At 73.8% G+C, this 57,671-nt stretch carries 32 protein-coding genes and 1 pseudogene (1 of these 33 running past the window's edge); 21 read left to right on the forward strand and 12 right to left on the reverse strand.

The genetic code is table 11. The annotated features are described in order from the left end of the window. Window positions 1-116 precede the first annotated feature (116 nt). From ACZ4WH_RS20590 to ACZ4WH_RS20605, 4 genes are all read left to right on the forward strand, one after another. The gene (locus ACZ4WH_RS20590) at window positions 117-1,349 is read left to right on the forward strand and encodes a sensor histidine kinase (protein ID WP_468182378.1); all 1,233 of its coding nucleotides are present in this window, start codon (window positions 117-119) and stop codon (window positions 1,347-1,349) included. Then, window positions 1,313-1,957, forward strand: coding sequence for a response regulator (locus ACZ4WH_RS20595; protein WP_468182380.1), 645 nt, complete (start codon window positions 1,313-1,315; stop codon window positions 1,955-1,957). The genes ACZ4WH_RS20590 and ACZ4WH_RS20595 overlap by 37 nt, the downstream gene beginning before the upstream one ends. Window positions 1,958-2,068: 111 nt before the next feature. Then, entirely contained in the window at window positions 2,069-2,824 is a 756-nt protein-coding gene (locus tag ACZ4WH_RS20600; RefSeq protein ID WP_468182382.1) for a thioesterase II family protein, read from the forward strand. Next, complete coding sequence (locus ACZ4WH_RS20605; RefSeq protein ID WP_468182384.1) at window positions 2,821-3,687, forward strand: SDR family oxidoreductase; 867 nt, start codon at window positions 2,821-2,823, stop codon at window positions 3,685-3,687. Before ACZ4WH_RS20600 ends, ACZ4WH_RS20605 begins: the two co-directional genes overlap by 4 nt. Window positions 3,688-3,769: 82 nt before the next feature. On the opposite strand, the gene ACZ4WH_RS20610 is transcribed toward ACZ4WH_RS20605, so the two are convergent. The 3 genes from ACZ4WH_RS20610 to ACZ4WH_RS20620 are packed head-to-tail and all read right to left on the reverse strand — an operon-like array spanning window position 3,770 to window position 6,514. Then, complete coding sequence (locus ACZ4WH_RS20610) at window positions 3,770-3,961, reverse strand: ferredoxin (RefSeq protein ID WP_468182386.1); 192 nt, start codon at window positions 3,959-3,961, stop codon at window positions 3,770-3,772. 26 nt (window positions 3,962-3,987) lie between these two features. After that, entirely contained in the window at window positions 3,988-5,223 is a 1,236-nt protein-coding gene (locus tag ACZ4WH_RS20615; RefSeq protein ID WP_468182388.1) for a cytochrome P450, read from the reverse strand. A 58-nt stretch (window positions 5,224-5,281) separates the two neighbouring features. Then, on the reverse strand, window positions 5,282-6,514 hold the full coding sequence (locus tag ACZ4WH_RS20620) for a cytochrome P450 (RefSeq protein ID WP_468182507.1): 1,233 nt from the start codon (window positions 6,512-6,514) through the stop codon (window positions 5,282-5,284). 638 nt (window positions 6,515-7,152) lie between these two features. Here ACZ4WH_RS20620 and ACZ4WH_RS20625 point away from each other — a divergent pair. From ACZ4WH_RS20625 to ACZ4WH_RS20675, 11 genes are all read left to right on the forward strand, one after another. Further along, window positions 7,153-8,508, forward strand: a complete 1,356-nt coding sequence (locus ACZ4WH_RS20625) for an MFS transporter (protein ID WP_468182390.1) — start codon at window positions 7,153-7,155, stop codon at window positions 8,506-8,508. Between the two features lie 363 nt (window positions 8,509-8,871). Continuing rightward, window positions 8,872-9,768: a proline iminopeptidase-family hydrolase gene (locus ACZ4WH_RS20630; RefSeq protein ID WP_468182392.1), complete on the forward strand. Its 897-nt coding sequence runs from the start codon at window positions 8,872-8,874 to the stop codon at window positions 9,766-9,768. Window positions 9,769-9,843: 75 nt separating this feature from the next. After that, the gene (locus ACZ4WH_RS20635; RefSeq protein ID WP_468182394.1) at window positions 9,844-10,779 is read left to right on the forward strand and encodes an ACP S-malonyltransferase; all 936 of its coding nucleotides are present in this window, start codon (window positions 9,844-9,846) and stop codon (window positions 10,777-10,779) included. 26 nt (window positions 10,780-10,805) lie between these two features. Continuing rightward, window positions 10,806-11,057: a phosphopantetheine-binding protein gene (locus tag ACZ4WH_RS20640; RefSeq protein ID WP_030656347.1), complete on the forward strand. Its 252-nt coding sequence runs from the start codon at window positions 10,806-10,808 to the stop codon at window positions 11,055-11,057. Between the two features lie 25 nt (window positions 11,058-11,082). Then, window positions 11,083-12,645: an amino acid adenylation domain-containing protein gene (locus tag ACZ4WH_RS20645; RefSeq protein WP_468182509.1), complete on the forward strand. Its 1,563-nt coding sequence runs from the start codon at window positions 11,083-11,085 to the stop codon at window positions 12,643-12,645. Further along, window positions 12,642-14,168, forward strand: coding sequence for an AMP-binding protein (locus ACZ4WH_RS20650; RefSeq protein WP_468182396.1), 1,527 nt, complete (start codon window positions 12,642-12,644; stop codon window positions 14,166-14,168). Before ACZ4WH_RS20645 ends, ACZ4WH_RS20650 begins: the two co-directional genes overlap by 4 nt. After that, window positions 14,165-15,403 (forward strand): type III PLP-dependent enzyme domain-containing protein, encoded by a 1,239-nt coding sequence (locus ACZ4WH_RS20655; RefSeq protein ID WP_468182398.1) that lies wholly within the window; start codon window positions 14,165-14,167, stop codon window positions 15,401-15,403. Before ACZ4WH_RS20650 ends, ACZ4WH_RS20655 begins: the two co-directional genes overlap by 4 nt. Next, a complete protein-coding gene (locus ACZ4WH_RS20660) occupies window positions 15,403-15,855 on the forward strand; it encodes a cobalamin B12-binding domain-containing protein (RefSeq protein ID WP_468182400.1) in 453 nt (150 codons plus the stop codon). The genes ACZ4WH_RS20655 and ACZ4WH_RS20660 overlap by 1 nt, the downstream gene beginning before the upstream one ends. Further along, the gene (locus ACZ4WH_RS20665) at window positions 15,852-17,141 is read left to right on the forward strand and encodes a methylaspartate mutase (protein ID WP_468182402.1); all 1,290 of its coding nucleotides are present in this window, start codon (window positions 15,852-15,854) and stop codon (window positions 17,139-17,141) included. The genes ACZ4WH_RS20660 and ACZ4WH_RS20665 overlap by 4 nt, the downstream gene beginning before the upstream one ends. 82 nt (window positions 17,142-17,223) lie before the next feature. Then, on the forward strand, window positions 17,224-28,302 hold the full coding sequence (locus tag ACZ4WH_RS20670) for an SDR family NAD(P)-dependent oxidoreductase (protein ID WP_468182404.1): 11,079 nt from the start codon (window positions 17,224-17,226) through the stop codon (window positions 28,300-28,302). Between the two features lie 158 nt (window positions 28,303-28,460). Next, window positions 28,461-39,353, forward strand: coding sequence for a type I polyketide synthase (locus tag ACZ4WH_RS20675; RefSeq protein WP_468182406.1), 10,893 nt, complete (start codon window positions 28,461-28,463; stop codon window positions 39,351-39,353). 96 nt (window positions 39,354-39,449) lie between these two features. On the opposite strand, the gene ACZ4WH_RS20680 is transcribed toward ACZ4WH_RS20675, so the two are convergent. Then, on the reverse strand, window positions 39,450-42,239 hold the full coding sequence (locus tag ACZ4WH_RS20680) for an AAA family ATPase (protein WP_468182408.1): 2,790 nt from the start codon (window positions 42,237-42,239) through the stop codon (window positions 39,450-39,452). Between the two features lie 749 nt (window positions 42,240-42,988). On the opposite strand from ACZ4WH_RS20680, the gene ACZ4WH_RS20685 reads away from it, so the two are divergent. The 3 genes and pseudogenes from ACZ4WH_RS20685 to ACZ4WH_RS20695 form a co-directional block, all read left to right on the forward strand. Continuing rightward, window positions 42,989-43,357 (forward strand): hypothetical protein, encoded by a 369-nt coding sequence (locus ACZ4WH_RS20685; RefSeq protein WP_468182410.1) that lies wholly within the window; start codon window positions 42,989-42,991, stop codon window positions 43,355-43,357. 298 nt (window positions 43,358-43,655) lie between these two features. Next, window positions 43,656-44,111: a helix-turn-helix domain-containing protein gene (locus ACZ4WH_RS20690; RefSeq protein ID WP_468182511.1), complete on the forward strand. Its 456-nt coding sequence runs from the start codon at window positions 43,656-43,658 to the stop codon at window positions 44,109-44,111. Next, window positions 44,045-44,433, forward strand: a pseudogene (locus ACZ4WH_RS20695) (hypothetical protein); the annotation flags it as partial. The gene ACZ4WH_RS20690 and the pseudogene ACZ4WH_RS20695, both read left to right, overlap by 67 nt. A 22-nt stretch (window positions 44,434-44,455) precedes the next feature. Here the strand turns inward: ACZ4WH_RS20695 and helR are convergent. After that, window positions 44,456-46,612: an RNA polymerase recycling motor ATPase HelR gene (helR, locus tag ACZ4WH_RS20700; RefSeq protein WP_468182412.1), complete on the reverse strand. Its 2,157-nt coding sequence runs from the start codon at window positions 46,610-46,612 to the stop codon at window positions 44,456-44,458. 325 nt (window positions 46,613-46,937) lie between these two features. Here helR and ACZ4WH_RS20705 point away from each other — a divergent pair, with 325 nt between their 5' ends. Then, complete coding sequence (locus ACZ4WH_RS20705; protein WP_468182414.1) at window positions 46,938-49,142, forward strand: FUSC family protein; 2,205 nt, start codon at window positions 46,938-46,940, stop codon at window positions 49,140-49,142. Between the two features lie 27 nt (window positions 49,143-49,169). Here ACZ4WH_RS20705 and ACZ4WH_RS20710 read toward each other — a convergent pair whose 3' ends face one another. After that, window positions 49,170-49,739, reverse strand: a complete 570-nt coding sequence (locus ACZ4WH_RS20710; protein ID WP_468182416.1) for a DinB family protein — start codon at window positions 49,737-49,739, stop codon at window positions 49,170-49,172. A gap of 156 nt (window positions 49,740-49,895) precedes the next feature. Between ACZ4WH_RS20710 and ACZ4WH_RS20715 the strand changes: the two genes are divergently transcribed. Further along, complete coding sequence (locus tag ACZ4WH_RS20715) at window positions 49,896-50,333, forward strand: TIGR03618 family F420-dependent PPOX class oxidoreductase (RefSeq protein WP_468182418.1); 438 nt, start codon at window positions 49,896-49,898, stop codon at window positions 50,331-50,333. Between the two features lie 51 nt (window positions 50,334-50,384). Here ACZ4WH_RS20715 and ACZ4WH_RS20720 read toward each other — a convergent pair whose 3' ends face one another. The 5 genes from ACZ4WH_RS20720 to ACZ4WH_RS20740 form a co-directional block, all read right to left on the reverse strand. After that, complete coding sequence (locus ACZ4WH_RS20720) at window positions 50,385-51,473, reverse strand: lytic polysaccharide monooxygenase auxiliary activity family 9 protein (protein ID WP_468182420.1); 1,089 nt, start codon at window positions 51,471-51,473, stop codon at window positions 50,385-50,387. Between the two features lie 22 nt (window positions 51,474-51,495). Further along, complete coding sequence (locus ACZ4WH_RS20725; protein ID WP_468182422.1) at window positions 51,496-51,807, reverse strand: hypothetical protein; 312 nt, start codon at window positions 51,805-51,807, stop codon at window positions 51,496-51,498. A 46-nt stretch (window positions 51,808-51,853) separates the two neighbouring features. Then, entirely contained in the window at window positions 51,854-54,046 is a 2,193-nt protein-coding gene (locus ACZ4WH_RS20730) for a glycoside hydrolase family 3 N-terminal domain-containing protein (RefSeq protein ID WP_468182424.1), read from the reverse strand. Between the two features lie 195 nt (window positions 54,047-54,241). Continuing rightward, entirely contained in the window at window positions 54,242-55,369 is a 1,128-nt protein-coding gene (locus tag ACZ4WH_RS20735) for a glycoside hydrolase family 12 protein (RefSeq protein WP_468182426.1), read from the reverse strand. A 252-nt stretch (window positions 55,370-55,621) separates the two neighbouring features. Continuing rightward, window positions 55,622-56,644, reverse strand: coding sequence for a LacI family DNA-binding transcriptional regulator (locus ACZ4WH_RS20740; RefSeq protein WP_468182428.1), 1,023 nt, complete (start codon window positions 56,642-56,644; stop codon window positions 55,622-55,624). Between the two features lie 236 nt (window positions 56,645-56,880). Between ACZ4WH_RS20740 and ACZ4WH_RS20745 the strand changes: the two genes are divergently transcribed. Beyond that, complete coding sequence (locus ACZ4WH_RS20745; RefSeq protein ID WP_468182430.1) at window positions 56,881-57,609, forward strand: SDR family oxidoreductase; 729 nt, start codon at window positions 56,881-56,883, stop codon at window positions 57,607-57,609. A gap of 60 nt (window positions 57,610-57,669) precedes the next feature. On the opposite strand, the gene ACZ4WH_RS20750 is transcribed toward ACZ4WH_RS20745, so the two are convergent. Continuing rightward, window positions 57,670-57,671: a 2-nt sliver of a SpoIIE family protein phosphatase gene (locus tag ACZ4WH_RS20750; protein WP_468182433.1), read on the reverse strand. Its footprint extends 2,788 nt past the window's final position; just 2 of its 2,790 coding nucleotides fall inside the window; its start codon lies off the right edge, out of view — the gene reads right to left on this strand; the stop codon is cut by the window's right edge — 2 of its three bases fall inside, at window positions 57,670-57,671.

Raw genomic sequence — 57,671 nt, forward strand, 5'->3', positions numbered from 1 at the left:
CCCCCCCCCCCCCCCCCCCCCCCCCCCCCCCCCCCCCCCCCCCCCACCCCCCCCCTCCCCCCCCCCCCCCCCCCCCCCCCCCCCCCCCCCCCGCCACCCTGGACACCCTGGTCGGCGTGGCCGTCGCCACCGGAGCGCTGCTGTCGGTCGTCCTCTTCGTCACCACCACCTACTTCATCATCCTGTGCCTCATCGGGATCGGCTTCCTCGCGCTGCCCTATCTGACCCGGGCCGTGCGCTGGCTGTGCGACCTCAACCGCCGCGCCGCCGCGCGCTCCGGCGTCCCGGTGGAGCGGCCCTACCGGCCCGAACCGGAGGAGATCGAGAAGGACATCGTCGGCTGGACACGGCGCTGCAAGTGGATCCTCGCCGACCCCGCGACCTGGCGGGACCTGCTGTGGCTGCTCCTCAACTGCGTCGTCGGCCTCGCCGGCTTCGTCCCGGCCGCGCTGCTCTACTACGCGGGGGAGGGGCTGTTCCTCGCCTGCGGCCTGTGGCAGCCCCTCGCGGACGACGGACACGGCCGCTGGTACTCCTTCGTCACCGTCGACAGCTGGCCGGCCGCGCTCGCCGCGGCCCTGCTCGCGCTCGTCGTGCTCACCGGCTGGCTGTTCCTCGGCCCGCTGGTGCTCAAGGGCTACGCCTACTTCGTCCGCTTCCTGCTCGGCCCCACCCGCCAGTCCCAACTGGCCTCCCGCGTCCAGCACCTGTCCGAGACCCGCTCCGGAGCCCTCGACATCCAGGCCGCCGAACTGCGCCGCATCGAACGCGACCTGCACGACGGCGCCCAAGCCCGCCTCGTCAGCCTCGGCCTCCAACTCGGCGCCGTGGACCGGAAGATGAGCCAGGACCCGGAGGAGGCCCGGCGGCTGCTGCGGCAGGCCCGCACCTCGTCGGTGCAGGCGCTGCGCGAACTGCGCGACCTGGTCCACGGCATCCACCCGCCGGTCCTCGCCGAACGGGGCCTGCCCGACGCCCTGCGCGCCCTGGGCCTGGCCAGCCCGCTCCATGTCACCGTGGTGGTGGACCTGCCCGGCCGACTGCCCGACCCGGTCGAGTCCGCCGTCTACTTCGCGGTGTCCGAGCTGCTCACCAACGCCCTCAAGCACGCCGACGCGCAGCGCGTGGAGGTCGTCGCCTGGTGCGAGGAGGGCATGCTGCACGCCCGGGTCACCGACGACGGCCGCGGCGGCGCCGACGTGTCGGCCGGGAGCGGCCTCGCGGGCATCCGACGGCGGCTGGCATCCTTTGACGGGGTCCTGGAGATCGACAGTCCACCGGGCGGTCCGACCGTGATGAAGATGGAGTTGCCGTGCGCGTTGTCCTCGCCGAAGACCTCTTCCTCCTGAGGCAGGGGATCATCCAACTGCTGGAGGCGTACGACTTCGAGGTGGCCGCCGCCGTCGACAACGGCACGGACCTCGCCGCCGCGATCACCGAGCACCGGCCCGACATCGCCATCGTCGACGTACGGCTGCCGCCCACCTTCACCACCGAGGGGCTCCAGGCCGCCCTGCGCGCCCGTCGCGAACAGCCCGGCCTGCCGATCCTCGTCCTCTCCCAGCACGTCGAGCAGATGTACGCCCGCGAGCTGCTGGCCGACGGCACCGGCGGCATCGGCTATCTGCTGAAGGACAGCGTGCTGGACGACGAGCAGTTCATCGACGCCGTGCGCCGGGTCGCGGCCGGCGGTACCGCCATGGACACCGCCGTGGTCGCCCAGCTGATGACCAGTCACTCCCGGGACGAGCCGTTGGCCGCGCTCACCGCCCGCGAGCGGGAGGTGCTGGAGCTGATGGCGGAGGGGTGCTCGAACACGGCCATCGCCCAGCGGCTCACCATCACCGAGGGGGCGGCGGCGAAGCACATCTCCAACATCTTCACCAAGCTGATGCTGCCTCCGTCGAGCGACAGCAACCGCCGGGTGCTCGCCGTACTGGCCTATCTCAACGCCTGAGCACGCCGGTTGGGGCGGGTAGGGGTGGTCCGCCCCCGTCGTGGGCGTGAGACTGCTGGGGCACCGCCCCCGCGCCCTGCGCCGCAGCCCAGGAAGGGAACGCCCGCCCCCATGACCACGCTCACCGAGCAGGACAGTCTCTGGATCCGCCGCTACCATCCCCGCCCGGACGCGGCGGCCAGGCTGGTGTGCCTGCCCCACGCGGGCGGCTCGGCGACCTTCTACCACCCGGTGTCGGCGAAGATGCCGGCCTCCGTGGAGGTGCTCGCCGTGCAGTACCCGGGGCGCCAGGACCGTCGCAACGAGTCGTGCGCCACGAGCATCAGCGAACTCGCCGACCAGGTCACCGCCGTCCTGCTGCCCTGGGCGGACCGCCCCCTGGTTCTCTTCGGCCACAGCATGGGCGCGACCCTCGGCTTCGAGGTCGCCCGCCGGCTGGAACGCGACCACGGCGTCGTGCCGCGCGCCCTGTTCGCCTCCGCCCGCCGCGCCCCTTCCTGCCCGCGCCACGAGACGGTCCACCTGCGCGACGACGACGGACTCATCGAGGAGATGCGGCAGTTGAGCGGCACGGACGCGACGATCCTCGACGACGAGGAACTGATCCGCATGGCCCTGCCCGCGATCCGCGCGGACTACCGCGCGGCCGAGACCTACACCTACGAGCCGGGCCCCAACCTGACCTGCCCCATCGTCAGCCTGGTCGGCGACGACGACCCCAAGGTCACCGTGGACGAGGCACGCGCCTGGTCGCGCCACACGGACACGGCATCCGAGTTCCACGTGTTCCCCGGCGGCCATTTCTACCTGACGGCACATGCCGGGGACATCCTGGGGCTGCTGGCGAAGTGGGCGGCGCGGTCATGACGTCGGTCCTCATCACCGGGTGCAGCAGCGGCATCGGCCTGGAGACGGCGCTGGCGTTCGCACGGCGCGGGGACCGCGTCCACGCCTGCGTCCGCGACCCCGCCGGCGCGGAGGAACTGCTCCGGCGCGCCCGCGCCGAGCACCTCACCCTCGACGTCCCCCGGCTGGACGTCACCGACGACGCGTCCGTCACCGCCGCCGTCACCGCGGTGCAGGAGAGGCACGGACCCATCGACGTGCTGGTCAACAACGCGGGCATCGACCGCACCGGACCCGTCGAGACCATGCCGCTCGACCAGGCGCGCACACTGATGGAGACCAACGTCTGGGGCCCGCTGCGCGTCTCGCGCGCCGTGCTGCCCGGGATGCGGGCCCGTGGCGGCGGCGTCATCGTCAACGTCTCGTCCCTCGCGGGGCGGACGTTCGCCGTGCCGCACGGCGGGTTCTACGCGGCGAGCAAGGCCGCCCTGGGCGCGCTCAGCGAGGCCCTGTACGCGGAGGTCCAGCCCTTCGGCATCCGGGTGGTCTGCCTGGAACCGGGCAGCTTCGCCTCCCGCATCCAGGGCAGGTCCGTCGCCGGCGCCGACGGGCAGCCGTCCGAGGACGACCCCTACCACGCCGACCACGCATGGCTGGCCCGGTTCCTCGCCCGCGTCGCGGAAGGCGCCGCCGACTGCGCGGAGGCGGCCGAGGCCGTCGTCGCCGCAGCCGACGACCCCGGCACACCGCTGCACACGGTGGTCGGCAAGGACGCGGAAGCGGCACTGGGGTTCCTGACGGGCGTCTCCTACGAGGAGTGGCTGCCCCGCTTCCTCCACCAGGCCGAGTCCCTGGCAGGGCCCCGGCCCGCCAACGCGCCTTGAAAGAACGTCCGTTGACGCAGTGCGTGCGCCTCGGCGGTGGCCTGCCCACCGCCGAGGCGCACGCCTGTGACGAGACGGAGACTCAGCCGTGCACCTGGATCGAGCGCGCCGGGCACAGGTCGGCGGCCCGGTGGACCTCCTCGTGGAGATCCACGGCCGGCTCCTCCCGCAGGACGACGACGAGACCCTCGTCGTCCTGGTCGAACACCTCGGGGCTGAGCATCGCGCACTGGCCGGAGCCCACGCACCGGTCGCGTTCCGCGGTGACACGCATGAGGGGGACTCCGTTCGGGTCGGCCGTCACCAGGTGACGGGGAGTTCGTAGACGCCGTAGACCATGGCGTCGTCCTTGAAGCGCAGCTCGTCCGGCTCGGCCGCCAGCCGGAGGCCGGGGATGCGGCGCAGCAGCGTGCCGTAGACGGTCTCCAGCTCCACCCGGGCCAGATTGGCGCCGATGCACTGGTGGATGCCGTAACCGAAGGCGAGGTGGCTGCGGGCCTCCTTGCGGCGGATGTCGAGGGTGCCCGGGTCCGGGAAGACCGACTCGTCGTGGTTGGCGGCGTTGTTCAGGGCGAGGATGCCCTCGCCGGCGCGGATGGTGACGTCGCCGACCTCGATGTCCGCCGCCGCGACCCGCGCCGTGCCGGAGTCGGAGATGGAGAAGACGCGCAGCAACTCCTCGATGGCGTTCGGAAGGAGAGCGGGATCGTCCCGCAGCGCCGCCAGCTGCTCGGGGTGCCGGAGCAGGGCCAGCACACCGAGGGCGATCATGTTCGCCGTCGTCTCGTGGCCACCGACCAGCATCAGCCGGGCCATCGTCACCACGTCGACGTGGTCGGCGACCCGCTCGGTGCGGTTCTTCTCCAGGAACCGGCTGATGAGGTCGTCGCCCGGCTCGTTCTCCTTGAGGGTGACGAGCTTGTCGAGGTACATGTCCAGGGCCTGCACCGCGGCCCCGTACTCCGCCGGGCTCAGGTCGTGGTTCATCATCGCGGCCGACCACTCCTCGAACTGGGCGTGGTCCTCGTAGGGCACGCCGAGCAGTTCGCAGATCACCAGCGACGGCACCGGCAGCGCGAGCGCGGTGACCAGGTCCACCGGGCCGCCCGTTGCCAGCATCGCGTCGACGTGCTCGTCCACGATCTGCTGGATGCGCGGGCGCATCTCCTTCACCCGCCGCGCCGTGAACTCCGGGATGAGCATCCGGCGTTGGGCGCTGTGCTCCGGCGGGTCCATGTTGAGCATCATCAGCCGGACCTGCGCCAGCATCTCCTCGGGGATGTGGAACTGGTGCGGGTAGCCCGGCAGTTTGAGGTTGGAGCTGACCCGGCTGTCGCCCAGCACCTGCCGGACGTCCTCGTGCCGGGTGACCAGCCAGGTCGGCTTGCCGTTCACCTTCAACGCGGCACGCGAGACAGGGGCGTTCGCGCGCATCTCGGCGTACTCGCGCGGCTCGCTGAACGGACAGGTGCGCCGCATCGGGAACTGCGGGAGCGGCGACCCCGTCTCGGGTACGGCGTCGGCGGACTGGGTCATGGCTGCCTTTCGGAACGTGTCGGTGACGGAAGCGGGGTACGGGGGCGGGGTTGCGGTGTCACCAGGTGACGGGCAGCTCGTACAGGCCGTAGACGATCGCGTCGTCCTTGAACCGCAGCTCCTCGACCGGGGCGGCCAGGCGCAGCGTCGGCACGCGCCGGAACAGCGTCGAGTAGACGACGTCCAGCTCCATGCGTGCCAGGTTCTGGCCGATGCACTGGTGGACGCCGTAGCCGAACGCCAGGTGGCTGCGGGCCTCGCGCCGCACGTCGAGGCGGTCCGGGTCGGGGAACACACGCTCGTCGTGGTTGGCCGCGTTGTTCAGCGGCAGGATGCCCTCGCCGGCCCGGATGGTCACCCCGCCCAGCTCGATGTCCTCCAGGGCGACCCGGGCGGTGCCCGCGTCGGAGATGGAGAAGAAGCGCAGCAGCTCCTCCACCGCCTTCGGCATCAGCTCCGGCTCCTCGCGGACGGCGGCGAACTGGTCCGGGTGCTCCAGCAGGGCCAGCACGCCCAGGGCGATCATGTTGGCGGTGGTCTCGTGCCCGGTGACCAGCATCAGCTTGGACATGCTGACGATGTCGGAGTGCTCCACCGCCGGCGTCTGCCGGTTGAACTCGATCAGCCGGCTGATCATGTCGTCGCCGGGCTCGCTCTCCTTGGCGGTGACCAGCCCGTCGACGTACCGGTCCAGCTCGTAGTGCGCGATGCCCCGGTCCTCGTCGCTGATGTCGTGGTTCATGATGGCCCACGCCCACTCCTCGAACCGGCCGTGGTCCTCGTAGGGGACGCCGAGCAGTTCGCAGATGACGAGGGACGGCACCGGCAGCGCGAGCGCGGTGACCAGGTCGACCGGACCGTCCGCGCCCTTGGCGAGCATCTGGTCGATCTGCTGGTCCACGATCTGCTGCACCCGGCCGCGCAGCTCGCGCATCCGCCGGACGCTGAACTCCGGGGCCAGCATGCGGCGTTGGACGGTGTGGTCCGGCGGGTCCATGGAGAGGAAGGTCAGCGGCACCGACTGGAGCGTCTCCTCCGGGACCGGCACCTGGAGGGGATATCCGGGCAGCTTCAGGTTGGCGCTGACCCGGGAGTCACCCAGGAGCTTCTTGTACAGGTCGTGGCGGGTGATCAGCCAGGTGGGCTTGCCGTTGACCTTCAGCTGTGCCCGGGAGACCGGCTCGGTCTCGCGCAGCTCGGCGTAGGCGGCCGGCGGGCTGAAGGGACAGGCCCGCCGCATCGGGAACTCCGGCAGCGCGGCCTCGTCGGCCGGTTCGGCAGGTGCAGTCATCATGTCCTCTTCGCACGGAGGGAGCGGGACGCGCCGGTATCGGAGCGGGTCCGGGCCCGGCGCCGGTACGGCGCTGTCGGCCGTCCCTCGCACGCTAAGCAGCCACGGCGGGGGCCCCAACCCCTACGCGCCCCTAGGGACCGCACCCCCACGCGCCACCGGCCCCCGGCCGACCGACCGGCAAGCACGCACCACCCCCGGCCAGACCCGCACACGCCCCCGACCGTTCGCCACAGTTCCGGTGCGGTGTCGCGCATCGGCTGTACGGCGTCGCGGGCGGTCGCGGTCTCCTCGGGGCCCAGGGGTGCGAGATGGTCCGCGCCCTGGCCGGCGCTCAGATGCCGGCGGAAGAGCGCGGCCAGGTCCTGCTGGGTCCGCTCGGGCAGGGCCGGGTCCGTGAGGAGTCCCACGCGTGCGCCGGGCGCCTCGATCAGGTGCCGGACCCCGGCTCGCTCCGCCTTCGCGGCGAGCGTCGCCTCGGCTGCGTCCCACGGCCTGGTCCAGGCTGTGGCTGACGGCAATTGGGTGTCAACCGTCGTTCGCGACTGCGGCTTCTCTTTATCGGTGGCCGGGGAAAGAACGCACAAAGCCGGTTCGGCGCACGTGGATTCAGCGGTGGACCCGGGTACCGGGGCACGGTGCGCTCTGCCTTCCTCCTCGTTCGCCTTCGCACAGCGCCGCTCAGCCGGCTGGTCGCCGCCAACGCGATCAGCTCCGTGGGCGACGGCGTGCGGTTCGCGGCGCTGCCCCTGCTGGCGGCGGCTGTCACACGTGACGTGTTCTGGGTCTCCGTGGTCGCGGCGGCCGGCCGGGCGGCCTGGCTCCTCGCGCCCGTCATCGGCACCCTCGTCGACCGCATGCCCGCCCGCCGTTCCCTGGTCGCCGCGGACCTGGTGCGCTGCGCGGTGCCGGCGCTGCTGTGCGCGTACACGGTGACCGGGCGGGTGCCGCTTCCCCTGCTCGTGCTGATCACCTTCCTCACCGGCGTCGCCGAGGTCTTCTTCGACAGCGCGGCCCAGGCGATCGTGCCGTCTCTGGCCGCGGACCGGGAGCTGGAACGGGCCAACGCGCGGATCATCGCCGCGCAGATCACCGGCACCGGCTTCCTCGGCCCGCCGGCGGGCGCGGCGCTCTGGGCGGTGTGGCGGCCCCTTCCGTTCGCGGTGGACGCCGTGTCGTTCCTCGGCTCGGCACTCCTGCTCACCGGGCTTCCCGCGCGGTGGCCGGACGGACGGCGGACCGGGGACGGGCCGGTGGAACGCGGTGTCGGTGGCCTGCTGCGCGACACGTGGGCCGGCCTGCGGTGGCTCGGCGGCCATCGGATCCTGCGCCGCCTCATGCTGGTGGTGGCGGTGCTGGGCGTGGGTCAGCAGGCGGTCTACGCGGTGCTCGTGGTGTACGTGGAGCGACGTCTCGGCCTGCCCGCCCACGGCTACGGCCTGATGCTCGTGGCGGCGGCCGTCGGCAGTCTGGCGGGCGCCAGGGCGGCGCCCTGGACAGCGGCACGACTGGGCTCCGGACGCAGCCTGCTGGTGTCGGTGACCGTCTCGGCGCTCGGCTACCTGGTCGTCGCGGCGGTGCCCTGGTGGCCGCTGGTGGCCCTGATGCTGGCCGTCAACAGCGCCGGTGTGGTGCTGTGGAACGTGTGCACCGTCTCTCTCCGGCAACGGCTGGCACCGGCGGGCATGCTGGGCCGGATCACCAGCGGCTACCGCCTCGCCGCGTGGGGGACCATGCCGCTGGGCGCCGCGCTGGGCGGCGTAGTGGCCGAGGACGCCGGTCTCGACGCCCCCTGGGCCGTGGCCGGTCTCCTTCTCCTGGGCTGCCTTCCCCTCCTGCGGCGCATGCCGTCCACCTCACCGGGAGCGCCGGTCGAGCGCGCGGCGGACGCGACCGAGGACGCGAAGAAGGGCGCAAAGGAAGACGTAAAGGAGAACGCAAGGGAGGACGACCGCATGGAGGACGACCGCATGGACGGGCAGTCCTTCACTTGACTTCCTGAGCCCTCGAAATTCCCTCACGTGTGCCGGAATTCCCGCACGCACGGACTCGGAGCTTTCCGGCTTCCGCATTTCCCCTCCGTGAGTTCATGCTTGGCCCCGCATTCCGGCTCTTCGGCGCCCACCGCCCCCCGCCCGCCGACCCCTAGGCGCTGCCCGGCCGGCCGGACCTCGCCTAGGGGCGGTTAGGGGTCTGGCGGTGGCGCGGCGGCGGTTAGCGTCGGCTGCGGAACACGGGCAGAGGCACGGCGGACCACGACAGGGGCACGGAACCCCACCGCCCCGGCTCTCCCGGTCCCGGCCGGCGTCCCGTCCCCGGCCGCCGCCGCGTCCCGCAGCCGAGCAGAGGTGATCAGCGTGTCCCCGGATCCCAGCGCGAAGGGCACCGTCCCCTTCGGGGAGTACCGGACCTGGTACCGGGTGACCGGTGAACTCGGCGCGGGACGGCCGGCGGTCGTCGCCGTGCACGGCGGCCCCGGCAGCACCCATGACTATCTGCTGCCGCTGGCCCGGCTCGCCGAGGACGGCTGGCCCGTCGTCCACTACGACCAGCTCGGCAACGGCGGCTCCACCCATCTGCCCGACAAGGGCGCCGAGTTCTGGACCGTCGAGCTGTTCGAGAGGGAACTCGCCAATCTGGTCGAGCAGTTGAGGATCGCCGACGACTACGTGCTGTTCGGGCAGTCCTGGGGCGGCCCCCTGTGCGCCCGGCACGCCATGAGCGCCCCGGCCGGTCTGCGCGGACTGGTGATCGCCAACGCGCCCGCGTCGTACCCGATATGGCTTCAGGAGATGGCCCGGCTGCGCGGCGAGCTGCCGCCGGGCGTGCAGGAGACCCTGCTGCGGCACGAGGCGGCCGGCACGTACGACAGCGAGGAGTACCTGGCCGCGATGCGGGTCTTCTACGACCGCCATGTGTGCCGGGTGAGCCCCTGGCCCCGGGACTTCCTGTCCTCCTTCATGGAGATCTACAACGACCCGACCGTCTACTACGCGATGAACGGGCCCAACGAGTTCCATGTCATCGGCTCGCTCAAGGACTGGTCGATCGTCGGCGACCTGCACCGCATCCGCACGCCGACCCTGCTGATCAGCGGTCGCCACGACGAGGCCACGCCGGCCGTCGTCCAGCCGTACCAGGACGAGATCCCCGGAGCGCGCTGGGAGATCTTCGAGGAGTCCAGCCATCTTCCGCACCTGGAGGAACCGGAACGGTTCTTCGCGGTGATGACCGACTTCCTCAAGAGCCTCTGACGCCCTCGAGAGCCTCAGATGTCCACAAGAGCCTCTGACATCCGCGAGTCCGTGAAAGGGGGCGGGGATCCCGCCATGACGCATGACACCGCGCTCGTCTTCCCCGGCATGGGCCCCGTCCCGTTCGCCGAGGTCGGCAGGTTCATGGTGGCCAACCCCTTCGCCCGGGACCTGGTCGCCGTCGCCGACGAGGCGCTCGGCTACTCGCTCGTGGACGCCTTCCGGACCTCCGCGGGCGACTACTCCGAGGCCGCCCAGGTCGCCTTCTTCGTCAACTGCCTGGCCTGCGCCCACTGGGCCCGGGACCACCTCGGCGTGGAACCCGACATCGTGGCCGGGCCCAGCTTCGGCGAGAAGGCCGCCCTCGCCTACACCGGCGCCCTGGAGCTGCCCGACGCGGTCCGTCTGACCGCCGAGATCGCCCGCTGCCTGGAGGAGTACTTCGCCGAGGAGCACCGGGACAAGGTCACCCTGTCCTTCGTCCGCGCCCCGCGCGACGGACTCGACGCGATCCTCGCCGACCTCGACGCGGCGGGGGAGTGGCACGAGATCTCCTGCCACGTCGACGACGGCTTCTACATGGTCTCCCTGTCCGAGCGCCGCGTGGAGTGGATGCAGGAGCGGCTGCGCGCCATCGGCAGCCTCCCGCTGTACACCATGCGGCCTCCCATGCACGCCTCGGCGTTCCGGTCGCTGCGCGACAAGGCCGCGCGCGAGGTGGTGTCCCGGTACACCTTCGCCGACCCGAAGCTGCCCGTCGTCGCCGACCAGGACGGCAGGCTGCTGCACACGGGCGAGGAACTGCGCACCATGCTGCTCGACGGCTTCGACCACCCGATGAACTGGCCGAGCGTCACCGCGGCCCTGAAGGACGCCGGCGCCCGCCGCCTGTGCGTCGCCGGGCCCGACAGCCTCTTCGGCCGGGTTCCCTGCACGACCCGACAGTTCGACGTCGTCGCCGCGCAGCCGCGGCTGGCGATGACCCCCCGGCGCCGCTCGCGCGCCGCCTGACCCCGCCCGACACGTTGGAGGCCCCCATGTGGGACGACCGGTTCGAACAGATACTCCGCCCCTTCCTGCCGTTCCTTCCGCCGCAGGAGGAGCTGACGCCGGAGTCCGACCTGAAGGACCTCGGCCTGGACTCGCTCGGCACCGTCCAGCTCCTCGGCACGCTGGAGGAGGACTACCAGGTCCGCTTCCGCGACAGCGCGCTGACCATGGACACGTTCCGCACCGCCGGCGTGCTGTGGGACACCGTGCGGAGCATGTTGCAGAGCACCGCGAGCTGACGGGACGGCCACCGTGGACCCCACCATGGACGGCACGCTGTCAGGCCGGTTCGCGCGCGGTCTGGCCCTCGCCCCGGACCGGCCCGCGCTGCGCGCCGACGGCGTCGACCTCACCTACCGCGAACTGCACGAACGCGCCCTGCTCCTGGCCGGCTCGCTGCTGGCCGGGCTCCCCGAGCGGCGGCCCGCCGTGGGCGTGCTGGCCGGCAAGGGACCCACGGCGTACGCGGCCCTGCTGGCCGGTCTGTACAGCGGTGTCACCGTCGTGCCCCTCCAGCCGGCCTTCCCCGCCGCCCGCACCCGGCAGATGATCGAGGCCGCCGGGGTCGGCGCGCTGCTCGCCGACGACGACGCCCTGCCCGCCCTGACCGCTCTGCACGACGCCGGTGTCTCGCTGCCGACCCTGTTCGCGCCCGGCGGGCAGCCCGCGCCGGCGCTCGCCGTCGACCCGGACAGCGCCCTCAAGGCGCCCATGCCGGCCCGGCCCTCCGACATCGCCTATGTGCTGTTCACCTCCGGCTCCACCGGCCGGCCCAAGGGCGTACCGGTCACCCACGCCAACACCGCGCACTACTTCCGGCTGCTCGACGAGCGCTACGACTTCGGACCGCACGACGTCTTCTCGCAGACCTTCGACCTCAACTTCGACTGCGCGATGTTCGACCTGTTCTGCGCCTGGGGCGCCGGCGCCGCCGTCGTACCGGTCCCGGCGCGGGCGTACGCGCACCTGCCGGAGTTCGTGGCCGAGCAGCGGATGACCGTGTGGTTCTCCACACCCAGCGCGATCACCCTGGTGCGCCGCACCGGCGGGCTCGGGCCGGGCGCGCTGCCGTCGCTGCGGTGGAGCTTCTTCGCGGGGGAGGCGCTCAGCTGCAAGGACGCCGAGGACTGGGCCGCCGCCGCGCCGGGCGCGACCCTGGAGAACCTGTACGGCCCGACCGAACTCACCGTCACCGTCACCGCGCACCGCTGGACGCCGGGCCGGTACCTGAACGACATGGTGCCCATCGGCGCCGTCCACCCCGGCCACGAGACGCTCCTGCTGAACCCCTCCGGCGTCCCCACCTCCGGTGACGAGGGCGAACTGTGCGTCGCCGGACCGCAGTTGACCCCCGGCTACCTCGACCCGGCCGACGACACCGGACGGTTCCTGGAGCACGACGGCCGGCGCTTCTACCGCACCGGCGACCGCGTCCGGCGCGCCGCCGACGGCGGCTGGCTCTACCTGGGCCGCCAGGACGCCCAGGTCCAGGTGCACGGGGTGCGGGTGGAACTCGCCGAGGTGGACGCCGCCGCCCGCACCTGCCCGGGCGTCGAGGACGCCGTGACCGTGGCGGTGCCCGTGGACGGCACGGTGGAACTGGCCGTCTTCCACACCGGCGAGCCCGTGCCACCCGCCCGGCTCGCCCGGCACCTGAGGGAGCTGCTGCCGGCCGCGGTCGTCCCGCGCGCCTACCACCACCTGGACGCGCTCCCGCTCAACTCCAACCGCAAGACCGACCGCAGGAAGCTCGCCTCCCAGGCCACGGCCATGCGGCAGGCCACCGGGGCGGGACGCACACACGAAAGGCGGCAGGAGTCGCAGTGAACGGTCAACCGACAGCGCAGGCCCGCACCGACGCCCGGGTGCACGACCTGCTCGACGAGGCCACCGCCGAGCGCCCCGACGCCCCGGCGGTCACCGACGGCGCGGGCCGCTGGACCTACCGGGAACTCGCCGCCCACAGCCACGCCGTCGACGCCTGGCTGGAAGAACGCGGCATCGGCCACGGCGACCGGGTCCTCGTCCAGCTGCCCAGCACCCGCGAACTGGTCGCGCTGCTGTACGGCACCGCGCGCCGGGGCGCCGTCCTGGTCCCCGTCAACACCGGAATGAAGGACTACCACCTGCGGTCGGTCGCCGAGAACGCCGACCCCGCGCTGGTCATCGTCACCGACCCCGCCGTCGACCGGATCACCGCCCTCGCCGGCGGCGTTCCGGTCCTCGGCCTCGGCGAGGCCTGGCGGGAGATCACCGCGCTGCGGGTGCGGGGGGCCCGCTCCGGCGGAGCGGACGTCGACCCCGAGGACACCGCCGTCCTCGTCTACACCTCCGGCTCCACCGCCGCCCCCAAGGCGGTCATCTGCCCGCACGGCCGGATGGTCTTCGCCACCGAGGCCATCAACCTCGAACTCGGCTACCGCCCCGACGACGTGGTGTTCTGCCGCTTCCCCATCTCCTGGGACTACGGCCTCTACAAGGTGCTGCTCACCGCGGCCGGCCGGTGCGAGATCGTGCTCGCCGACGGCGAGTCCGACCTGGTGCTGCTGCGCCGCATCCGGGAGACCGGCGCCACCATCGTCCCCATCGTGCCGTCCCTGGCCACCATGATCTGCGCCCTCGCCGAACGCGAACCCGGCCGGGAGTCCCGGGTGCGCATGTTCACCAACACCGGTGCCGCGCTGCCGAAGTCCACCGCCGACGGGCTGCGCACCGCGTTCCCCGGCGCGGAGGTGATCATCCAGTTCGGGCAGACCGAGTGCAAGCGGGTCTCCGTGCTGCCGCCCGCCCACCAGGACGCCAAACCGGACTCGGTCGGCCGCCCGCTGCCCGGCACCCGCGCCTTCGTCGTGGACGACGACGGCAACGCGCTGCCGCCCTGGCAGACCGGCGAGATCGTGGTCGAGGGCCCGCACGTCATGCCCGGCTACTGGCGCGCGCCGGAACAGACCGCACGCGCCTTCCGGCCCGCCCCCGGCGGCGGACTGCGGCTGCACACCGGCGACTTCGGCCATGTGGACGAGGACGGCTTCCTGTACTACGAGGGCCGCCGCGACGACATGTTCAAGCACAAGGGCGTGCGCATGAGCACCACCGAGATCGAGAGCGCCGCCACCGACATCCCCGGCGTCCGCGCCGCCGCCGTCCTGCCGCCCGCCCCCGGCCGCGACCTCGCCGTGTTCGCCGAGGGCGACATCGACCCGCACGCCCTGCTGAAGGAGCTGTCCCTGCGGCTGGAGCCCGCCAAGGTGCCCGGCGTGAGCCGCGTCGTGGCCGAGCTGCCGCTGACCCCGCACGGAAAGCACGACCGCAAGCAGCTCGCCCGCCTCCTGGAAGGAACCACCCCGTGACCGGCCCCACCGAGCTGGCCGAGCGCTTCGGCACCCCCTCCTACGTCTACGACCTGGACCGGGTGGCGGCCGCCCGCGACGACCTGTTCGCCGCGCTGCCCGACGAGGTCGAGGTGTTCTACGCCGCCAAGGCCAACCCGCACCCCGAGCTGCTGCGCGAGCTGCGCACCGGCGGCACCCGAGGCTGCCGCGTCGAGATCAGCTCCGTCGGCGAACTCGACGCCGCCCTGCGGGCCGGCTTCCCCGGCGACCGGATTCTCTACACCGGGCCAGGCAAGACCACCGAGGAACTGACCGAGGCGCTGACGCGTGGTGTCCGCCTGTTCTCCACCGAGTCCTACGGCGACCTCCGCCGCGTCGGTGAGACCGCGCTGAAGCTCGGCCTCACCGCCGACTGCCTGATCCGGGTGAACAACGCCACCGGTGCCGCCGCCACCAGCATCCGCATGACCGGCGTGCCCTCGCAGTTCGGCTTCGACAGCGAGACCCTGCCCGGCCTCGCCGCCGCACTGCGCGAGGTGCCCGGCACCAGCATCGCCGGACTGCACTTCTTCCCGCTGAGCAACGCCAAGGACGAGGCCAGCCTCGTCGCCGAGTTCCGCCACACCGTCGCCACCGCCGCCGCCCTCCAGGACGCCCTCGGCGTCACGTTCCGCTTCCTCGACATCGGCGGCGGGTTCTCCGCGCCGTACGCCGTGCAGGGCGAGCGGCCGGTCTACGACGGACTGCGCGACGCCCTGACCGAGGCCCTGGACGAGCACTTCCCCGGCTGGCGGGACGGCGCCCCCCGGATCGCCTGCGAGTCGGGCCGCTACCTGGTCGCCGACAGCGGCACCCTGCTCACCTCCGTCGTCAACGTCAAGGACAGCCGCGACACCCGCTACCTCGTCCTCGACGCCGGCATCAACACCTTCGGCGGCATGTCCGGACTCGGCCGCATCCTGCCGGTGTCCGTCGAGCCGCACGAGTCCGTCGGCGCGGACGGCACCCCCGCGAGCCTCGCCGGCCCGCTGTGCACCCCGGGCGACCTGCTCGGCCGGAACGTCCCGCTGCCCGAACTGGCACCGGGCGACCTGCTCACCGTGCCCAACGCGGGCGCCTACGGCCCGACGGCCAGCCTGCTGATGTTCCTCGGCCGTCCCGCCCCCGCCGAGATCGTCGTCCGCGGCGACGCCCTCGTCTCCGTCTCCCGCATCCGGCACACCCGCACCTACGACCACGGACAGGCCCTGTGATGAGCCCCTTCCCGACCGCCCCCGCCCCCGGCGACCAGCCCGTGCTCGTGGCCGGCGGCATCTCCGACTCCCACACCTGGAACCTCGTCTACCTCCAGCTCCTCCTGGAGGAGCACGGGCACCGCGTGGTCAACCTCGGCCCCTGCGTCCCCGAGGACCTGCTCATCGCCGAGGCCCTCGCGCAGCGCCCGGCCCTCATCGTGATCAGCAGCGTCAACGGCCACGGCTACCACGACGGCATGCGGACCGTCACCCGGCTGCGCGAACACCCGGGACTCGCCGGTGTCCCCGCCGTCATCGGCGGCAAGCTCGGCATCGCCGGCCCCTGCGGCGGCGACGAGGTGGCCGCGCTGCGCGCCGCCGGCTACGACGCGGTGTTCGACGACAGCGCCGAGGGCGTCGCCGCCTTCCGGCGGATGCTCGACACGCTGCCGCAGCGGGCCCTGGTGTGACCGGCGTCGGGTTCGGCGCGTTCGTGCGCCGGGCTCACGACGCCGGCCACCTGGTGGTCCAGCCCCGGATGGGAATGAGCAGCCCGGAACGGATGCGGGCCGGGCTGCTCGCCACCCGGCGCGCCGCGGCGACCACCGTCGGCACGATCACCCTGGACAGCTACACCCGGGTCGGCGACCTGGAGTCGGCCGAACTGGCCGTCCTGGAGGGCGTCGCCCTCAACGGCTACCCGATCGTGAGCCACGAGACGACCACCACCCTGAACGTCCTCGACGGGGTCCACGGACCCGACTTCCCGGTCCAGGTCCGGCACGGCTCGGCCGCGCCGGAGGACATCTTCCGGGCGCTGACGGCCGTCGGGCTCGACGCCTCCGAGGGCGGACCGGTCTCCTACTGCCTGCCCTACGGCCGGGTCCCGCTGCGCGAGTCCGTCGCCCACTGGGCCGTCTCCTGCGAACTGCTCGCCGCGCTGCGCGAGTCGGGCGCCGAACCGCACCTGGAGACCTTCGGCGGCTGCGTCCTCGGCCAGCTCTGCCCGCCCGGACTGCTCGTCGCGGTCAGCGTGCTGGAGGCGCTGTTCTTCCGCCGGCACGGCATCCGGAGCATTTCGGTGAGTTACGCCCAGCAGACCGACCCGCGCCAGGACGCCGAAGCGGTGGCCGCGTTGCGCAGCCTGTGCGCGCGACTGCTTCCGGACACCGAATGGCATGTCGTCGTCTACGCCTACATGGGGCTGTTCCCGGAAACCGAGGAAGGCGCCTACCGACTGCTCGGGAAAGCGGCCGAACTCGCCGTCGCCAGCGGCTCCGAACGGCTCATCGTGAAAACCGTCGCGGAATCCCGCCGCATTCCGTCGGTCGCCGAGAACGTCGCCGCCCTCGAATACGCGGCGGCGGTCGCCGCGCGGACGCCGCGCGCCCCGCTCGACGGCACCGGAACCCAGACCTACGCCGAGGCGTCGGCGCTGGTGAGCGCCGTGCTGGAACTGGACGACGACCTCGGTGCCGCGCTGCTCGCGGCATTCGCCAAGGGATATCTCGACGTTCCGTACTGTCTGCATCCGGACAATGCCGGATTCAGCCGGAGTTACATCGCCGCGGACGGCCGGCTGTGCTGGGCCGACATCGGAAAGATGCCGCTGCACGGCGTCGCCGACGTACGCCCGGCCCGGGCCATCACCTCCGCGGATCTGCTCGACTCGCTGTCCTATGTACGCCGTTCGTTCGACCGGCGCGACCCCGGGGGCACAGGGCGGGTCGACCTGCCGGCCCCTAGGGGTGCTTAAGGGTGTGGCCTTTCCGGGGCCGTCACTACGGTGTGGAAAAAGGTGAGGAAAACCGGTGTCGGCCGAAAGTGGAGATGCGTGGATGAACGGGCCCGGAACCGACTCAGCTCTGGCACGGCGGCTCGCCACGGCCGTACCGTCCCAGCACCGCAGGCTGGTGACCGAACTGGTGCGCACCGCCGTGACCGAGGCGATCGAAGCGGCCCGGCCGGGCACGGTGGACACCCTCGACCCGGCCGTCCCGTTCGCCGCGCAGGGACTCGACTCGCTCGCCGCCGTCGACCTGCACCGGCGGCTGACCGAGCGGACCGGGCTCGACCTGCCGGTCGGGCTCGCCTACGACTGCCCGACCGTGCACGACCTGGCGGCCCGGCTGCTCGCCGAGGTCCACGGCATGACGGACACCCCCGACGAGCCGGCCGCTGACAGCAGCGCCGACGAACCCATCGCGGTCGTCGGCATCGGCTGCCGCTTCCCCGGCGGCATCTCCTCGCCCGCCGACCTGTGGCGGCTGCTCACCGAGGGCGGCGAGGTGCTGTCCGGCTTCCCGCAGGACCGCGGCTGGGACCTGGACGCCCTCTTCGACGAGGACCCCGAGGTGCCGGGCAGCGCCTACGTCCGCAGCGGCGGATTCCTCGACACCGCCACCGAGTTCGACGCCGACTTCTTCGGCATCAGCCCACGCGAGGCGCTCGGCATGGACCCGCAGCAGCGGCTCGTCCTGGAGACGTCCTGGCAGGCCCTGGAGGACGCCGGGATCGACCCCACGGGCCTGCGCGGCACCCCGGCCGGCATGTTCTTCGGCGCCGAGGTACAGGAGTACGGGCCCCGCCTGCACGACGCCCCGGACGGGCTCGACGCCTACCTGCTCGCCGGGAACGCCAACAGTGTCATCTCCGGCCGCGTCGCCTACGTGCTGGGCGCCGAGGGCCCCGCCGTCACCGTCGACACCGCCTGCTCCGCCTCCCTGGTCGCCGTCCACCTGGCGTGCCGCTCGCTGCGGCAGGGCGAGTCCTCGCTCGCGCTCGCTGGCGGCGTGGCCGTCATGGGCGGTCCCGGCGTGTTCACCGCCTTCAGCCGGCAGCGGGGCCTCGCGCCCGACGGCCGCTGCAAGGCGTTCGCCGCCGCCGCGGACGGCACCGGGTTCGCCGAGGGCGTCGGCGTGCTCGTCCTGGAGCGGCTGAGCGACGCGCGCCGGGCCGGGCACCGCGTGCTGGCCCTCGTGCGCGGCTCGGCCGTCAACCAGGACGGCGCCTCCAACGGCCTGACCGCGCCCAACGGCACCTCGCAGCAGCGGCTGATCCGCCGGGCACTCGCGGACGCCGGCCTCACCGCCGCCGACGTCGACGTGGTCGAGGCACACGGCACCGGCACGCGGCTCGGCGACCCCATCGAGGCCACCGCGCTCCTCGCCACCTACGGCCAGGGGCGGCCCGCCGACGCCCCGCTGCTGCTCGGCTCGGTCAAGTCCAACCTCGGGCACACCCAGGCCGCCGCCGGTGCCGCCGGCATGATCAAGACGATCCTCGCCATGCGGCACGGCCGCATACCGGCGACCCTGCACGTCGACGCCCCCACCCCGAACGTCAACTGGTCCTCCGGCGCCGTGGAACTCGTCACCGAACAGCGCCCGTGGCCGCAGACCGACCGGGCCCGACGGGCGGGCGTGTCGTCGTTCGGCGTGAGCGGAACCAACGCCCACGTCATCCTGGAGGAGCCGGACCCTGCGGACGCGGGTCTTCCGGCGCGGTCGGAGGGCGCGGGCGGCGGGGCGGACGCGGGTCTTCCGGCGCGGTCGGAGGGCGCGGACGGCGGTGCGAGCAGCGGTCTTTTGGTGCCGTCGGAGCGCGGGCACGGCGTTCATTCGGTGCGGGAGGAGCCTGCGGATTCCGAGCTTCCGGTCCGGTCGGAGCATTCGGGCGGCGGTCCTTCCGGACGCTCGGACTCCTCGGGCGGTGGCACTTCCGGGCGTTCGGAGTCTTCGGGCGACCGTCCTTCCGGGCGTTCGGAGTGCTCAGGCGGTGGCACTTCCGGGCGGTCGGAGTCCTCCGGCGGTGGCACTTCCGGGCGTTCGGGGTCCGTGGAGGACGACATTCCGGGACGCCCGGAAGCAGCGGCCGAGAGCGCCGGCGCCCGTCCGGCCCCGCCCGTCGGCACGCCCCTGCCCTTCGCCCTGTCCGCCCGCGGCGAAGCCGCTCTGCGGGCCCGTGCCGGTGATCTGTTGGTTCTCGTGGACGAGGCCGAGCCGCTCGATCTCGCGTACTCGTTGGCCACCACCCGGGCCGCCCTCCACGACCGGGCCGTTCTCGTCGCCGCCGACCGTGACGAACTGCGCGCCGCGCTGCGGGACCTGGCCTCCGGTGCCTCGCCCCTCACCGGACGCGTCGACGGCGAACTGGCCTTCCTGTTCACCGGGCAGGGCAGCCAGCGGATCGGCATGGGCCGCGAACTGGCCGCCGCCTACCCGGCGTTCGCCGACGCCCTGGACGACGTCTGCGCCCACTTCGACCTCCAGCTCGCCCGGCCGCTGACGGACGTCCTGTTCGCCGGGCCCGGCACCCCCGAGGCCGAGCTGCTGCACCATACCGAGTACGCGCAGCCCGCCCTGTTCGCCGTGGAGGTCGCCCTCCACCGGCTCCTGGAGAGCTGGGGCCTCGCCCCCGACCAGCTCGCCGGGCACTCCGTCGGCGAGATCGCCGCCGCGCACGTGGCCGGCGTGCTCACCCTCCAGGACGCGACGATCCTGGTCGCCGCCCGTGGCCGGCTCATGCAGCGACTCCCCGAGGGCGGCGCCATGGTCGCCGTACGCGCCGCCGAGGACGAGGTGGCGCCGCTGCTCACCCCGGGCACCGGCATCGCCGCCGTCAACGGGCCCGCCGCCGTCGTGGTCTCCGGCGACGCCGCCGACGTGGAGCGCATCGCCGCCGAACTCGCCGCGCGCGGCCACGACACCAAGCGGCTGCGGGTCAGCCACGCCTTCCACTCGCCGCTGATGGAACCGATGCTGGCCGAGTTCCGGCGCGTGGTGAACGTGCTCGACTACGCCGAGCCGAGGCTGCCGGTGATCTCCACCGTCACCGGCGGGCCCGTCACCACCGAGCTGTGCGACCCCGAGTACTGGGTGGAGCACGTCCGCGCCCGGGTCCGCTTCCACGACGCCGTCCGCGCCCTCGCCGACGCCGGCGTGCGGACCTTCCTGGAGGTCGGCCCCGACGCGGTGCTGACCGCCATGGGCCCCGACTGCGCCGACGTATCCGGCACCGCCTTCCTGCCGGTGCTGCGGCGTGAGCGGCCCGAGGCCCGCGAGGCCGTCGGCGCGCTCGCCGCCGCCCACGCCCGAGGCGTCCCCGTCGACTGGCGGCGGCACTTCACCGGCCTCGGCGGGCACCGGATCGACCTGCCGCCCTACCCGTTCCAGCGGCGCCGCTTCTGGCTGGAGCAGCGCGCCGCCACCGACGCCGCCGGCCTCGGCCAGCTCCCCGCCGGCCACCCGCTGCTGGCCGCCGTGGTCGCCGTCGGCGCCGAGGGCGTCGTCCTGACCGGGCGGCTGTCCACCCGGACCCAGCCCTGGCTCGCCGACCACGTCATCGCCGGGCGGGTGCTGTTCCCCGGCACCGCCTTCGTCGAACTCGCCCTGCGCGCCGGCGAGCACGTCGGCGCGCACACCCTGGAGGAACTGACCCTCGGCGCCCCGCTCGTGCTGCGCGCCGACGAGGACGTCGCCGTCCAGGTCGCCGTGGGCGAACCCGACGAGACCGGCCGCCGCCCTGTCACGGTCCACGCCCGCGCCGACGAGGCCGCCCCCTGGACCCAGCACGCCGCCGGCGTCCTCACCACCACCGCCCCCGCCGCCACGGCCGACCTGACCGTGTGGCCACCCCGGGACGCCCGGCCGCTCGACACCGCTCGCGTCTACGCCGACCTCGCCGACCAGGGCTACGGGTACGGCCCCGCCTTCCAGGGCCTGCGCGCCGCCTGGCGGCACGGTGACGACGTCTACGCCGAGGTCGCCCTGCCCGAGGAAGCCGGCACCGACGCCGCGGAGTTCGGCCTGCACCCGGCGCTGCTCGACGCCGCCCTGCACGCCGCCGACCTCGACGCCCCGCCGCGTCCCGAGGTCCTGGTGCCGTTCGCCTGGACCGGCGTCACCCTGCACGCCACCGGCGCGCCCGCCCTCCGCGTGAAGATCACCCGTGCCGGCGGCGACACCATCGCCCTGCGCCTCGCCGACGCCACCGGCGCCCCGGTGGCCGACATCGAGGCCCTGACCTCCCGTCCCGTACCGGACAGTGACGTCCTGTACGCGGTGCGGTGGTCGCCGTACCCCCGACCGGCGGCCACCGCACCACCTCCGCGCACCGCCGTCCTCACGGACTCCGTGGACGCCCTGCTCGACGGCCCCGCCCCCGACGCCGTCGTGCACCGCGTGCCCGGCCCGGCGGACGCCGACGCCACCGCGGCCCGCGCCCACGTCCACCACGTCCTGCGGCTGCTGCGCACCTGGCAGACGGACGAGCGCCTGGCCGACACCCGGCTCGTCGTCGTCACCCCGCCCGGCAGCCCCGCCCACGCGGCCGTCCGCGGCCTGGTCCGCTCCGCCCAGGTGGAGAACCCCGGCCGGTACGTCCTCGTCGAGCACGAACAGCTGCCCGGTGAGGCCGACCTGCGTCAGCTCCTGGCCACCGGCGAACCCGAACTGTCCCTGGCCGACGGCGCCTTCAGTGTGCCCCGGCTGGCCGTGCAGCCCTCCGGGGAGGAAGCCGGCGCCGACTGGGGCACCGTCCTCGTCACCGGCGGCACCGGCGGCCTCGGCGCGCTGCTCGCCCGGCACCTGGTCCGCGCCCACGGCGTACGCCGCCTGGTGCTCGCCGGCCGCCGCGGCACGGCCCCCGGCCTGCACGCCGAACTCACCGCGCTCGGCGCCGAGGTGACCGTGGCCGCCTGCGACGTCGGCGACCGCGAGGCACTGCGCCGCCTGCTCGCCGAACACCCCGTCGACTCCATAGTCCACGCGGCGGGCACCGTACGCGACGGCGTCGTGGACACCCTCACCGACGCGATGGTGGACGAGGTCTTCCACGCCAAGGCGCTGGGTGCCTGGCACCTGCACGAGCTGACCCGGGACCGCGACCTCGCGCACTTCGTGCTGTTCTCCTCCCTCGCCGCCGTCCTCGACGGCCCCGGCCAGGGCAACTACGCCGCCGCCAACGCCTACCTCGACGCCCTCGCCGAGCACCGCGCCGCCCTCGGCCTGCCCGCCACCGCGCTCGCCTGGGGCCTGTGGGACACCGACAGCGGCATGGGCGCCGCACTGGACGAGGCCGCACGGGAGCGCATCGCGGCCTACGGCGTCCCCGGCCTGTCCGCCGCCCGCTCCCTGGAGCTGTTCGACGCCGCCGTCCGCTCCCGCGCGCCCCACCTCGTCCCCGTCGAGATCGACGCCGCCGCCGTACGCCGCCGCCCCGACGGCATACCCTCGCTGCTGACCGGACTCGTCCGCCCGGCCGCCCGCCGGGCCACGGCGAACGCCGCGCCCGTCACGGCCACGGACGGACAGCTCGCCGCGCTGCCCGCCGCCGACCGCGACCGCGCCCTGCTCGACCTGGTGCGCACCGAGGTGGCGGCCGTGCTCCGGCACGACGGGCCGTCCGCCATCGATCCCGGCCGGGCCTTCACCGACCTCGGCTTCGACTCGCTGGCCGCCGTGGAGCTGCGCAACCGACTCAATGCCGCCACCGGGCTGCGGCTGCCCGCCACCCTCGTCTTCGACCACCCCACCTCCCGCGCCCTCGCCGAGCACATCCGCGACACGCTCTTCGGCACCGGTCCGCAGGACACCCCCGCCGTCGCCACCCGCACCGCACCGGACGACGACCCGATCGTCATCGTCGGGATGAGCTGCCGCTATCCCGGCGGGGTCCGCTCCCCGGAGGACCTGTGGCGGCTCGTCGCCGACGGCGTCGACGCGGTCGGCGACTTCCCGGCGGACCGCGGCTGGGACACCGAGGCGCTGTACGACCCCGAGCCCGGCACCCCCGGCCGCACCTACACCCGCGAGGGTGCCTTCCTGTACGACGCGGCCGAGTTCGACGCCGGCTTCTTCGGCATCAGCCCCCGCGAGGCCACCGCCATGGACCCGCAGCAGCGGCTGCTCCTGGAGGTGTCCTGGGAGGCGCTGGAGCGCTCCGCCATCGATCCGCACCGGCTGCGCGGCTCCCGCACCGGCGTGTTCGCGGGCGTCATGTACCACGACTACGGCACCTGGCTCGCCGAGGTGCCCGAGGACCTCGCCGCCTACCTCGGCAACGGCAGCCTCGGCAGCGTCGTCTCCGGCCGGGTCGCCTACGCCCTCGGCCTGGAGGGCCCGGCCGTCACCGTCGACACCGCCTGCTCCTCCTCCCTGGTCACCCTGCACCTGGCGGCGCAGGCGCTGCGGCAGGGCGAGTGCGACCTCGCCCTGGTCGGCGGCGTCACCGTCATGTCGACGCCGGACACGTTCATCGACTTCGCCCGGCAGCGCGGGCTGGCCGCCGACGGCCGCTGCAAGTCCTTCGCCGCCGCGGCCGACGGCACCGGCTGGGGCGAGGGCGCCGGCATGCTCGTCGTGGAACGCCTCTCCGACGCCCGCCGCAACGGCCACCGTGTGCTCGCCCTGGTCCGTGGCTCCGCCGTCAACTCCGACGGCGCCTCCAACGGCCTCACCGCCCCCAACGGTCCCTCCCAGCAGCGCGTCATCCGTGCCGCGCTGGCCGCCGCCGGGCTCGGCCCCGCCGACGTCGACGCCGTCGAGGCGCACGGCACCGGTACCACCCTCGGCGACCCGATCGAGGCCCAGGCGCTGCTCGCCACCTACGGCCAGGACCGCGCCGAGCCGCTGTGGCTGGGCTCCGTGAAGTCCAACATGGGGCACACCCAGGCCGCCGCCGGTGTCGCCGGTGTCATCAAGATGGTGATGGCGATGCGCAACGGGGTCCTGCCGCAGACCCTGCACGTCGACGCGCCGTCCCCCCAGGTCGACTGGGAGGCGGGCGCGGTGCGGCTGCTCACCGAGCGGCGCCCGTGGCCGGCCCCGGACCGGCCGCGCCGCGCCGGTGTGTCCTCCTTCGGGATCAGCGGCACCAACGCCCATGTGATCCTGGAGGAGTTCCCCGAGCCCGAGCCCGCCGAGCCGGACCCCGCCACCGCCCCGCCGGTGCTCGCCCTGCCCGTCTCCGCCCGCTCGCCGGAAGCCCTGCGCGGCCAGGCGCGGCGCCTGCTGGAGCTGACCGGCACCACCGCGGCCGACCTCGGCCTGGCCCTGGCCACCGCCCGCGGCACCCACCCGCACCGCGCGGTGCTCCTCGCCACCGGCGACGACCGGGCCGCCGCCGCGCTGGACGCCCTGGCCCGTGGCGCTGAGGCACCCGGGCTGCTCGTCACCGGCTCCGCCACCGACGGCACCCTGGCCTACCTGTTCTCCGGGCAGGGCGCCCAGCGCCCCGGCATGGGCCGCGACTGGTACGACGCCTTCCCCGTCTACGCCGAGCACTTCGACCGCGCCGCCGCACTCTTCGACAAGCACCTCGAACGGCCCCTGACCGAGGTCGTGTTCGGCGACGACCCCGAGGCCCTGGAGCAGACCGCCTACACCCAGGCGGCGCTGTTCACCACCCAGGTCGCGCTCTACCGGCTGCTGGAGTCCTTCGGGCTGAGCCCCGACTGGCTGGCCGGCCACTCCGTCGGCGAGTTCGCCGCCGCGCACGTCGCCGGCGTGTGGTCGCTGCCGGACGCCGTCACCGCGGTCGCCGCCCGGGGCCGGCTCATGCAGGCGCTGCCCGAGGGCGGCGCGATGATCGCCGTACAGGCGGCCGAGGAGGAGGTGACCCCGCTGCTGGACGGGCGGTGCGGGATCGCCGCCGTCAACGGCCCCCGCGCCGTGGTCGTCTCCGGTGACGAGGACGCCGTCACCGAGGTCGCCGCCCACTTCACGACCACCCGCAGGCTGCGCGTCTCGCACGCCTTCCACTCGCCCCGCATGGAGCCCATGCTGGCCGCGTTCCGGGAGGTCATGACCGGCATCGAGGCCGCCGAACCGGCCGTGCCGATCGTCTCCACCCTCACCGGCGCCCCGGCCACCGCCGCCGAACTCGGCTCCGCCGACTACTGGGTACGGCATGTGCGGCAGACCGTGCGCTTCGCCGACGCCGTCACCACGCTGGCCGCGAAGGGCGCCGACACCTTCCTCGAACTCGGCGCCGCGCCCGTGCTCACCGCCCTGGGCCCCGACTGCCTGCCGGACACCGAGGACACCGCGTTCGTCCCGGCCGGCCGGAAGGACACCGCCCCGCTGCCCGGCCTGCTCGCCGCCCTGGCCGCCGTGCACACCCGGGGCTCCGACGTCGACTGGGCGGCGCTGTACGAGACGTACGAGGGCCGCCGCATCGAGCTGCCCACCTACGCCTTCGAGCACCGCCGGTACTGGCTGCCCACGCCCGCCGTCGCCGTCGGCGACGCCGCCGGGCACGGGCTCGCCGCCACCGACCACCCGCTGGTCAGCGCCCGCCTGGACCTGCCCGGCGACGCAGGAGTCCTGCTCACCGGCCGGATCTCCACCGCCACCCACCCCGTCCTCGCCGAGCACGCCGTACTGGGCACGGTCCTGGTGCCCGGCGCCGCGCTGGTCGACCTCGCCCTGCACGCCGGACGCCTCACCGGACGCCCCGTCCTGGACGAACTGACCCTCCAGGCCCCGCTGGTGCTGGCCGTGGACACCGCCGTACACCTCCAGGTCGCCACCGGCCCCGACGGCACCGTCGAGATCCACTCGCGCCCCGAGAACGCCCCGGCGGACGAGGGCTGGACCCGCCACGCCACCGGCACCCTCACCGGCCCCGCCACCGCGCCCCCGCCCGCGCCCGGCGCCTGGCCGCCGCCCGGCGCCACCCCGCTCGACGTCACCGGCCTCTACCCGCGCCTGCACGCCGAGGGCTACGACTACGGCCCGGTCTTCCGTGGCGTGAAGGCCGCCTGGCGGCACGGCGACTGCCTCCTCGCCGAACTCGAACTCCCGGACTCCGCACGGCAGGACGCCGCACGGCACGCCCTGCACCCGGCACTGCTGGACTCCGCCCTGCACGTCACCTCCCTCACGGACGGCGAGCCGGACGAGGCGTCCGACGGCATCGCCCTGCCCTTCGCCTGGACCGGCGTCGCCCTGCACGGCCAGGGCACCCTGACCGCCCGCGTCCGCGTCACCCCCGGCACCGACGGCACCCGCATCGACCTCACGGACACCGAGGGCCGGCCCCTCGCCACCGTCGGGTCGTACGTCACCCGGCCCGTCACCGCCGACCGGCTCACCCAGCGGCAGCGCCACCTCTACGCCGTCACCGACGAACCGCTGCCCGAGGCCGCCGGGCGCCCCGACCGCCGTACCTGGGCGGTCCTCGGCGACGACGACCTCGGCCTCGGCGTCCCCGTCCACGCGGGCCTGGACGCGCTCGGCGCCTCCGTCCCCGACGTGGTGATCCTGCCGGTCACCTCGCCGCCCGCCGACGGCGAGCGACTGCCGGGCGCCGTACGGACCGTCCTCGGCCGCACCCTTCAGACCCTGCGGGCCTGGACGGCCGACGACCGGTACAGCGGCTCCGTACTGGTGGTCCTCACCGGCGGCGGCCTCGCCGATGCGGCCGTGCACGGCCTGGTGCGGGCCGCGCAGGCCGAGGACCCCGGCCGGATTCTCCTCGTCGGACGGACCGGCCCCGACGGCCCCGTACCGGACCGGGCCGCGCTCGCCGCCCTCCTCGACTCCGGGGAGCCGGAGGTCCGCTGGCGGGACGGCCGCGCCCACGCCCCGCGCCTGGTGCGTGCCGACGACTCCCCGGCGGAGGACCGCCCGTGGGGCGCCGTCCTCGTCACCGGCGGCACCGGCGGACTCGGCGCCCTCGTCGCCCGCCACCTGGCCGACCGGCACGGCGTCACCCGCCTGGTGCTGACCAGCCGCCGCGGACCCGAGGCGCCCGGCGCCGGCGCCCTGCGCGCGGACCTGGCGGAACTGGGCGCCGAGGCCCAGGTCGTGGCCTGCGACGTGTCCGACCGCGCCGCGCTCGCCGACCTGCTCGCCGCGCATCCCGTCGACAGCGTCGTCCACACCGCCGGCGTCCTGGACGACGGCCTGGTCGCCTCGCTGACCCCGGAGCGGCTGGACACCGTGCTGCGGCCCAAGGCGGACGCCGCCTGGCATCTGCACGAACTCACCCTCGGCCGGGAGCTGTCCCGCTTCGTGCTGTTCTCCTCGGCCGCCGGCACCCTCGACGCCTCCGGCCAGGGCAACTACGCCGCCGCCAACGTCTTCCTCGACGCGCTGGCCGCCCACCGCGCCGGGCTCGGCCTGCCCGCCACCTCCCTCGCCTGGGGACTGTGGGCCGGCGGCGGCATGGGCGCCGCCCTCGACCCGGCCGGGGTCCAGCGCATCGAACGCTCCGGCATCGGCGCGCTCGACCCGGACGAGGGCCTGGAGCTGTTCGACGCCGCCGTGGCCACCGGCAGCCCCGCCCTGGTACCCGTACGGCTGGACACCGCGGCCCTGCGCCGGCGCGGCGACGACGTCCCGGCCGTGCTGCGGACCCTGGCCGGCGTCACCGCCCGCGCGGACGGCGACGACCGGACCCGCACCCTGGGCGAGCGGCTGGCCGAACTCCCCGCCGCCGACCACGAGCACACCGTCCTGGAGGCGGTCCGCACCGAGGTCGCCGCCGTCCTCGGCCACGCCGGACCGGCCGCCGTCGAACCGCGCCGCGCCTTCACCGAGCTGGGCTTCGACTCGCTCGCCGCCGTGGAACTGCGCAACCGGCTGAACGCGGTCTGCGGACTGCGCCTGCCGTCCACGCTGATCTTCGACTACGCCACCCCGGCGGCCCTCGCCGCCCACCTCCTCGAACGGCTCCTCCCGGACACCGCGGACCCCGAGCCCCCGGCCGCCGCGCACGGCGACGACGAGCTGCGCGCCCTGATCTCCCGCATCCCCGTCGCCCGCATCCGGGAAGCCGGCCTGCTCGACAGCCTGCTGAAGCTGTCCGAGCAGCCCCCGGCCCCCGCCCCCGCCGACCGCGCCCTGGACATCAAGTCCATGGCCGTCGCCGACCTGGTGCGCGCCGCGCTCGACCGCAGCGGCACCCAGTGACCCCGCCCCGGGGGGGGGGGGGGGGGGGGGGCCCCCCCCCCCCCCCCCCCCCCCCCCGCCCCCCCCCCCCCCCCCCCCCCCCCCCCCGGGCCACCCGTACCGGCGCATCCTCCACCGCGTCACCAGCGCCGCCGAACCAGCAGGGAGCGACACCGACCGTGGACACATCCGTCGAGCAGATCGTCGAGGCGCTGCGCGAGTCATTGCTCGAGAACGAGCGGCTGCGCCAGCAGAACGCCCAGCTCACCGAGGCGGCGCAGGAGCCCGTCGCGATCGTCGCCATGAGCTGCCGCTACCCCGGCGGCGTCACCACCCCCGAGCAGCTGTGGGAGCTGGTCGACACCGGCACGGACGCCGTCGGCGACTTCCCCGCGGACCGCGGCTGGGACGTCGAGGGCATCTACGACCCCGACCCCGACGCCCCCGGCAGGACCCATGTGCGCGAGGGCGGGTTCCTGTACGACGCGCCGGAGTTCGACCCCGGCTTCTTCGGCATCAGCCCCCGCGAGGCCATCGCCATGGACCCGCAGCAGCGGCTGCTGCTGGAGACCGCCTGGGAGGCCTTCGAACGCGCCGGCATCGACCCGCACGGCCTCAAGGGCAGCCGCACCGGCATCTACGCCGGCGTCATGTACCACGACTACGGAAGCTGGCTCACCGAGGTGCCGGAGGGCGTCGAGGGCTACCTCGGCAACGGCAACCTGGGCAGCGTCGCCTCCGGCCGCGTCTCCTACACCCTCGGCCTGGAAGGGCCCGCCGTCACCGTCGACACCGCCTGCTCCTCCTCGCTCGTCGCCCTCCACCTCGCCGTGCAGGCGCTGCGCACCGGCGAGTGCGATCTCGCCCTCGCGGGCGGCGTCACGGTCATGTCCACCCCGGACACCTTCATCGACTTCTCCCGCCAGCGCGGGCTCGCGCTGGACGGCCGCTGCAAGTCCTTCGCGGAGGGCGCGGACGGCACCGGCTGGGGCGAGGGCGCCGGCCTGATCCTGCTGGAACGGCTCAGCGACGCCCGACGCAACGGCCACCACGTACTGGCCCTCGTACGCGGCTCGGCCGTCAACCAGGACGGCGCCTCCAACGGCCTCACCGCCCCCAACGGCCCCTCCCAGCAGCGCGTCATCCGCGCCGCCCTCGCCGACGCCCGCCTGGAACCCCGACAGGTGCACGCCGTCGAGGCCCACGGCACCGGCACCCCGCTGGGCGACCCGATCGAGGCCCAGGCCCTGCTGGCCACCTACGGCCAGGACCGCGCCGAACCGCTGTGGCTCGGCTCGGTCAAGTCCAACATCGGACACACCCAGGCCGCCGCCGGTGTCGCGGGCGTCATCAAGATGGTGATGGCCATGCGGCACGGCCGGCTGCCCAGGACCCTGCACGCCGAACAGCCCACCTCCCAGGTCGACTGGGAGGAGGGCGCCGTCGAACTGCTGAAGGAAGCCCGCGACTGGCCCGCCGACGGCGAGCCCCGCCGCGCCGCCGTGTCCTCCTTCGGCATCAGCGGCACCAACGCCCACGTCATCGTCGAGGCCGCCCCCGAGCCCGAGGTCCGCGCGCAGGAGCACTCCTGGACCGGACCGCTGCCGCTGGTGCTGTCCGGCCACGGCGAACAGGGCCTCGCCGCCCAGGCCCGCCGCCTCCTCGACCACCTCACCACCGGCACCGACCCCGTCCCCGACATCGCCCACACCCTCGCCACCGGACGCGCCGCGCTCACCGAGCGGGCCGTCGTCACCGGCGCCGACCTGCCCGCCCTCATCGCGGGTCTGACCGCCCTCGCCGAGGACGGCACCGCCCCGAACGTGGTGCGCGGCAGGCCGGCGGCGGAGTCCCGGATCGCCTTCGTCTTCCCCGGCCAGGGCTCCCAGTGGGCCGGAATGGCCGCCGACCTGCTCGACACCTCACCCGTGTTCGCCGCGCGCATGGCCGACTGCGCCGCCGCCCTCGCACCCGTCACCGACTGGGACCTCATCGAGACCGTACGGGCGCGGCAGCCGCTGGAGCGGGTGGACGTCGTCCAGCCCGTGCTGTGGGCGATCATGGTGTCGCTCGCCGAGGTGTGGCGCGCCCACGGGGTCCGGCCCGCCGCCGTCATCGGGCACTCCCAGGGTGAGATCGCCGCCGCCTGCGTGGCCGGCGCGCTCTCCCTCGCCGACGGCGCCCGCGTCGTCGCCCTGCGCAGCCAGGCCATCGCCCGCGAACTCTCCGGCCTTGGCGGCATGATGTCGGTGGCGCTGCCCGAGGCCCGGGTGCGCGACCTCGTGGCCCGCTACGACGGCCGGGTCGCGGTGGCCGCCGTCAACGGAGCCTCCTCCGTGGTGCTCTCCGGCGACGCCGACGCCCTGGACGAACTCCGCGAGACCATCGTGGCCGGCGGCGACCGCGCCAAGCGGCTCCCGGTCGACTACGCCTCGCACTCCGCACACGTCGAGTCGATCCGGGACCGGCTGCTCGCCGACCTGGCGGGCATCCAGGCCCGGCCCGCGGACGTGCCGTTCTACTCCACCGTCACCGGCGCCCGGCTCGACACCACCCGCCTGGACGCCGGCTACTGGTACACCAACCTGCGCCAGAGCGTGCTGTTCGAGCCCACCACCCGCACCCTGCTCGACGCCGGGTACGGGGTGTTCGTGGAGTGCAGCCCGCACCCCGTGCTGCTGCACAGCATCGAGGAGACCGCCGACGCCACGGGCGCCGACGTCACCGGTCTCGGGTCGCTGCGCCGCGACGACGGCGGCCCCGAGCGCGTCCTGACCGCCCTCGGCGAGGCCTTCGTCGCCGGCGTCCCGGTCGACTGGTCGGCCGTGTTCCACGGCATGCCCGTCCGCGCCGCCGACCTGCCCACCTACGCCTTCCAACGCGAGCGGTACTGGCTCGGCCGGTCCGCCGCCACCGGCGACGTCACCGCCGCCGGCCTGAAGACCACCGGCCACCCACTGCTGGGCGCCGCCGTCCCGGTCGCCGAGGGCGGCACCCTGTTCACCGGCCGCCTCTCCACCGCCACCGCCCCCTGGCTGGCCGACCACGCCGTGTCCGGCACCACCCTGCTGCCCGGCACCGCCCTGGTCGAGCTGGCGCTCGGCGCGGGCCACGACCTGGGCTGCGGGCACGTCACCGAACTGACCCTCCAGGCACCGCTGCCGCTGCCCGAACGGGGCGCGGTCCAGCTCCAGCTGCACGTGGCCGCCGCCGACGACACCGGACACCGCGCGCTGACCGTCCACTCCCGCCCCGAGGACGCCGACGACACGGCCTGGACCCTGCACGCCACCGGCCTGCTCGCCCCGCAGACCGCCCCGCCGTCCTTCGACCTCACGGCCTGGCCACCCCAGGGCGCCCAGCCCGTACCGGTCGAGGACGCCTACGACCACCTGGCCGGCCTCGGCTACGACTACGGGCCCGCCTTCCAGGGGCTGCGCGCGGCCTGGCGGCGCGGCGACGAGACCTTCGCCGAGGTCGAACTGCCGGTCGAACGCGAGGGTTTCGCCCTGCACCCGGCCCTGTTCGACGCCGCCCTGCACGCCGACGGCCTCACCGGCGACGACCTCTCCGCCGACGGCCAGGCCACCGCCCGGCTGCCGTTCGCCTGGACCGGGGTCTCGCTGCACGCGGCCGGGGCCACCGCCCTGCGGGTCCGGCTGCACGGCGGCGAGACGCTCTCCCTCCAACTGGCCGACCCCACGGGCGCCCCGGTCGCCGAGGTCGAGGCCCTCGTCTCCCGGCCCGTCGACCCGGCCGCGCTCACCCCGGCCGCCCGCCCGGACGACCTGTACCGCCTGGACTGGCCGGCACTACCCGTGCCCGAGGCGCCGACGCCCGAGTACGCCGTCCTGGACGAACAGGGCCCGGCCACGCCGGACACCGTGCCCGCATGGGTGGTGCTGCCGGCCGGTGACGGCGACCCGGTCACCGGCGCGCGCCGGGCGGCCGAGCGGGTGCTGGCCGCCGTACAGCGGTGGCTGGCCGACGAACGCACCGCCTCCGCACGGCTGTTGGTGCTGACGCGGGGTGCCGTCGCGGTGGGGGAGGAGGACGTCACCGATCTGGCGGGGGCCGCCGTGTGGGGCCTGGTCCGGGCCGCGCAGGGTGAGCACCCGGGGCGGTTCGTGCTCGTCGACGGCGCCGACGCCGAAACCGCGGTGGCCGTCGCGGCGGCCACGGGAGAACCCCAGCTCGCCCTGCGCGACGGCACCGCGCACGTGCCCCGGCTCACCCGCGCCGTCCCGGCAGGACAGGCGCCCGCCCTCGACCCGGACGGCACCGTGCTGATCACCGGCGGCACCGGGGTGCTCGGTGCCCTGGTCGCCCGGCACCTGGTCGCCCGGCACGGCGTGCGCCGCCTGGTGCTGGCCGGGCGCAGCGGCACCGCCGCCGACGACTTCGCCGACCTGGACGCCGAGATCGTGGTCGCCCGCTGCGACGCCGCCGACCGCGACCAACTGGCCCGGCTCCTCGCCGACGTACCGCCCGAGCACCCGCTGACCGCCGTCGTCCACCTCGCCGGCGTCCTCGACGACGGACTGGTGACCGACCAGACGCCCGAGCGCCTGGACGCCGTACTGCGCCCCAAGGCCGACGCGGCCTGGCATCTGCACGAGCTGACCCGCGACCTCGGCCTCGCCGCGTTCGTGCTGTTCTCCTCCGCCGCCGGCACGGTCGACGGCGCCGGACAGTCCGGCTACGCCGCCGCCAACGCCTTCCTCGACGCCCTGGCCGCCCACCGCAGGCACCACGGCCTGGCCGCGCACTCGCTGGCCTGGGGCTTCTGGGAGCAGCGCACCGGACTGACCGCCCACCTCACCGACGCCGACGTGGCCCGCATGGCCCGCGCGGGCATCCGCCCCCTCCCCACCGAGGAGGGCCTGCGGCTGCTCGACGCCGCCCTGGCCGCCGCCGAGCCGCTGCTGCTCCCGGTCGGCCTCGACCTGGCCGTCCTGCGCCGCGCCGGCGACGTCCCGGCCGTGCTGCGCGGCCTGGTGCCCGTACGCGCCCGCCGTACCGCGGCCTCCCGCGCGGAGTCCGGATCGCTCGCCGACCGGCTGGCCGCCCTCGGCCCCGCCGAACGCGACGCCGCCCTCACGGAACTGGTCCGCACCCATGTCGCCGCCGTCCTCGGTCACGGCGGCGACATGACGCTCGATCCGCGCCGCTCCTTCCGCGAACTGGGTTTCGACTCGCTGACCGCCGTGGAACTGCGCAACCGCCTCGGCAACGCGGTCGGCCTGCGCCTGCCCGCCACCCTCGTCTTCGACTACCCCGACGCGGGCGCCCTCGTGGGATTCCTGCGCAGCGAACTCCTCGGAGACCAGGCCGAGACAGCCGCCGAGGCCGCCGTGCGGGGACCGGACGAGCCGGTCGCCATCGTCGCCATGGCCTGCCGCTACCCCGGCGGCGTCAGCACCCCCGAGGAGCTGTGGCGGCTGCTGGCCGACGGCGGTGACGGCATCGGCGCCTTCCCCACCGACCGTGGCTGGGACCTGGACGGCCTCTACGACCCCGAGCCGGGCAAGGCCGGCCACTCCTCCACCCGGGCGGGCGGATTCCTCTACGACGCCGCCGACTTCGACCCCGACTTCTTCGGCATCGGCCCGCGCGAGGCCCTCGCCATGGACCCGCAGCAGCGGCTGCTGCTGGAGACGTCCTGGGAGGCGCTGGAACGCGCCGGCATCGACCCGCACTCCGTGCGCGGCAGCCGCACCGGCGTCTTCGCCGGCGTCATGTACCACGACTACGGCAGCCGGCTGCGCCACGTCCCCGAGTCCGTGCGCGACTACCTCGGCAACGGCAGCCTCGGCAGTGTCGCCTCCGGGCGGGTCGCCTACGCCCTCGGCCTGGAGGGCCCGACGCTCACCGTCGACACGGCCTGCTCGTCGTCCCTGGTGGCACTGCACCTGGCCGCGCAGGCACTCCGGCAGGGCGAGTGCACCCTGGCCCTGGCGGGCGGTGTGTCCGTGATGTCGACCGTCGACACGTTCGTGGACTTCAGCAGGCAGCGCAACCTCGCCGCCGACGGTCACGCCAAGTCCTTCGCCGACGCGGCCGACGGCACGGCCCTGTCCGAGGGTGCCGGCATGCTCGTCCTGGAACGGCTGTCGGACGCCCGGCGCAACGGGCATCCGGTGCTGGCGGTGGTGCGGGGCAGCGCGGTGAACCAGGACGGCGCGTCCAACGGTCTGACCGCGCCGAACGGTCCGTCGCAGCAGCGGGTGATCCGGCAGGCGTTGGCGTCCGCCCGGTTGTCGGCGGCCGACGTGGACGTGGTGGAGGCGCACGGTACCGGTACGACGCTGGGCGACCCGATCGAGGCGCAGGCGCTGCTGGCCACCTACGGCCAGGAGCGCACCGGACCGCTGTGGCTGGGGTCGGTGAAGTCCAACATCGGGCACACGCAGGCCGCCGCCGGTGTCGCGGGCGTCATCAAGATGGTGATGGCGATGCGCAACGGCGTGCTGCCGAAGACCCTGCACGTGGACCAGCCGTCGACCAAGGTCGACTGGGACGCGGGACAGGTGCGCCTGCTGACGGAGGAACAGCCCTGGCCCCGGACGGACCGTCCGCGCCGGGCCGGTGTTTCCTCGTTCGGCATCAGCGGCACCAACGTCCACACCATCATCGAGGAGGCCCCGGCCGACGAGCCCGCACCGGAGACGGAAGCGGCACCGGCCCCACTGCTGCCCCTCGTGATCTCCGGGGCCACCCCCGAGGCACTGGCCGCGCAGGCCGCACGGCTGCGCGCGGTCGCCGACCAGCCCCTGCCCGACCTCGCCCGCTCCCTGGCCACGGGCCGCGCCGCCCTCACCCACCGGGCCGCCGTCATCGCCCGCGAGCCTGACGAACTCCTCGCCGGACTCGCCGCGCTGAGCGACGGCACGGCCTCGGACACCGTGGTCCGTGGCCGGCCCGCCGGCGGCAAGGTCGCCTTCCTCTTCACCGGCCAGGGCGCCCAGCGCCCCGGCATGGGCCGCGCCCTGTACGCCGCCCACCCGCCCTTCCGGCAGGCACTCGACGAGGCCTGCCAGGCGCTCGACGCCCACCTCGACCGCCCACTGCGGGACGTGATGTGGGCCGAGCCCGGCACCGAGGAGGCCGGCCCCCTCGACCACACCCTCTACACCCAAAGTGCCCTGTTCGCCGTCGAGACCGCCCTGCACCGGCTGCTGGAGTCCTACGGCGTACGGCCCGACTGGCTCGCCGGACACTCCATCGGCGAACTGACGGCCGCCCACGTCGCCGGCGTCTGGGACCTGGCGGACGCCGCCCGGCTGGTCGCCGCGCGCGGCCGGCTGATGCAGGCGCTGCCCGGCGGCGGCGCGATGCTCGCCGTCGACGCCACCGAGGAGGAGGTGCTGCCGCATCTCGGCCCCGAGGTGTCCGTCGCCGCCGTCAACGGGCCCCGCGCCGTCGTCGTCTCCGGCACCGAGGCCGCCGTCGCCGCCGTCGCCGAGGCCTTCACCGACCGCCGCACCAAGCGGCTGCGGGTCAGCCACGCCTTCCACTCACCGCTGATGGACCCGATGCTGGCGGAGTTCGAGAAGACCGCCCGCGAGCTGCGGTACGCGCCGCCCGCACTCCCCGTCGTCTCCAACCTGACCGGGGCGCGCGCCGGTGAGGACGAGCTGTGCGCGCCCGAGTACTGGGTCCGGCACGTCCGCGAGGCGGTCCGCTTCGGCGACGGCGTCCGCACGCTGGAGGCCGACGGCGTACGCACCTTCCTCGAACTCGGGCCCGACGCCGTCCTGTCGGCCATGGGCGCGCAGGCCACCGCCGACGCCGAACGGTCGGCGTTCGTCCCGGCGCTGCGCCGTGACCGCGACGAGGAGCAGACCTTCGCGACACTGCTCGGCGCCGCCCACGTGCGCGGCGTGACCGTCGACTGGCACCGGGTGTTCGCCGGCACCGGCGCCCGCCGCACCGATCTGCCGACCTACGCATTCCAGCGGCGGCGGCTGTGGCTGGACGACGAGCCCGGCGCGGTCACCGACGCCGGCGGGCTGGGCCAGGCACCGGCCGGGCACCCGATGCTCGGCGCCGCCCTGGAACTCGCCGGCGACGACCAGGTGGCCCTCACCGGCAGGCTGTCCCTCGCCACCCACCCGTGGCTCGCGGACCACGCCGTGGCCGGCGTCGTCCTCGTCCCGGGCAGCGCCTTCGTCGAACTGGCCGTCCAGGCCGGCGACCGTACGCACTGCCCGCGCGTGGAGGAACTCACCCTGGAACGGCCCCTGGTCCTGCCCGAGCAGGGCGCCGTCCACCTCCAGGTGGCCGCGACCGCCCCCGACCCCGACGGGCGCCGACGGCTGACCGTGCACGCCCGCCCGGAGGGCGCGGACGGCGAGTGGACCCGGCACGCCACCGGCGTCCTCGCCCCGCACACCGCCCCGGAACCGGCCGCGGTCACCGACTGGCCGCCCGCCGGAGCCGTACCCGTGGACGTCACCGGCACCTACGATCACCTCGCCGAACAGGGCTACCACTACGGCCCCTCGTTCCGCTGCCTGCGCGGCGCGTGGCGGCTCGGCGAGGAGGTCTGGGCCGAACTCGCCCTGCCCGACGCCGACGCGGCCGACGGCTTCGGACTGCACCCGGCGCTGCTCGACTCCACCCTGCACGCCATCGACCTGCTCGACGGCCAGGACCCGACCGTGATGACGCTGCCCTTCTCCTGGGAGGGCGTCACCCTGTACGCCACCGGCGCCACGACGGTCCGACTGCGCCTCACCCCGCACGGCAGCGACCACATGACCCTGCGCCTGTACGACGGCACGGGCGCCCCTGTCGCCGAGGTGACCGCGCTGCGCGTCCGCCAGGTCACCACCGAGCAACTGAACGCGGCCACACCGGCCCCCGGCGACCTGTTCCGAGTGCGCTGGACCGAACTACCGGTCACCATCGCCGACTCCTCTCCGACGCCGCGCATCCTCGCAGTGACGACGAACACCGACGCCGCTGCCGACCTGGCGGATGGCTCCGCGTCCGCTACTCCCGCCGGGGCCGCAGACGGGGGCTCCACTGCCGACTTGGCGGACATCTCCGCGTCCGCGACCGCAGGCGCCGACGCCGATCCGGCCGCAGGCTCCGCGCCGGCGCCCGGCACCCTCTCCGTGACTGCGGACGGGGACATGGACGCCGACCCGGCCGACGGCTCAGCGCTCCGTACCGTCATTGGTGCCGACCCGGCCGACGGCTTCGCGTCCGCTCCCCTCGCCGCGAACGCAGGCGGCGACGCCGACGCCGACCAGGCCGAAGGCTCCGCGCCCCGTACCGTCACCGGTGCCGACCCGGCCGGCGGCTCCGCGTCCCGTACCCTCCCCGTGACCACGGACGGCGCCCCCGGTGCCGACCTGCCCGCTCTGGCCCGTCGGGCCGCCGTGCGGGCCCTCGCGGCCCTGCGGCGGGACCTCGGTGACGTGTCGGACGGTGGGCCGCTGGTGGTGGTGACCCGGGCCGCCGTCGCCGTTCACGCCGACGCCGTGCCCGATCCGGCGCAGGCCGTGATCTGGGGCATGGTGCGGGCGGCGGCGGTCGAGCACCCCGGGCGGTTCGTGCTCGTCGACACCGACGACGACCCCGCCTCGGCCGCCGTCCTCCCGGCCGCCGTCGCCACCGGCGCACCCGAACTCGCCCTGCGGGCGGGCACGGTCTACGTGCCGGAGCTGGCCAAGGCCACCGACGCGGAGCCGGGCCGGGCGCCCGCGCTCGACCCGGACGGCACGGTCCTCGTGACCGGCGGCACCGGCAGCCTCGGCCGGCTGCTGGCCCGGCACCTGGTCACCCGGCACGGCGTACGCCACCTGCTGCTGACCGGCCGAGGCGGGCGGCTGCCCGAGCCCGGCGCGCTGGACGACCTGGCCGCCCTCGGCGCGACGGTGACCGTCGCCGCCTGCGACGCCACCGACCGGGACGCGCTCGCCGCCCTGCTGGCATCCGTGCCGGCCGAACACCCGCTGACCGCCGTGGTGCACGCCGCCGGTGTCCTGGACGACGGGCTGCTCACCGACCTCACCCCCGAGCGGCTGGAGGCGGTCATGCGGCCCAAGGCCGACGCCGCCTGGCATCTGCACGAACTGACCCGCGACCTCGGCCTCGCCGCGTTCGTCCTGTTCTCCTCCGCCGCCGGCACCCTGGGCGCGGCGGGGCAGGCCAACTACGCCGCCGGGAACGCCTTCCTGGACGCCCTCGCCGCGAGGCGCCGCGCCGAGGGGCTGCCGGCCCTCTCGCTGGGCTGGGGACTGTGGGACACGGGGGAGGGCATGGCGGCCGGGCTCGGCGAGACCGAGCTGCGCCGACTGGCCCGCGACGGCATCCTGCCGCTGCCCGCCGACCGGGCGCTGGACCTGTTCGACCGGGCACTGACCGAGGCGGGCGCCCCGGCCGCCGACCGCGCCCTGCTGCTCCCGGTCCGCGTCCAGGTCACCGCCGACGCCCCCGCCCTGGTACGGGGCCTCGCGCCGGCGGCCGTACGCCGTACCGCCCAGGGGGCGGCCACCGAGGCGCCGGCAGCCGAAGAGTCGCTGACCCAGCGGCTGGCCCGGCTGAGCGGCACCGACGCCTTGCAGTTGCTGGTGGAGACCGTGTGCGGGCATGTCGCCGACGTCCTCGGACACGGCTCCGGCAGTGCCGTCGACCCCCAGCGCTCCCTGGGCGACCTGGGCGTGGACTCGCTCGCCGCCCTGGACCTGCGCAACCGGCTCAGCGCCGACACCGGCCTCCGGCTGTCCACCACCCTCACCTTCGACTACCCGACCTCAGAAGCCCTCGCCCGGCACCTCTTCGAGGAACTGGGCGGGGACACCTCCGGCGACCTGGTCGACATCGAGGCGGAAGTGGTGCGCCTGGAGACGCTGTTGGGTACGGCGCTGGACTCGGCGGCGCTGGACGAAGAGCAGCGGGCCCGGGTGGCCGCCCGGCTGCGCACCCTGAGCGCGCGCTGGGACGGCACCGGCGAGTGGCGGGACAGCGGCACCGGCCCCACCGGGGACACGGGCCTGGAGACGGCCACGGCCGACGAGCTGTTCGGCATCCTGGACGACGAACTCGGCAGCTTCAGCTGAGGCACACGCCCGACAGAGCGCGGCCCCACCGGAGGTCTCTCCGGTGGGGCCGCGCTCCGTACCGTGGTTGTGTGGACGCCGAGTCGCCCGGACCGCTCAGCCCGCGGACGAGTGCGTGCTGGCCCAGCGGTCCGACAGCTTCGGTATGCGATGGTCCAGCATCTTCGACGGCAGCTCGGAACGGTTGGCCACGTTCAGCTTGCGGTAGACCCGGGTGAGGTGCTGCTCCACCGTGCTGATCGTGACGTGCAGGCGGGCACTGATCTCCCGGTTGGTGTACCCGAGCGCGGCCAGCCCGGCGACCCGGCACTCCGCGTCGCTCAGGATGGCGGGGCCGGCGTCGGACTCGGCGCTGTCGGTCCGTACCGGGTCCTCCAGCAGGTGCGCGTCGACCGGCGACTCGATGCGGCAGGCCTCGGCCTCCCGTGCCGCCTGCCGCGCCACCAGCCGGGCCCGGGCGTACTCGCCCAGTTCGTAGTGCGCCGCGGACAGATCGGCGTACGCCTGGGCCAGCGCGTACCGGTCGCCGCACGCCTTGAGCAGGTCGATCGACTCGCGCAGCAGCGAGGCCCGGCGGTGCGGCTTGCAGGTCGCGGCCAGCAGGCGCAGCGCCATCGCCCGGGCCCTGGAACTGTGCCCTCCGGGCAGCCGCAGCTGTTCCTCGGCCCATTCCCGGGCGGTGCGGGCCTTCCCGATGCGCAGGTTGGCCAGGGCCAGGTCGGACCGCCAGGGGATGCCCTTCTGAAGGCTGGGGTTGCCTTCCCGGAGCAGCCGCCCGCAGGTCTCGAAGTCGCCCAGCGCCGCGAAGGGCCGGTCGGTGGCGAGGAAGTGGTGACCGCGGGCCCGCAGGTACTGGATGCCGAACACGGTGCGGAACATCGGTTCGGGCACGTCGTGTTTGAGCAGTTCCTCGGCGTCGTCGTAGGAGCCCATGGCGGTGTGCGCGGAGATCGCCGTCGACAGCGGGAGGCCGATGAGAACCCCCCAGCTCTCGGCGCGCAGTGTGCCGAGCGCGGCGAGCGCTCCCTGCGACGCGGTGGTCACGTCCCCCTGGAGCAGGGCGATCTCCGCCCGGATGCTGCCGAGCAGGGCCTGCCAGGTCGTCGCCTGGCGTTCCACGGCGCGCTCCAGCAGCGCGTCGCAGGCCTCGGCGGCGACCGCGGGCCGGTCCGCGTGGGCGACCGCGAGCAGGGACATGGCGACCAACTCCAGGTTGAGATGGTCGAGTTGATGTCCCTGGAGGGCCTGGGCGACGGCCGCCGCGGAGTCGTCGGTGGCCTCGCCGCCGATGAGTGCGGCCACCCGGGCGGCCAGTCCGCCGGTACCGGCGTGCGCCTGGCGGCGGCGCGGGTCGAGGCCGGCCACGGGGGCGCCCTTGCCGGGGAGCGCCACGCCGTAGAACCACTGCCGTACGAACTCCACCTCGGCGACGATCTGGGCGTCGGCGGGGGACTGCGCGGGGACGAGGGTGGCCACGGCCTGGGCGGCCAGCTCGGTGTCGCCCTGCCACAGCAAATACCGCAGGACGGTGGCGGTGTCCCGCATGCTCAGTTCGCCGGCGAGCGCGGCCTCGCGCAGCGGCTCCAGATGGGGGGCTGCCGCCGCCGGGTTGGTGCGCCACTCCGCGCGGGCGAGGGCCACCGACAGCGCGTGGCGTTCCCGCTCGTCGGTGCAGTCGCGCAGGACCAGGCCGAGGTAGTCGGTGCAGCGCTCCAGGTCGTCCGCGGCCAGCGCCTGTTCGGCGGCGGAGCGCAGGATGCCCGCGCCCCATCCCGCCGGGACGAGGTCCGCGAGACGGAGGTGGCGTGCCACCTCGACGGCGGGCGCGCCGGAACGGTACAGCATGTGGGCGATCCGGCCGTGCAGCCGGGTGCGGGCGACGGCGTCCATCTCCTCCAGGACCGCCGCGGCGGCGGTCGGGTGCCGGAAGGCGTAACCGTCCAGCAGGCCCGATGAGTTGAGGACGTCGACGGCTTCCTGGGTGCCGGCCGGTGTGGTGCCGGCCAGCTCTCCCACGAGGACGGTCCCCGCCAGGGTGCCGAGTGCGGCCAGGGCCCGGGCCACCCGGACATGGCCCGGCTCGCCGCGGTGCAGCAGGGACAGCACCGCCTGGCGGTAGGCGGCGCCGGCGATGGGCGGGCCGATCTCGGGGGCGAAGTGGGTGCTGTCGTCCAGCAGGGCGTGCACCAGGAGCGGGCTGCCGGCGGTGGCCCGGTGGTAGGCGTCGCGGATGTGTCCCGGCAGGGTCCGTCCGGCCTGCGCGGCGAGCAGTTCGCCGACGCTCGCCTCCGACAGGGGGGCCAGGCGTACGCGTCGGTGCGGCTGGCGAAGCAGCTCCGCGTGCGCGGGCGAGCGGGTCTCGCCGAAGTGCCCTGAGGTGGCGCAGACCACGAGCACCGGCCGGGAGCGGCTGCGGTGCAGCAGGTGGACGATCGTGTGCAGCGAGGCCCGGTCCATGGCGTGGGCGTCGTCCACGGCGATGACGAGGGGGCGGTCGTCACCGGCGAGACCCAGGAGCGTTTCGACCGCCGTCTCGTGCCCGGCGGACGCGTCGACGGGCTGGTACGCGGGGCCCGTGGGGCGGTGGTGTTCCGCCGGGGAGTTCACGGCCGGCGGGGCGTGGTGTGACATCGCGTACTCCGCCTCGGCGTTGCGGAGTAATTGCCGGGCCAGACTCATCAGCTGATCTCGTTCGGCCGAACCGGCAGTACCGGTCAGTAGGCGCGCGTCGGTGCTGTTCAGCGTGGTGAGGAATTCATGCACCAGCTGGGTCTTGCCGGAACCGGGACCACCCGTGATGATCACGAGTCGACCGTGTCCCCGCGCGCTGTCGGTGAACGCCTCACCCAAGGCCTGTAGTTCTCGCGTGCGGCCGAAAAGGTGCATCGAGGATCCCCCCTAGATTCATTTTTTCGAGCGAGGTCGTGCCCCGTTTCCCCCATGACGAGGCGGCGTCGTACGACGGTGCGTGGAGAGTTTGTAAGGCGACGGCACTGCCGCGAAGGCGGCGCGCCGGGCCGGACGGGACTCGGGCGGAATGGCCCCTGACCGGCGGCGAAGAGTATCGCATCGATGTACCCGAATGATTTCGGCCAATTTCTGGCTGACTTTGGTTCGGATGTCCGTGGATTTGCTGGTGAAGTACCGAATAAAGATTAGGTGCTCATAGCAGGCAGAAACGCTATCTGTCTAGGCCAACGTTGTCAACTCTCGCCCCTGTGGGCCCCTGCCTACTGTGCGGACGGTCCACCGAGACGTCCTTTTACAGTCTGTTGATTTACCGGACGGTTAAAGAAAGGGGCCGGACACGGTCAATCGTGACATCGGTCACGGGAAAGCGCTTCCGCTGTCCGTTCGGGCAACGCCCATTGCTCCAGGAAGCTTCTGATGCCCTTTCAGAATCCGGGCGGTACTCGCCCAGGGTCGGGGGAGTTGGTATACGAAGAGAGCGAGCAGGCCGCGAAGTGCCTCCGTTGCCCACCCCTCCCGCTCCCGCTGGTCGCGCCCGGTTTCCCCCGCGCGGATGCGATGGGCGACGGGAAACCCGTCGACCCCGTGCGGCCGGGGCGGGACCGTGATGTCGTCACCATCGAGCAGGACCTGCGACGACGCAGGAGAACCGCAAGGGGGAACGGATGCGCAAGATGATGCGCGGAGCCGCCGCGTTCGCGACCGCCGCGGCGGCGGTGCTGGCCATGAGCGGCGCCGCCCACGCCGAGCCGGCCGCCGACCCCTGGGCCGGCTGCCCGGACGGGGCGGTGTGCGTCTACCCGCAGAACCAGGACCCGGCCCAGTCGCCGAGCCTGGCCTTCTACAGCTACGGGCCGCACAACCTCCGCAACCAGGTCGGCCGGCACTGGGTGCTCAACAACCAGTACGGCGGCGCGACCGCGAGCCTGTGCACGGGCTACAACGGCACCGGCTGCGGCGACCGCATCCCCGCCGGTACGGGCGTGTACGCCGACCTGACGCCGGTCAACTCCATCACTCTCTACCGGCCGTGACCCGGAGCCGGCCGTCCCACGACGGCCGGCAGCCGAGTCCACGACCCCGGCCCGCCGTCGCCCCACTCACGGCTGACCGAGGAACACACGGGGGAGCTTCCGGAACCGCGCTCGCGGTTCCGGATGCGCGTTTTCGGCCACTGTGCACACATGGCTGGGCCACCTGTCACACCCCCGCAGTAGCCTGGGCTCCCGCCGTCTCACGGCTTGGGCACGCTTGCCATGGGGGACGGCCTTGGGGGAGCCGCACGAGGGTGCCGACACCGGCGACCGGAACGAGAACGACGGGGAGCGGACGGTGCCGACCACACCGCCCTTCCCCGCACAACTACGCCGACTGAGGCAACAGCGCGGTCTGTCGCTCGCCGACCTGGCCAGACAGACCCACTACAGCAAGGGGTACCTGAGCAAGATCGAGACCGGCGCGAAACGCGCGACCGTCGACGTCGCCCGCCGCTGCGACCAGATCCTGCGCGCCGACGGCGAGTTGCTGCGCCTGGTCGCACCACCGCGCACGGCGAAGCCCGGCGCCGCCACCGAGGACACCGGCCGAGCCACCGATGCAACCGGCCGCGCCCCCGCTGCCGGCGGCCGCGCCACCGAGGACACCGGCCCCGCCTGCCCCTACCCGGGCCTGTCGGCGTTCACCACGCAGGACGCGGACCGTTTCTTCGGCCGGGAGCGGGCCACCACATCACCCTCTACCTCGGCGCCGGGAAGATGGTGGAGGCCCGGCAGTCCGGCACCAGGGTGATGGTCAGTCATGTCCGCCTCGGCGGCGACTACTTCGGTGCCGTCCGCGTCAACACCGGCACCGTCGAGGGCCCCGTCCTCCGCACCTGGGGCACCGGCGTCTGGACCAAGGCCCAGCCCTCCGTCCGGGCCGCCCGCGTCTACGCCTTCCCCGGCCCGACGACCGTCCGCGTCGCCTGCCAGAAGCACGCCGAAGTCGGGTCACCGCCGAGGGCTACACCAACGACGCCTGGTCCTACCTCCCCGACTACCGCGCCTGGGTCACCAACATCTACATCCAGGACCCGGCCTGGCTGGACGGCGTACCGACCTGCCCCAACTGACCCATCCATACGGGACCTTTGGTCAGGCACTCGTGAGGACGACCAGCTGCCGGGTCGCCCGGGTCATGGCGACATAGTGGTCGACCGCTCCTTCGACGCCCTCGCCGAACTTCTCCGGGTCGACGAGGACGACCAGGTCGAATTCGAGTCCCTTCGACAGCTCCGGCGTCAGGGAGCGGACGCGGGCGGTCGGCCGGAACGTGGGGTCGCCGATGACACAGGCGATCCCGTCGGCGTGTGCGGCGAGCCAGGTGTCGAGGATCGAGCCCAGGTCCGAGACGGAGCCGTGGGCGACGGGGACGCCGTTGCTGCGGATGGAGGTCGGCACGTTGGCGTCCGGCAGCACCGCCCGGATGACGGGTTCGGCCTCCGTCATGATCTCCTCAGGCGTCCGGTAGTTGACGGTCAGGGACGCCAGGCGGATCCGGTCGAACCCGACCCGTGCGAGCCGTTCCTGCCACGACTCCGTGAACCCGTGCCGGGCCTGGGCGCGGTCACCGACGATGGTGAAGCTCCGGGACGGACACCGCAGGAGCAGCATCTGCCACTCGGCGTCGGTCAGTTCCTGCGCCTCGTCCACGACGATGTGCGCGAACGGCCCGGCGAGCAGGTCGGGGTCGGCGGTGGGCAGGGCGCTGTCGTCGACCAGGGAGTTCCGCATGTCCTGCCCGTGGAGCATGACCAGCACCCCTTCGCCGTCGTCATGGGTGTGGGCTTCGAGCAGGTTGTCGATGACCCTGTCCATGCGCTCGCGTTCGGCGGCGACGGCGGCAGCGTGCCGGCGCTTCCGCCGGGCCGTCTCCGGGTCCCCGAGCCGCTGCCGCGCCGCGTCCAGGAGCGGCAGGTCGGACACCGTCCAGGCCTGGGCGTCCGCGCGCTGCAACAGCCGCACCTCGTCGCGGCTGAGCCACGGAGCGCACATCCGCAGATAGGCCGGCACCGACCACAGGTCTCCGACGAGGTCGGCCGCCTCCAGCAGCGGCCAGGCGCGGCCGAAGGCGGTGAACAGGTCCCTGTTCCGCAGCAGCGACCTGCGCAGCAGTTCGGGCGGGACATCGCCGCCGTGCTTGTCCACCAGGATCGTGAGCAGTTCCTCCCACACCTGCTCGCGCGCCTCGTTGTGCGGAGTACCGGGTTCCGCCGCCTCGAACGCCACCGCCCAGTCGTCGGCGCTCAGCCAGATGTCGGACCAGTGGGTGGTGACCGTCATCCCCTCGGTGGGCGGCTCCTCGTAGAACCTGACGGCCTTCTCGATCGCCTTGACCATGTCCGCGGACGACTTCAGCCGGGCCACCTCCGGGTCGGCCTCGGCCACGGCCCCGGCTCCCTCGGCGACCAGGTCCCGCAGGGTGCACGTCTGCACGCCCTCCTCGCCGAGGCTGGGCAGGACGTCGGCGACGTAGGCCAGGTACGGCCGGTGGGGACCGACGAACAGGACGCCGCCCCGGCGGTGACCGAGCCGGGGGTCGGAGTGCAGGAGGTAGGCGGAGCGGTGCAGGGCGACGACGGTCTTCCCCGTGCCCGGACCGCCGTCCACGACGAGGGCGCCGCGCGAACCCGCCCGGATGACGGCGTCCTGGTCGGCCTGGATGGTGCCGAGCACGTCCCGCATCCGCGGCGACCGGCTGCCGCCCAGGCTGGCGATGAACGCGGACTGGTCGTCCAGCGCGGCGTGCCCGACCAGCCCGTCCGGAGTGAACACCTCGTCCCAGTAGTCGGTGATCCGGCCACCGGTCCAGCGGTACCTGCGGCGGCTCACCAGGCCCATCGGGTTGGCGTGGGTGGCTCCGAAGAACGGCTCGGCGGCGGGGGAGCGCCAGTCGACCAGCAGTCGGCGGCCCGCGCTGTCCGTGAGCCCGAGCCGCCCGACGTAGACGGGCTCGGAGTTGTCCGCGCCGACCATGCGTCCGAGGCACAGGTCCAGTCCGTGCCGGCGCAGGGCGCGCAGGCGACTCGTCAGCCGGTGGATCTCCGCGTCCCGGTCCATCGCCTGCCGGCCCTTGCCGCCGGGCGCCCTGCGCTCGGCGTCGAGACGGTCGGAGAGTTCGGCGATCGACTCCTCGAGACACTCAGCGATGGCCGCGAAGTGCCGCTCGTCGTCGGCGATCAGCGCCGGGTCGGCCTTCGCGGCGAGGCGGTCGGGAAGACCGAAGGCACGGGTCGGCAGGGGATGATTCACGTCTTGGGCTCCGTTGTGAGGCTGGGTGGCCGCTCTGGGCACAGATCGCCGGGGTCAGCTGTCCGTGCGGTCGCACATCCGTCCCGCCAGGGTCCGACGTCCCCGCGCGACCCATACGTCGACAAAAGCGCACGCACTTCGTGAATCACCTATTTCGCAGCTTCCTGGCCCAGGCCGGTAATTCTGCGGTACGACGGGGGCCTTGCCGCAAGCCCCCCAGTGCGCTATATGTTGAGAGTGGCAAGGAGTGGGTGACTCCTTGCTTTTGTTTTTGCGGCCACCTGTGCCGCTGTTTGTGCGGCAGCAAGGTGCCGGATGCCCGGCGGTGGGTGATTCTGTAGGGGTGTGGGGTGAGCGAGGTGCCCGGCTCCCGGCGGCCTACGCCGCCTCCGGCCGCCGTGCGCTGCGCGTGACCCTGGTCGCCGCAGCCGGTTTCTACGTCTTCCGCTACGGCCTCGACCGCCCCGTGGCGGCGACCTACGCGCTGTTCACGGTGGTGGCGCTGGGAGGGCTGGCCAGGATTCCCGGTACCGGCCGGCAACGCGCGGCGGTGATGACGCGCCTGCTGCCGGTGTGCTGGGTGCTGGTGGCCGCCGGCACCTATCTGTCGGTGCGGACGTGGAGCGCGGTCGTCGGCATGCTGGTGATCGGCTTCACGCTGGCCTTCTCCGCCGTCGGCGGACCCCGCCCGGCCGGAGCGGCCCCCGGCCTTCAACTCCTCTACATCCTCCCTTCCTTCCCGCCGTACGACCCCGGCTCGCTCGGCGACCGGCTGATCGGTACGACGACGGGGCTCGCCCTGTTCGTCGCCGCCGAGACCCTGCTCTTCCGCGAGCCCGCTCCCCCCTCGTACCGGGAGCGGGCCGCCCGGGCGGCGGTGACCGCCGAGCGCTGCGCGACGAAGCTCGCCGCACACCGGGGTGCCCTGACCGGCCCGGACATCCAGGAGGCTCAGGAGCTGAGCCAGTCGCTTCGATCACTCAGCGTGCCGGAGGCGGAGCGGCCGGCGGGGCCCGGGGTGCGCGCCCGCGCCCTCGCCCACACCGGCCTGGCCACCCGTACCCTGCTCGGCAGACTGGCCGACCTGTCCGCCCTGCCGGAGAAGGGCACGGCACCCGAGGTGACCGCCGTACTGCGGGCGGTCGCGGGACTGGCCACGGCGACCGCGAGCTGTCTGCGCGCCGGGACGTCTCCCGCGGCACCGCAGAAGGAGCTGGTCGCGGCGCGCGCACACCTGTCCGCCGTGTCCGCGGGCCCGCCGCTCACCACGGCCGACGCCTGCTTCCCGCCCGCCGTGCTGCGCTGCCACGCCGCCGTGCTGGAGATCGCCGACGCGGCGCTGGCGATGGGCGCGGCCGCCGATCTGGCGGTGCGGGGCCGGCACATCTCCGTGGACCTGCAACCCGGCCGGTTCTGGTACGCCACCACCTGGCCCCCCGTCCTGTGGTGGTACCGGCTGCGCGGCCACGCCGGGCGCCGGTCGGTGTTCTTCCAGAACGCGGTACGGATCGCCCTGGCCCTGACGGCGGCCCGGCTCGTGGCCGGGGTGGACACGCTGCCGCACGGGTTCTGGGCGATGCTGGCGACGCTCACGCTCACCCGCACCACCATGGGCGAGACCTGGAGCACCATCCGCCTGGCGCTCGCGGGCACGCTGGCCGGGGCCCTGCTGAGCGCCGGTGTCCTGATTCTCGCGGGCGCCGACACCACCGTGTACGCCGTACTCCTGCCGCTGTGGATGCTGCTCGGCTTCACAGTGGGACCGGTGAGGGGCGTCGGATGGGCGCAGGGGCTGTTCACCGTGCTCGTGGCGCTGGTCTTCGCGCAGCTGGCGCCGCCGACCTGGCGGCTGGCGGAGGTCCGTGTACTGAACGTGCTCATCGGCAGTGCGATCGGCGCGGTCTTCGGCGTGCTGGCGTGGCCCCGGGGCGCCCATGACGAGCTGCGCCGCACCGCGGCGGAACTGCTGCGCAGGGCCGCGGAGATCGTCGTGGCCACCAGTGCCTCGGTGGCGTGCGGCGCGGTCTCGCCCGTGCCGTCGGGGGCCTCCCGCCACCGGTGCCTGCAAAACGCCGTCGTCCTCGCGGAGTCCGCGTACGCGCAGGTGCAGAGCGAACCGACCCCCTTCGGGGGCAGCGGGCGCAGGGCACCGCCGCCCGGCGTGGTCGTGGACTGGCAGGCGACACTGATCGCCGGGCATCACACCCTGTGGGGATCGGCACGGCTGCTGGAGCCGCCGCTCACGCCGCTGAGTCCGGCGGCGGCCCAGTCGACCGGCATGCTGGGGGAGCGGGTGGCGGGCCGGATGCTGCTGGTCTCGGCGGCGCTGGACCCGGGAGACGACACCCCCGTCGCGGTGACACCGCTGATCGATCCGGCCCTCCCCGGCCTCACCGCCGAGCCGCCCGGCGCTCCCCGCCGGTACTACGCGACCGTGGCATGGCTGGACTCCCTCATGACCGACCTGACACGCATCACGCACGCGGCCCCGTGGCACGCGTCAGCGAAATCGACGGCGGACACCTCCTGAGCCGAGCCGGGCCCCTGGCGCGTCCGCCTACTGGCCCACCCGTCCGTCGACGCACTCGCGCAGCAGATCCGCGTGTCCGCAGTGACGGGCGTACTCCTCGACCCTGTGCACCAGCAGCTCCCGCACCGCGATCCGGTCCTTCCCGAGACGCTCACCCAGATCCGGGTGCTCCGCCAGCGCGGCGTCGGTCGCGGCCTGCTCGCGCTCCAGATCGGCATACGCGGCGTCGACCACGGCCTGCTCGGCGACAGCTCCGTGGAAGTCCCCGTCAGGCTCGCCGTACAGCTTCGGCAGAGGGTCACCGTCGGTGATCCAGTTGCGCCAGTCGCGTTCCACCTCGGCGAGGTGGCGCAGCAGGCCGAGCAGCGACATGGTCGACGGCGGCACCGACCGACGGGCCAGCTGCTCCGGGTCCAGGCCCTCGCATTTCATCCGCAGGGTCATGCGGTACCCCGTCAGGAAGTCCTCCAGCGTCGCCAACTCACCCTCGGGACTGCCTCCTTCGCTGTGGCGGGGGTCCTCTCCCGGGTCAACCCACATGTCGGGGTGGACGGTTGCCTGGCTCCAGCGTGCGGGTTGCTCACTCATGCGTGCCATGTTCGTCCGACAGCGCCCGGGTCCGCCAGTGCCAGGTCGACGCACCTCGCGCCGTACTGCCCACACTTGCTGAGGAGGGCGTCCGTGAGGCAGTGGCCGACGACCGGTAGCCCGCAGCCGCGCTTGACCGGCGTCCCGGCCGGGCAGGACCGCTCCATGACTGACCTCCCCAAGGAGATCCGCGAGCGGATCGAAGCACCGGAGATCTGGTACGTCGCCACGGTCGACGCCGACGGGGCGCCGCACGTCAGCCCCATGTGGGTCGGACTCGACGGCGACCTGGTCTTCTTCAACACCGCTGTCGGGCGTGTCAAGGAACGCAATCTGCGCCGGGATCCACGCGTGTGCCTGTCCCACGCGGTCCGGTCCGACCCGTACGACCGCGTCCAGATCCGGGGCCGGGTGGTGCGGTTCGTGGAGGGCCCGGAAGCGGAGCGGAACATGGACCGGCTGGCGGCCGAGTACGTCGGTACCGAGCGGTTCGAGTGGGGGATTCCGGGCGAGCGCCGTGTCATCGCGTTCGTGGAGCCGACGAAGGTACGGCACGTGGTCGGGGTCGAACCCCTCCCGCCGGGCGCGCCCGGCGCGGTGTGACGCCCACCGCCTCCCCGGAACGGGCCGGGGAGGCGGTGAGGCCGGTACGCGTCAGGTGGTGCCCTGTGCCGTGACGCAGCCGATCGAACCGGCGGGGACGTCGTTGCCGGTCGACGTGGCGGTGAAGCCGAAGGTGACACTGCCGTCGGCGGGCACGACCCGGTTGTGGTCCGCGTTCCGGACCGTCACCGTGCCGTCGGTACCGGTGGACAGCGTGCCGTTCCACAGGCTGCTGATCTTGGTGCCCGCCCCGGGCTGCCAGGCCACGGTCCAGCCGTCGAGCGGCGCCGTGCCGTGGTTCATGACCTCGACGGACGCCTGGAAGCCACCGCTCCAGGAGTTCACCACGGAGTACGTGGCCATGCAGGAACCGGTGTGCGGATCCGTGGGGGTCGGCGTGGGCGTGGGCGTCGGTGTGCCGCCGGAGGTGCGGATGCCCGTGACCTCGCCGTGGCCGCCGTCGAAGACGATGTCCGAGCAGGAGAAGAAGTTCTCCTGGCTGTCCGAGCGGACCCACTGGATGAACACCAGGGCGTCACCGGACCGCCCGGAGGGCAGCTTCAGGTCCCAGTAGTAGTGGCCGCCGTCGGTGCCCGGTGACCCCTGCTGCGGCGGGTTGGTGACCGTCTGGATCAGATCGAGGTCGGCCCACCGCAGGGCGGAGGTGGGCGACCAGCCCTGCTTGGTGACGTAGACCCGGAAGTCACCCGGGTGCGCCGCCCAGTTGCTGTACTGCGCCTGGATCGTCGCCCCGCTGGTCAGATGGGTCCGGGGCCAGTCCGAGCGGGCCGCGTTGTAGCCGCGGAAGTCGTACGGCGACCGGTCACCCGCACTGCACAGGGTGCCGTCCGGAACGTAACCCGCGCCCCGGCCTCCGGCGTTGGAGTCGAGTACGGCGAACCAGTTGTACAGCGCCGTCGCCCCGCTCTTGGCCAGCGCGTCCCGGCACGCCGGGTTGGTCGGGTCCAGCCCGCCGGTCGTCGTGTGCGCGTCCAGATAGCACAGGTAGGTGCGGGATCCGGGCAGCATCGCCACCCCGTGCGCCTGGGCGCTGGTCTGCCCCAGGAGGGTCAGGGCGAGTGCCGCCAGCAGCGTCGACAGGGCCGCTGCCACCGACATCAGTCTGTTGCGTCGAGCCACGTTCAGCTCCTTTCGATTCGGATCAGACGGGCGGTGAACCCCAGGCGGGCGTCGTACCGGAGTACGCCGGGATCGCCGGGGCGTCGGGATACGTCGTACGGGTGCCGGGGCCGGAGTCGTCGGCTTCGGTGGAGGCGTCGGCGCCCGCCGGCGTGCTCGCGGCACCGGCGAACGGGGTGCCGGCGTGGGCCTCCGTCGCGGCGGGGTGCGCGGTGAGCTGCCCGGCCAGGCCCAGCGCCAGGGTGGCGAGCGTCGCGCCCAGCGAGGCCGCCCGGCGCCGTCGGCGCCCCGGTCTCGGCCGGTGTGGGGGTGTTCGGCGGGTGGGGTGTGTCATGCGTCCTCCTCGTGCGGGGCTGCGGGTGGTACGAGGCGGGTGCGGTTCAGCTCCCGGCGCAGTGCGGCGCGGATGTGCCGGCGGTGCCCTCGGCGGTGAGGCCGAAGGAGGTGGTGGCGCCGGGCCGCAGGGAGCCGTCGAAGGCGGCGTTGCGGACGGTGGCCCGGCCGTCGGCCGTGGTCAGGGAGCCGTTCCAGAGGCTGGTGACGCGGGAGCCGCCCAGGTCCCAGTCCACGGACCAGCCCGTCAGCGCGGCGGAGCCGGTGTTCTCCACCGTCACCTCCGCCTGGTGACCGCCCTGCCAGGAGGAGGCCGTGCGCGACCGCGCGGTGCACGACCCCGGCGTCGGCGTGGGGGTGGGGGCGGGCTCGGAACCGGGGTACGTCAGCCCGTACCCGTACGGGAAGAGCGGGTCCTTGCCGTCACCGTCGTTGACCGGCTCCTGGGAGGAGGTCCGTGGCCAGCTCACCGGCAGCTTGCCGGTGGGGGCGTAGTCGCCGAACAGGACGTCGGACACGCCGGCGCCCTCGGTGCCGGGCAGCCAGGCGGCCAGCAGCGCCTTCCAGTCGGGCAGGTGGGCGGAGACGTCGAGCGGACGGCCGGAGACCAGGACCACGACGACCGGCACCCCGCTCGCCGTCAGCCGGGCGAGGGTCTGGAGGTCCTCCTGGTCCAGCCCGAGGCCGCCCGGCCGGTCGCCCCGGCCTTCGGCGTACGGGGTCTCGCCGACCACGGCGACAGCGGCGCGGTAGCCGGCGTCGATACCGTTGCCGTACCGGTCGTAGGTGACCCGGGACGGGTCGGTGACGGCGGCCCGGATGCCCTGGAGCACCGTGGTGCCGTCGGTGACGGGACCGCTGCGGCCCTGCCAGCCGACGGTCCAGCCGCCGCTCTGGTTGCCGATGTCGTCGGCGGACTTGCCGGCGACGAACAGCTTGGCCGACTTCGGCAGGGGCAGCACGCCGCCGTCGTTCTTCAGCAGGACCTGCGAGGCGCGCACCGCCTGCCGGGCCAGCTCCCGGTGCGCCGCCGAACCGACCGTGGCGGTGTACGAGCGGTCGGTCAACGGATGCTCGAACAGGCCCAGTTGGAACTTCCTGGTGAGGATGCGCCGGTTGGCGTCGTCGATCCGGGACTGGGGGACGCGGCCGGCGGTGACCTCGCCGCGCAGCAGGGTGAGGAACTTCTTGTAGTCGTGCGGGACCATCACCATGTCGACGCCCGCGTTGACGGCCGTACTGATCTCCGCGCCGGTGAAGCCGCTCTGCCCGTCGAGCTGGTCGACCGCGGCCCAGTCGGACACGACGAACCCGCTGAAACCGAGTTCGCCCTTCAGCACCTCGGTCACCAGGTACTTGTTCGCGTGGGACCGCACCCCGTTCCAGCTGCTGTACGACAGCATCACCGCGCCCACACCGCGGCGCACCGCCTCCTTGAAGGGCGGCAGGTGGACGGCGCGCAGCTCGGTCTCGGACACCTTCGTGTCACCCTGGTCCACACCGCCGGCCGTGCCGCCGTCGCCGAGGTAGTGCTTGGCGGTGGCGAGCACGGACGCCGGACCGGCACCCAGGGTGTCGCCCTGGAGGCCGGTGACGAACGTCGTGAGGGCGGAGGGCAGTTCGGGCGTCTCGCCGTACGACTCGTAGGTACGGCCCCACCGGTCGTCGCGGGCCACGCACAGGCACGGCGCGAAGTCCCAGTCGATGCCGGTGCCCGACACCTCCTCGGCCACCGCTCGCCCGATCCGCTGGACGAGCGCGGGGTCGCGGGTGGCGCCGAGACCGATGTTGTGCGGGAACAGCGTGGCCCCGCGCACCGCGTTGTGGCCGTGCACCGCGTCGATGCCGTAGATCATCGGAATGCCGAGCGGAGTGGTCAGGGCCGTGCGCTGGAGGGAGTCGTACGTATCCGCCCAGGTCTGGGCGTTGTTCGGGCTGACGGTGGAGTCGCCGCCGGAGAGCACCGAGCCGATGCGGTAGGCGGCGAGGTCGGACCGCGGGACGAGGGCGTCCTTCTCGATCTGCGTCATCTGGCCGAGCTTGTCGTCCAGGCGCATCCGCGCCAGCAGGTCGGTGACGCGGTCCGGCACGGGTAAGGACGGGTCCTGGTACGGGGGGACCGCGGCCGGGGAGACGGCGACGGGCTCCGGTGCGGCGGCGGCCGGAGCGGTGAGGGCGAGGGCCGCGGCACACACGGCCAGGGCCGTCACCGGGCGGCGGCGGGCGAACGGGAGGCTCATGCGGGCGGGCCTTTCCTGGAGCGGTCCGGGAGCGGGGCGGCGCTGGGGCGGAGCCGGGAGCGGGGCTGTGCTGTGGTGGAGCCGGGAGTGGAGCGGCGCCGCGGTGGAGCCGGGACCCGCCCGGTCGGCCGGTGCGAGACGGGCGGGTCCCGGAGCGGATGGGTGTGTCACGCGGGCGGTGCGGCGGTGTGCGGGTCACGCGGTGGTGCAGGCGGCCCCGTTGAGGCTGAATCCGGCGGGCTTGGCGAAGGTGCCGCCGTAGCCGCCCTGGAACCCGAAGGACACCTGGCCGCCGGGCGCGATCTGCGCGTTGTAGGCGAGACCGCTCGCGGTGACCGCCCCGGAGGACGGCGTCACGGCGGCGCCCCAGGCGCTGGTGATCCGCTGCCCCGCGGGCAGGGTGAAGGCCAGCTGCCAGCCACTGACGGGGGAGGAGCCGGTGTTGGTGACGGTGACCTCGGCGGTGAAGCCGCCCTGCCAGACGTTCGTCCCGTACGCCACCTTGCAGGCCGCCGGGCTCCCGGGACCGCCGGGGTCGCCGCTGCCGGTCTCGACCGTGGAGGAGAACGAGGTCACCGCGAGACCGGCGCCGTTCTGCCAGGGCTCGAAGCCCGCCTGCACGCTGGTCAGGTACCAGCTGTCCTGCGCGAGCCCCCGGGACACGGCCTGCCGGACGAAGTCCATGACGTCGAAGCCCCAGCTGGTGATCGCCGACGGCGCGACGAAGGACAGCACGTCGTTGGAGCCGTTGTTGCCGGACCACACCTGCCACTGACGCCCGGCGACGGTCGCGGTGCCGACCTGGGAGCCCACCGGCTGGATGGAGCCCACCTTGTTGAACCACACCATGATCTCGGTCCTGTTGACACCGTCGGTGCGGGGCGTGGGGTCGAGCCAGATGTCGTACGCGGCGTCGTACACCGCGTTGCTCACATAGCTGTAGGAAATGCTGGTCGGCGCCCGGGAGATGGTGCTGAGCCGGGCCGGAAGGCTCGTCCCGGGCGAGCAGTTGGTGTAGTGACAGCCGTTGTAGACGGACGGGTAGGACTTCGGGGCGCCGTTCGTCGGTACCGAGCCGTCGGCCTGGGTGACGCGGAACCCGGAGTCCGTGACGCCGATGCACTGGGTCTCGCTGGTGCCCCAGCGGTTGTTCTGGACGACGTAGCGGCCCTGGATCGTCGTCGAGCCGTACTGTTCGCAGATCGTGGTGTCGGCCTGGGCCGCCGGAGCGACGGTGAGCAGCGCCGCCAGGGCGGCGAGCGCGGTGAGCAGCGCGCCCAACAGGCCGCGCGCTCCACGGACATGGTGCTTGTACGGTCGCATGCGGGTCCTCTCCATGACGGTGAGGGGAGTCCGGGAGCGCTCCCAGGCGCAGCTGGATGGGAGCGCTCCCATTCCCTCCGTTGGGCAGGGACTGTAGGGAGAGTTCATGTCCCTGACAAGACTCCCTGCGGAGCGAGAGTCGAAGAAGCTTCGAAAGCGCTGCTCAAGGCGGTCCGTTCCGCACGCCCGTCGCTTTCTGGGAGCGCTCCCGATCCCTGCCAGGGCCGCAGCGCGCCCGCCGGTCAACGGCACTCACGCCGACTCGCGCACCACCAGCTCCGTACGGAGGATCACATGCCGCCACGCCACGGACGACTCCTCCATCTCCTCCAGGAGCAGCCGCACCATGGCCCGCCCGATCTCCTCCAGCGGCTGCCGTACGGTGGTCAGCCGTGGCTCGGTGCGCTCGGCGAGCGGGAAGTCGTCGAAGCCGATGACCGCGACGTCCTCCGGCACCCGGCGCCCCGCCGCGCGCAGCGCCCGAAGGGCGCCGGCGGCCGTGGTGTCCGAGGCGGCGAGCACGCCGTCGATCTCCGGGTGCCGCTCGATCAGCCGGGCCATGGCGCGCCGGCCGCTCTCCTCGGTGAAATCGCCCTCGGCGACCCAGGACGGCGGGGCGTCCAGCCCGGCCTGGGCCAGGGCTTCGCGGTAGCCGAGCAGCCGGCACCGGGTGACGTACATGTCGAGCGGCCCGGTGATCGTGGCGATCGTCCGCCGGCCCTTGTCCAGCAGATGGGCGACCGCGCTGCGGGCGCCGCCGACGTTGTCCGCGTCGACGTAGCTGACGCGCTCGTCGGCCGAACGGCGGCCCAGCAGGACGGTCGGCAGTCGGGCCTCGGCGAGCATGTCGGGCAGCGGGTCGTCGGCGTGCACGGACATCACCAGCACCCCGTCGACCCGGCCGCCACGGGCGTACTCCAGGAAGCGCTCCCGCTCGGTGTCCGAGCGGACCAGGGTCAGCAGCAGCTGCATCCCGGTGTCGGTCAGGGCGTCACCGAGCGAACGGACGATCTCGGAGAAGAAGGGCTCCGCGAACTTCCGCCAGTCCGGCTCCGTCATGACGAGCGCGACGGCGTCGGCCCGCCGGCCGGCCAGTGAACGGGCCGCGAGGTTGGGCACGTAGCCCAGTTCCGCGATGGCCTGCTGCACGGCCCGGCGTGTCGACTCCTTCACGCCGGCCGCGTTGTTGACGACGCGGGAGACCGTGCCCCGGCCCACTCCGGCGTGAGCGGCCACCTCCTCCAGCGTCGGCGAGCCAGGGCGCCGCTTGCCCATGACCACCTCCCCCCAAGAGATCACCGATATTACGGGCCTGGCGATGGCGGGCCCACAGAAAGTTTCGAACGGGCGGGTCGTACGGAGGAGAGGGCGGGGATTCCTCGGGCTGACGGCGTGCGGGGTGTCCCTACGCCGTGCGCCGCCCCTCGCGACCCGGTCACGCAGCGTTGCGTGTCCCTCCCATACAGTGGGACGTATGGCATATTTCGGGTGATCCCGATGAAAGGTGTGTCATGAAGGTCGCAGTCCTCGGCGGTACCGGGCTGATCGGTTCGCAGGTCGTCAAGAAACTGAGCGCCGCCGGGCACGAGGCGGTACCGCACTCGCACTCCACCGGAGTCGACGTCGTCAGCGGCCAAGGGCTGGACGCGGCGGTGGCGGGAGCCGACGTGGTGGTCAACGTGACGAACTCACCGACCTTCGACGCGGCGTCCCTGGAGTTCTTCCAGACCTCGATGGACAACCTCCTGGCCGCGGCCCGAAAGGGCGGCGTCGGCCACATCGTCATCCTCTCGATCGTCGGCGTGGACCAGGTGCCCGAGCTGGACTACTACCGGGCCAAGGTGCTCCAGGAGAAGATCCTCGCGGCCGGTCCCGTCCCCTACTCCATCGTCCGGGCCACGCAGTTCATGGAGTTCATGGACGACGTCCTGTCCTGGACCACCGACGGCGACACCGTCCGGCTGCCCGCCACGCCGATCCAGCCGATCGCCGCCAAGGACGTGGCCGACGCAGTGGCGGAGGTCGCCATGGGCGCCCCGCTGAACGGCATCCGCAACATCGCCGGGCCCGAGATCTTCACCCTCGACGAGCTGGGCAGGATGACCCTGGCCCGCAAGGGCGACAGCCGCGGCGTCGTCACCGATCCGACCGCCGGCATGTTCGCCGCCGTCAAGGGTGACGTGCTGACCGACCAGCACGCTCGGCTCGCTCCCACGCGCTACGAGGACTGGCTCTCCTGACCCGGCCGCCGGTGGCGGAAGCCTCTCCTGACCAGGCCGCCCGTATCAGAAACCCTGACGTC

The organism is Streptomyces sp. NPDC029138, assembly GCF_055564375.1.

Coding starts and splice junctions, on each gene's coding strand:
- ACZ4WH_RS20600 (WP_468182382.1), top strand. CDS start 2,069: ATGACCACGCTCACCGAGCAGGACAGTCTCTGGATCCGCCGCTACCAT.
- ACZ4WH_RS20605 (WP_468182384.1), top strand. CDS start 2,821: ATGACGTCGGTCCTCATCACCGGGTGCAGCAGCGGCATCGGCCTGGAG.
- ACZ4WH_RS20610 (WP_468182386.1), bottom strand. CDS start 3,961: ATGCGTGTCACCGCGGAACGCGACCGGTGCGTGGGCTCCGGCCAGTGC.
- ACZ4WH_RS20615 (WP_468182388.1), bottom strand. CDS start 5,223: ATGACCCAGTCCGCCGACGCCGTACCCGAGACGGGGTCGCCGCTCCCG.
- ACZ4WH_RS20620 (WP_468182507.1), bottom strand. CDS start 6,514: ATGACTGCACCTGCCGAACCGGCCGACGAGGCCGCGCTGCCGGAGTTC.
- ACZ4WH_RS20635 (WP_468182394.1), top strand. CDS start 9,844: ATGACGCATGACACCGCGCTCGTCTTCCCCGGCATGGGCCCCGTCCCG.
- ACZ4WH_RS20640 (WP_030656347.1), top strand. CDS start 10,806: ATGTGGGACGACCGGTTCGAACAGATACTCCGCCCCTTCCTGCCGTTC.
- ACZ4WH_RS20645 (WP_468182509.1), top strand. CDS start 11,083: ATGGACGGCACGCTGTCAGGCCGGTTCGCGCGCGGTCTGGCCCTCGCC.
- ACZ4WH_RS20660 (WP_468182400.1), top strand. CDS start 15,403: ATGAGCCCCTTCCCGACCGCCCCCGCCCCCGGCGACCAGCCCGTGCTC.
- ACZ4WH_RS20670 (WP_468182404.1), top strand. CDS start 17,224: ATGAACGGGCCCGGAACCGACTCAGCTCTGGCACGGCGGCTCGCCACG.
- ACZ4WH_RS20680 (WP_468182408.1), bottom strand. CDS start 42,239: ATGCACCTTTTCGGCCGCACGCGAGAACTACAGGCCTTGGGTGAGGCG.
- ACZ4WH_RS20685 (WP_468182410.1), top strand. CDS start 42,989: ATGCGCAAGATGATGCGCGGAGCCGCCGCGTTCGCGACCGCCGCGGCG.
- ACZ4WH_RS20710 (WP_468182416.1), bottom strand. CDS start 49,739: ATGGCACGCATGAGTGAGCAACCCGCACGCTGGAGCCAGGCAACCGTC.
- ACZ4WH_RS20715 (WP_468182418.1), top strand. CDS start 49,896: ATGACTGACCTCCCCAAGGAGATCCGCGAGCGGATCGAAGCACCGGAG.
- ACZ4WH_RS20725 (WP_468182422.1), bottom strand. CDS start 51,807: ATGACACACCCCACCCGCCGAACACCCCCACACCGGCCGAGACCGGGG.
- ACZ4WH_RS20730 (WP_468182424.1), bottom strand. CDS start 54,046: ATGAGCCTCCCGTTCGCCCGCCGCCGCCCGGTGACGGCCCTGGCCGTG.
- ACZ4WH_RS20735 (WP_468182426.1), bottom strand. CDS start 55,369: ATGCGACCGTACAAGCACCATGTCCGTGGAGCGCGCGGCCTGTTGGGC.
- ACZ4WH_RS20740 (WP_468182428.1), bottom strand. CDS start 56,644: ATGGGCAAGCGGCGCCCTGGCTCGCCGACGCTGGAGGAGGTGGCCGCT.
- ACZ4WH_RS20745 (WP_468182430.1), top strand. CDS start 56,881: ATGAAGGTCGCAGTCCTCGGCGGTACCGGGCTGATCGGTTCGCAGGTC.